Origin of the sequence: Microbispora sp. NPDC049633 (assembly GCF_040675265.1) — a bacterium.
Classification (GTDB): domain Bacteria; phylum Actinomycetota; class Actinomycetes; order Streptosporangiales; family Streptosporangiaceae; genus Microbispora; species Microbispora maris.
Genome location: NZ_JBFAOO010000014.1, coordinates 1 through 56,800 on the forward strand (window position 1 = coordinate 1; position 56,800 = coordinate 56,800).

The following is a 56,800-nucleotide window of genomic DNA, read 5'->3' on the forward strand; positions in this document are numbered from 1 at the left end:
GGCGGGGGAGACCGCGCTGATCACCGCGGGCGCCTCCGGCGGCAGCTCCGCGCGGGAGCCGACGTGCAGCAGCCCGGTGTAGCGCCCGCCGGTCAGGAACAGCGGTGTGGTGATCCCGGCGCGCCAGCCGTACGGCTCCAGGTGGCGGCGGAAGTAGCGTTCGGTGCCGGGGGAGCCCATGACGACGGGCGTGCGCCGGGACATGGCCCGGCGGTAGGCGTCGAGCCGGGCGTACTCCTCCGCGGCGTCGTCGTCCACCCGGGTGTAGCCGGCGGAGACCAGCGAGCGGTGGCGGCCGGTCGCCGGGTCGAACGCGACGAACTCGTAGGCCTCCACGGGGATGACCTCGCCCAGTGCGGTCATCGCCCCGTGCGCCCCCTGCCGGGCCACCTGGAAGCCGAGTTCGGCGACGGCGTGCAGGCTCCGCGCGCTGAGGCTGATTGCGTCCATGGATCCTCCATGCTCAGCCTGCCCGGTAAAGGTTCCGCAAGGAATACGTAAAGTCTCCGATGCAGACGGCGGCCCTGTTACCTACCCTCACCCGCAACACGACGGAGAGGCGGAGGACCAGTGAGGGTCACGAGAAGCCGGGCGGCCGCCCTCGCTGTGGCGGCCATCATGCTGAGCGGCGCATGCGGGGGAGGATCGTCGTCCGACGGCGACGGCGACGGCGGCGGCAAGGGAGCGAACGCGTTCTCGGTCGCGCTGACCGAACCCGACCATCTCACTCCGGGCAACACCTCGAGCAGCTACTCGCTCACCGTGCTCGACGCGCTGTTCGACACACCGGTCGCCATCGACCCCGCCACGGGCAAGCCGCAGATGCGGGCGGCCGAGTCGGTCACCAGCACCGACCAGAAGGTCTGGACGATCAAGATCAAGCCGGGGCGGAAGTTCAGCAACGGCGAGCCGGTGACCGCGCAGAGCTTCGCCGACGCGTGGAACGCGGCCGCGTACGGGCCGAACGCGTGGACCAACAACTACTACTTCGACAAGATCGAGGGCTACGACAAGCTCAACCCCGAGAGCGGGGAGCCCTCCACCGACAAAATGAGCGGTCTGAAGGTCGTCGACGACACCACCCTCGAGGTCACGCTCACCGCGCCGTTCAGCCAGTTCCCGATCACGCTGGCGTGGATCGCGTTCGCGCCGATGCCGAAGGCCGCGTTCGGCGACCTCAAGGCGTACGACCAGGCGCCGATCGGCAACGGGCCGTTCGTCCTGGACGGCGCCTGGGAGCACAACAAGCAGATCAAGGTCAAGCGGTCGCCGTCCTACACCGGCGAGCGCGCGGCCAAGGCCGACGCGGTGACCTTCAAGATCTACGCCAGTCGCGACACCGCGTACACCGACCTGCGGGCCGGCCGGGTGGACCTGCAGCTCACGATCCCCCCGGCGAGCGCGCCCGAGGCCAAGAAGCTGCTCGGCGACCGGTTCGTGGCGACGGCCGGCGGCACGATGGACTACCTCGGCGTCCCGGTCTTCGACAAGCGGTTCGCCAGCCCCGATCTGCGCAAGGCCATCTCCATGGCGATCGACCGGCAGGCCATCGTGGACGCGGTCTACAACGGCACGTTCAAGCCGATGGCGTCGCTGCTGGCGCCGCTGGTGCCCGGCTACCGCGAGAACGCCTGCGGCGAGGCGTGCACCTACGACCCGGCCAAGGCCAAAGCGCTGTTCGACCAGGCCGGCGGCTTCAGCGGCACGCTGAACCTGTGGTTCTCCAACGCCGACCCCAGCTACGAGCAGTGGATGACCGCCATCGCCAACCAGCTCAAGCAGAACCTCGGCATCTCCGACATCAAGTTCCGCAAGATCCCGGCGTCCGACTACCTGTCGACGCTGCGCGCCCACAAGCAGGACGGGCCGTACCGCAACAACTGGGTCATGGACTACCCGAGCCCGCAGAACTACCTGGAGTCCATGTGGGGCGAGGGCAACCGGATGGGCTGGGAGAACAAGGAGTTCCTCGACCTCATCGGCCAGGCCAACTCCGCCCCGACCTTCGACGACAGCCTCCCGCTCTACCAGAAGGCCGAGGACATCGCGCTCGCCGAGATGCCGATGATCCCGCTGTGGAACTGGCAGGACCAGATCGGCTACTCCAACCGGCTCAGCGGAGTGAACGTCACGCCGTACAGCGCCAACCTCGACGCGATCAGCGTGAAGCAGGGGTGACACGAGGGTGAGGTACGCCGCGCAGCGCCTGGCCCAGGCGATCCCGGTGTTCTTCGCGACCACCTTCCTGATCTACGCGATGGTGTTCGCGCTGCCGGGCGACCCGATCCTGGCGCTCGCGGGCGACAAGCCGGTGCCCGAGCAGGTGCTCGCCGTGATGCGGGCGCGCTACCACCTCGACGAGCCGCTGCTCGTGCAGTACGGCCGCTACATGCTCGGGGTGTTCCAGGGCGACCTGGGGGAGACCTTCACCGGCCAGCCGGTGAGCGAGCTCCTCCAGGACCGCTGGGCGGTCACCGCGCAGCTCGCGCTGACCGCCTGGGTCTTCGAGCTCGCCGTCGGCGTCGGGCTCGGCGTCCTGGCCGGGCTGCGCCGCGGCGGGGCCGCCGACACGGCGGTCCTCGCCGGCACCACGTTCGTCATCGCGGTCCCGGTGTTCGTGGTCGGGTACACGGCCCAGATCGTGCTGGGCCTCAATCTGGGGCTGTTCCCGACCGCCGGGACCGACGAAGGCTGGCCGGGCAGCTACCTGCTGCCCGGGATGGTCCTCGGCTCGTTCGGGCTGGCGTACGTGGCCCGGCTCACCCGCACCTCCCTCGTGGAGAACCTGCGCGCCGACTACGTCCGTACGGCGACCGCGAAGGGTCTCGCACGGCGGCGGGTCATCGGGCTGCACGCGCTGCGCAACTCGCTCATCCCCGTCGTGACCTATCTCGGCGTCGACTTCGGCAACCTCATGGCCGGGGCGGTCGTCACCGAGGGCATCTTCAACCTGCCCGGCATCGGCCAGCAGGTGTTCCAGTCCATCCAGCTTCAGGAGGGTCCGGTCGTCGTCGGCGTCGTCACCCTGCTCGTCATGATCTTCATCCTCGCCAACCTGGCCGTCGACCTGCTGTACGGCGTGCTCGACCCGAGGATCCGCCGTGCTCGCGCGTGACGCCTGGGCGGAGCTGCGCGGCCGCGTGGTCTTCTGGTTCTCCACCGCCGTCCTGCTGGTGGCCCTGGCGATGGCGGCCTTCCCCGGGCTGTTCGCCCGCCTCGGCCCCAACGAGGCCTGCGACCTGCGCATGTCCAAACGCGGCCCCGCCGACGGCGCGCTGTTCGGGTACGACCTGCAGGGCTGCGACTACTGGTCGCAGGTCGTGCACGGCACCCGGGCGTCCATCGTGGTCGGTGTCGCGGTCACCGTCTTCGCCCTGCTGATCTCCATCGTGCTCGGGCTGATCGGCGGCTACTACGGGGGCGTCGCCGACGCGCTCATCTCCCGGATCACCGACGTGTTCTTCGGCATCCCGTTCGTGCTGGGCGCGACCGTCGTGCTGGTGGCCTTCCCCGACCACGGGATATGGGCGATGACGCTGGTCCTCGTGCTGCTCGGCTGGACGACCATGACCCGGCTGATGCGCGGCCAGGTCATCGCCGTCAAGGACATGGACTTCGTCGCCGCCGCCCGCATGCTGGGCGCGAGCGACCGCAGGCTGATGTTCCGGCACATCCTGCCCAACGCGATCGCGCCGGTCATCGTGGTGGCCATGCTGAACGTCGGGAACGTCATCGCGGGCGAGGCCACCCTCGACTACCTCGGCGTCGGCCTGCAGTACCCCGACGTGTCGTGGGGCCTGCAGCTGAACATCGCCCAGACGTTCTTCGCCGAGCACCCGCACCTGCTGGCCTTCCCCGCGCTGTTCCTCACCGCGACCGTGCTGAGCTTCCTCATGCTCGGCGACGTGGTCCGCGACGCCCTCGATCCCCGCCTGCGCTGAGGCTCCAGCTTCGGCACGCAACGCGACGGGATGAGCGCACGGAGTGAGCTAGCGTGCGCCCCATGTCCACCGATCTCCCCGCCGCCCGGCACGATCCGGGCTCCTTCGACCTCGCCAGGGACGCGGCTCCCGGCCTGCCGCTGACGCTGGTCGGGCAGTGGCGCGCGAGCGGCCGCACCGCCGCCGACGCGCGGCGCCTGCTCGGCGCGCACGTCACGACCGGCTACAGCGTGGTCTCCGACTCCGCCGGGCTGACCAAATTGAGCCGCAGCCACGGCCTGCTGGAGGTGCTGGCGCTCATCGACGGACCGAAACGCGTCCTGCACGCGTACGGGACCGGCGCGGGCGGCCGGGCCGTCGGCGTCTGGGCGGCCGACAACGCGCAGATGTTCCACCCCGCCTCGACCGACGCGGGGGCGCTGCTGTCGGCACTGCTGCGGGCGCAGGACGAGATCGGGCGCACCTGCCGGATCCGCGTCGGCATAGGCGTCCACCACGGCGACTACTACGACCTGGACGGCGGCCTGTACGGCGCGGAGGCCGACGCGATCGAGCACCTCGCGGAGAACCACACCGAGGGCGGCGAGATAGCGGTGACGGAGACCGTCGCCGAACGGCTGCCGGTGGGCCACGGCTTCGTCCTGCGCCGCAAGGACGGGCAGGAGGGGCCTCTGGGCCCGGTCTACCGGGTCCTGGACGGCCCGCGCGACGGCGGCGCGGAGCCCGTGGACGGCCGGTGGTATCCCATCCCCTACTCCGCCGCCTTCTACGAGGACCTGCTGCGCCTGGACCCGCGGGACGCCGCTCTCGCCGCGGCGCTCGCGGGAAGGCACCTGCGTGAGCGGACGGTGGTGCTGGCCGAGCGCGGCGAGGAAGCCGGGAAGGAGACGGCCGAGGTCGCGCTCCTGCGGGGCCTGGAGCTGTCGGCCCGCATGCGGGAGACGGGTCTGCGCCTCCTGCCCGCCGAGGGCGCCGTCGAGGTCAAGGTCGCCGGGCCGCTCGCCATCTACCTGTTCGACCGGCCCGGCCCCGCCGTGTCGTTCGCCCTGCAGTTGCGGAACGCCCTGGCCGCGGCCGGCATGACCTGCCGCGTCGGAGTGGACAGCGGGCCGGTGCTGTCCGGCCGGACGCCGGACGGCGGCCGCGACGTGGCCGGCGCGCCGGTGAACCAGGCGTCGAAGATGGCCCAGGACCTCGCCGCGCCGGGACAGGTGTGCCTGAGCGAGAGCGCCGGCGCCCACGCGGACCTGGCCGGGTTCACCCTCGTCCGGCACGCCGTCTCCGGCGTGGACATGACCTTCTACCAGGGCTGAGCGGTCCTACGAGGTCCTGACGAGCAGCCGGTCGAGGACGCGCACGCCGAACTCCAGGCCCTCGACGGGTACCCGCTCGTCGAGGCCGTGGAACATGCCGAAGTAGTCGAGGTCCGGCGGCAGGAGCAGCGGCGCGAAGCCGTAGCCCCTGATGCCTATCCTGGCGAACCACTTGGCGTCGGTGCCGCCGGTCATCACGTACGGCACGGGCCCGCCGGCGGGGTCCTCGGCGAGCAGGGCGGCGGTGAGCTCGTCGAACAACCCGTCGGCGGGGGAGGAGACGGCCTCCTCGAAGCTGACGAACTCGCGGGTGACCTTCGGGCCGAGCAGCCGGTCGACGGTCTCCAGGAACTCCTCGCGCTGCCCGGGCAGGAACCGGCCGTCCACATGGGCCTCGGCCGTGCCGGGGATGACGTTGACCTTGTATCCGGCGTCGACCATGGTCGGGTTGGCCGAGTTGCGCAGCACGCCCTTGAACAGCGCGGCCGCGCGCGGGATCCGCTCGATCTCCTCCTCCAGCCGGTCGGCGTCGATCGGCCGGCCGAGCGCCCGTGACAGCTCCTCGATCAGCCTGGCCACCTCGGGCGTCAGCCGTACGGGCCAGGTGTGGTCGGCGAGGCGCGCGAGCGCCCGGGCGAGCTCGGCCACCGGGTTGTCCACGGCGGGCTTGGACCCGTGACCGGGCACGCCGCGGGCGGTCAGGCGCATCCAGGCGGTGCCGCGCTCTCCGACGGCCACCGGGTAGATGCGGACGTCGCCCTCGTACCAGGAGAAACCGCCGGATTCGCTGATCGCCTCGGTGCAGCCCTCGAACAGGTCGCGGTGCCGCTCGACCGCGTGTCCCGCGCCGTACTCGCCGGTGGACTCCTCGTCGGCGAGGAACGCCAGCACGAGGTCGCGCCGGGGGCGCACGCCCCTGCGGGCGTTCTCGCGGGCCCAGGCGAGGGTCATGGCGAGCGTGCCCTTCATGTCGACCGCGCCCCGGCCGTGCACGCAGCCGTCGGCGATCTCGCCCGAGAACGGGTGCGTACGCCACTCTGCGGGGTCGGCGGGCACGACGTCGAGATGCCCGTGCAGCAGCAGCGCGTCGGAGCTGTCACCCGGGATGCGGGCCACCACGCTGGTGCGGCGCGGCGCCGACTCGAACACCACCGGCTCGATGCCGACCTCGGCGAGCAGGGACGCCACGTATTCGGCGGCGCGCCGCTCGCCCGGCCCGTCGCCAGACCCGTCGTTGGTGGTGTCGATCCGCAGCAGTTCCGAGCAGATCGCCGCGACCTCGCTCACTGTGTCTCCCCCTTGTGGAGCGTCAGCGGCGCGACCTCCGGCGTCGGGAAGCCGAAGACGATCCCGTAGAACGCCAGCTCGGCCTCCAGGACCCGGACGATGGTCTCCTCGCGTCGCCAGCCGTGCTGTTCCCCCTCGAAGGTGAGGTACGCCCACCGGTGCCCGTGGCGGGCCAGCGCGGCGGCGAAGCGCTCCGACTGCGCCGGATCGACCACCTTGTCCTCCAGGCCGTGCAGGAGCAGGGCCGGGCCGGACGCCCGTCCGGCGTGCAGCTCGGGCGACCTGTCAAGGTAGCGCTGCCGGGTCTCGGGCAGCGGGCCGATCAGCCCGTCGAGGTAGCGTGACTCGAAGTCGTGCGTCTCGGCCGCCCAGTGCTCGGGGTCGGAGATGCCGTAGTGGGACACCGCGCCGCAGAAGACGTCGCTGTGGACGAGCGCGGCCATCGACGTCCAGCCGCCCGCGCTGCCGCCCCTGATCGCCACCTTCTCCGCCCGCCCGGTGTCCAGCAGCCACCGCGCCACCGTCTCGCAGTCGCGGACGTCGACCACGCCCCAGTTGTGCCGCAGCCGCTCGCGGTAGGCCCGGCCGTAGCCGGTGGAGCCGCCGTAGTTGACCTCGGCGACGCCGATCCCCCTGCTGGTGAAGTACGCGATCTCCAGGTCGAGCACCGGCGCGGCCGAACTGGTCGGCCCGCCGTGCACGAACACCACGTACGGCGCGGGCTCGCCGCCGGCCGGGGCGTACAGGTGCGCGTGCACGCCGTCCACGGTCACGGCCTCGGGTGTGGGCAGCTCGGCGTCCCCGGGCACCGGCTTGCCGGGCGACAGCACCTCGTGGGCCCCGGTGTCCAGGTCGGCCCGCACCACCTCGTACGGCCGGAGGGGCGACGCCGCCACGCCCACGACGTGGGAGCCGCGGGCCGACAGGGCGGGCACCCAGTGGGTGTAGTCGCCGCCCACGTCCCGGATGGAACTCGCTCCGGCGGGGTCGTCGAGGATCCCGAGCCGCCGCTCGTCGGCCGTGCCGTACACGGCGGCGATGCGGCCGCCGGCGACGGCGAAGAACGTCCCGCCGATCTTCCAGGTGGCGTCGCCGAACTCCAGCGGCACCGGGGTCAGGTCGCGCGCCGTGCCGTCCAGCCCCACGAGGTGGATGTTCCACCAGCCGGTGGGGTCGGTGACGGCGTACAGGCTGTCGTCGTCGCGCCACTCGGCCTGGCAGGTGGACGCGCCGGACAGCAGGACCCGGTGAGGGGCGCGGTGGGGGCCGCCCTCCACCGGGGCGACGCAGAGCTCGGTGGCGTCCCAGGGCATGTCCGGGTGGTTCCAGCCGATCCAGGCGAGCGTCCGCCCGTCCGGCGACACGCGCGGGTTCATCAGGAAGTGGTGACTCTTCACCACGCTGCGCAGGGGAGAGCCGTCCAGCGGCACCGCGACGATGTCACGCTCGCCGCTGCGGGCCTCGCCCCGCTCCCGCACGCACCACACCTCCTCGCCGTGGACGACCAGGTCGGCGTAGCGGGCGGAGTCGCCGGGCGTGAGCGGGACCGGCTCCCCGCCGGGGGAGCACAGGTAGATCCGCCCGTCCGCCCAGTTGGTGAACACCAGGCGGCCCTCGTGCGCCCGCCAGGACCGCCCGCCGTACTCCATGACCCGGTTCCTGGCGTTCCAGCCCTGCGGGAGCACGTCCTCGATCACGCCGTCGGCCCTGCGCCGCACCACGCAACGCCGGCCGCCCTCCCGCGGGCGCGGCTCGTCCCACCAGACCTCGTCTCCCGAGATCTCCACCCACAGCGGGCGGTCGTCCACCCGTGCGACGTCGACGGCCCGAATGGTCACCAGTTCCCCCCGGAGTCTGGAAGCGGAGTGCCGGGGGGATGCACGATGTGCGCGATCCCCCCGCTGCTCGTGGCGCGCAGCCAGACGTTCTCGAACGCCGCGCGCGGGTACACCCGCCGCACGCCGTCGTCGTCCGGCGCGGCCGGGTCGTTCGCGATCACGTCGCCGTCGGCCGTGAACCCCGTGACGACCATGATGTGCCCGCCGGTGGAGTATCCGGCACCCGGCAGCTCGTGATCGCGGAACGCCTGCGAGGTGATCACCGGGATCCCGGCGGCGATGAACCGCTCCAGCTCGGCCAGCGAGCGCAGCCGCGTGACGAAGCCGTCCAGCCCGTACCGCCCGGCGTACGCGACGCCGAAGGGCCAGTTGCCGGTCCCCTGGTAGCTGTGGTCGTACATGTCGCGCGCGGCGTGGTCGACCGCGGGGCACGGGTCACCGGGGGAGACCCAGTCGAGCTCCGCCGGGGCGGGCCCGCGCCCCCAGTAGCCCAGCACCATCGTGAACGACGCGGGGCTGCACCAGGACTCCCCGCCGCCGTCCCACTGCGGATAGTGCCCCGCGTGGGCCTTCTGCGAACGGCGCGGCACGTCGAGCTCGACCGCCCGCGGCCCCGGCCGGCCGCCTCTGCCCGCCTGCCCCACGGCCGAGGCCATCACGGTCAGCGAGCGCACGGCGCCGCCGGTGCCGTACAGGGTGGCGCGCACGCGGTACGACGTGACGGGGCGGGCGGCGACGAAGGTGTCCACGGCGACGTCCCCGTCGGCGTCCCCCTGACCGGGCAGCGACGTTCGGTGGATGTCGGCGTCGGTCTCGGCCCACCGGCCCATGACGTACCACTTGGTCAGGGCGCCGGTGACGGTGCGCGCCTGGATCTCGATCTCCAGCCAGGCGCCGGGCGGCGCGGCGGCCGTCCAGGAGGGCACCAGCTCGGTGGCCGGGAAGCCGATCTCCCGCTCCGGGGACGTCCAGCGCGTGCAGGGCCACTCCCGCTCGCCGCCGGGCGCGAACGGGTCCAGGTATTTCGCCGTCCCCGTCTCCCGGGCCTCGACGGACCAGCGGTGGAGGACGACGGGGCTCGCCTGGGGGCTCGGTCCGGCCGACAGCAGGGTGACCACCTCGCCGATTGTTGTTACCGCCCCGACCTGGCACATCGGATGGTTTACGTATCCGACACATGGACGGTACGGCATCGGCCGCCGTGGTCCGGTCAGAGATAGAGGCCGATCGCGGGGGCGGGTTCGTCGGCGGTGGCCGGGCGGCCGTCGCGCAGGGCGAACAGCTCGGCGAGCGTCATCCCGCCGGGGCTCACGCCGTCCGCCCGGTCCAGCCACCGGGCCGCCTGGTCCGCCTCGAAGCGGCCGACCTCGACCTGGGCCAGGCACCGCCCGGGCCGTACGACGGCCGGGTGGAGCCGGCTGAGGTCCTCGTTCGTCGTGATCGCCACGAGCACGTCCCTGCCCTGGCCGAGGAGACCGTCGGTCAGGTTGAGCAGGCGGGACAGGCCCTGGCCCGTGGACTGCTTGGCCTCGGCGCGGATCAGTTCGTCGCAGTCCTCCAGGACCAGCAGCCGCCAGCGCGGCTCGTCGTCCTCGCCCGGGCCGTCCCAGCCGACGGCGACGTCCATGAGATAGCCGGGGTCGTTGAACAGCAGCTCGGGATCGAGCACGCAGTCGACCTGGCACCAGGACGCCCACTCGCGGGCGAGCGTGCGCAGCAGCGTCGTCTTGCCGGTCCCGGGCGGGCCGTGCAGGAGGACCAGCCGGCCCGTCACGTCTGCGGCGGTGGTCGCCATGAGGCCGTCCAGGCGGCCGGTGGCGGCCCGGGGGTAGTTCCGCCTGATCTCCTGCCAGGACGAGGTGGTGATGGGCTTGGCGGAGCGGTGGGGGCCGTGGCGCGACCGCCACCAGAAGCCCATCCGCACGTGGTCGGAGTCGGGCGCCGCCTCCTCCGCGTCCCTGGTCGCCTGCTCCAGGACCGATCCGGCCAGCTCCTCGCTGACGGCCGTGGCGGTCAGCGTCGCCGACCGGTTGGAGTTGCGGACCACCCGCAGGGTCCATCCCTCACCCGCGATGAGCCGCGTCTCGTACCCGTCGGTGTGCTGGGCGACGCGCAGCAGGCGGCCGCCCTCGGGGGCCAGCGGGGCGCCGGTGCGGATCCGCGTGAGGCTGGTCGTGCGCGACCAGGGCTGCTCCCCGGTGGCGAACGGCGACAGGGCCATCGCGTCGATCACGTCGGCCGGGCTGTCGGAGTCGTCGAGCCAGATCCGCATCGGCACCGGCGGATGGGATGTGGGGTGAGGGGTGAAATCGACCTCCTTGACAACGGACATACAGCCATGATCTCGACGAAAGTCTCGCCCTGTCGAATGGATTTATGTGCTATTCAGTTTGCTTGCCGTTTAACCGGTTTCATATGGGCAAAAGGCAGTACCTGCTGGGGCGTTACCGCTACGCTCGGTGTCCAGTCATACGGTTTGCAACGGAGAGCACTGTGGCCATCGATCTCGTGTCCCGCGCTGATTGGGGCGCGCGTCCTCCCAGGGGCTCGTACTCGTCGCTGGCATCCACGCGCGGCGTGAAGGTCCACTACACCGGCGGGCGCGTGGACCCGGGCATCGTCGGCGACCACGCCAAGTGCGTGGCCATGGTGAAGTCGATCCAGGACTTCCACATCGACGGCAACGGCTGGATCGATATCGGCTACTCCATGGTGGCTTGTCCGCATCGGAAGGTTTTCGTCGGTCGTGGACCGGGGCACCTGCCGGCCGCCAACGGCCCCGGTCTGAACTCCGGCCACTACGCCGTGCTCGCTCTCGTCGGCAACGCCGGGCTGGTCCAGCCGACCGACGGCATCCTGCACGCGATTCTGGACGCGGTCGAACACCTGCGCGCCAAGGGCGGCGCGGGCAAGGAGATCAAGGGCCACCGCGACGGCTACTCCACCGACTGCCCGGGCGATGCGCTGTACGCCTGGGTCAGGAAGGGCGCGCCGCGCCCCGGCACCACCCAGCCGGAGCCCGAGCCGGAGCCGTCGCGGGAGTGGCCCGGCCGTCTGCTCAGGTATCCGCCCGTGATGCGCGGCGACGACGTGCGCGCCTGGCAGGCCCGGATGAAGGAGCTCGGCTACGACGTCGCCGTCGACGGCGCGTACGGGCCGGACTCCCAGGAGGTGTGCCGCAGGTTCCAGAAGGACCGGCACCTCGACGTGGACGGCGTCGTCGGCCCCGACACCTGGAACGCCGCCTTCGCGCGCGAGTAGCCGATCGGGCAGCGTTGTCCACAGACCGGGACCCCGGGCCCCCTGAACCGTGCCGGTGCATCTAGCATCCGGTGCATGACGGTGCCGCCGGTAGAACTCGACGATCTCGCCGATCCCGCAGCGGGGTTCCCGCAGGCCACACGCGAGCAGTGGCGGGCGCTCGCGGCCGGCGTGCTGCGCAGATCCGGGTGGGACGGCTCGCCGGACGCGGTCGAGGACGCCCTGGCCACCACGACCTACGACGATGTCAGCGTGGCGCCGCTGTACGACGCCGCCGACCTGCCGCGGGCGCCCCGCGTGGTGCGCGGCCCCGGCCCCTGGGACGTGCGCCAGCGGCACGCCGACCCCGATCCGGCCGCGACCCGGGAGGCGATCCACGCCGATCTGGAGAACGGCGTCACGTCCCTGTGGCTCGACCTGAACGTGATCGACCCGGCCGCGCTGCGGGCCGTGCTGGACGGCGTCCTGCTCGACCTCGCCCCGGTCGTCCTCGATGCCGGCCCGCGTACGGCGGAGGCGGCGGAGGCGTTCCTGCGCCTGGTCGATGGAGTCCCGCTGCCCGGGGGCAACCTCGGCGCCGACCCGATAGGGCTGGCCGCCCGCACCGGTGCCGGCGTGGACACCGGTGCCGCCGCCGAGCTGGCCCGCCGCTGCGCCGCGGATCACCCCGGCCTGCGGGCGATCACCGTCGACGCCCTGCCGTACCACGACGCGGGCGGCGCCGACGCCGAGGAGCTGGGCTGTTCGATCGCGACCGGCGTCGCCTACCTGCGGGCGCTGACCGGCGCGGGCCTCACGGCCGAGCAGGCGTTCGGGCAGCTCGAGTTCCGGTACGCCGCGACCGCCGACCAGTTCCTCACCATCGCCAAGCTCCGGGCCGCCCGGCGGATGTGGGCGCGGGTCGCCGAGGTGGCCGGCGGACCCGGCGACCAACTCCAGCACGCGGTCACCTCCTCGGCGATGATGACCGTCCGCGACCCGTGGGTGAACATGCTCCGCACGACCCTCGCCTGCTTCGCGGCCGGGGTGGGCGGGGCTGACGCGGTGACCGTCCAGCCGTTCGACGCCTGCCTCGGGCTGCCCGACGCGTTCGCGCGGCGCATCGCGCGCAACACTCAGTCGCTGCTGGTGGAGGAGGCCAACGTCGCCCGGGTGGCCGACCCGGCCGGCGGCTCGTGGTACGTGGAGCGCCTCACCGACGACCTCGCCGCCCGGGCCTGGGAGTGGTTCCAGGAGATCGAGCGAATCGGCGGCATGGCGGCCGCGCTGGATCGGCTGGTCCCCGAGCGGCTGGCGGCGACCAGGGCCAGGCGCGCGGACAACCTCGCCCACCGGCGCGACCCGGTCACCGGGGTCAGCGAGTTCCCCGACCTGAAGGAGAGGCCGGTGTCCCGGCGGCCCGGCCCCGGGCTCGCCGTCGCCTCCGGTGAGGGGCTGCCGGTGATGCGCTACGCCGAGGAGTTCGAGTCGCTGCGCGACCTCGCCGACGCCCAGCCGAGCCGGCCTACGGTGTTCCTCGCCACGATCGGGCCGGTCGCCGCGCACACCGCGAGGGCGGCGTTCGCCGCCAACCTGTTCGCGGCGGGCGGCGTGGCGACCGTCGCCGGCGGCCCCGGCACCGACCCGGCCGCGATCGCCGCGGCCTTCCGCGACTGCGGCACCCCCGTGGCCTGCCTGTGCTCCAGCGACCGGCTGTACGGCGAGCACGCGGCGGCCGTAGCGGCGGCGCTGCGGGAGGCCGGGGCGCGCAGGGTCTGGCTGGCCGGGAAGGGGGAGTATGAGGGGGTGGACGCCACCTTGTACGCGGGATGCGACGCGCTCGAGGTGCTGCGCACGACGTTCGACGACCTGGGAGTGGACCGATGATTCCGGATTTCTCGGAAATTGACCTGGCGTCGAGCGCCGCGTCGCCGGACGTCCACTCCGATGACGCGGTGTGGGGTGACGGGGTGTGGGAGACTCCCGAGGGCATCGCGGTCAAGCCGTTCTACACGGCGGCCGATCTCGCGGACGGTCCGTCCCTCGTGACCTACCCGGGCATCGCGCCCTTCCTGCGCGGCCCCTACCCGACGATGTACGTCACCCAGCCGTGGACCATCCGGCAGTACGCCGGGTTCTCCACGGCGGAGGAGTCCAACGCGTTCTACCGGCGGAACCTCGCGGCCGGGCAGAAGGGCCTGTCGGTCGCCTTCGACCTCGCGACCCACCGGGGCTACGACTCCGACCATCCCCGCGTCGCCGGCGACGTCGGCATGGCCGGTGTGGCGATCGACTCGATCTACGACATGCGGCAGCTGTTCGACGGGATCCCGCTCGACCGGATGAGCGTGTCGATGACCATGAACGGCGCGGTGCTGCCGATCCTGGCGCTCTACATCGTCGCGGCCGAGGAGCAGGGCGTCACGCCCGACAAACTGGCGGGGACCATCCAGAACGACATCCTCAAGGAGTTCATGGTCCGCAACACCTACATCTACCCGCCGGGCCCGTCGATGCGGATCATCTCCGACATCTTCGAGTACACCTCCAAGAGGATGCCGAAGTTCAACTCCATCTCGATCTCCGGCTACCACATCCAGGAGGCCGGGGCGACCTGCGACCTGGAGCTCGCCTACACGCTGGCCGACGGGGTGGAGTACCTGCGCGCGGGAGTCCAGGCGGGGCTGGGCATCGACGAGTTCGCGCCGCGCCTGTCGTTCTTCTGGTGCATCGGCATGAACTTCTTCATGGAGGTCGCCAAGCTCCGCGCCGCCCGGCTGCTGTGGGCCCGCCTGGTCAAGGGCTTCGGCCCGGCCAACCCCAAGTCGCTGTCGCTGCGCACGCACAGCCAGACCTCCGGCTGGTCGCTGACCGCGCAGGACGTGTTCAACAACGTCGTACGGACCTGCGTCGAGGCGATGGCGGCCACCCAGGGCCACACGCAGTCGCTGCACACCAACGCCCTGGACGAGGCGCTCGCGCTGCCGACCGACTTCTCGGCGCGGATCGCCCGCAACACCCAGCTGCTGCTCCAGCAGGAGTCGGGAACGACGCGGGTGATCGACCCGTGGGGCGGCTCCTACTACGTCGAGCGGCTGACCAGGGAGCTGGCGCGGGCGGCCTGGGGTCACATCCAGGAGGTCGAGCGAGCCGGCGGCATGGCGCAGGCCATCGACCAGGGGCTGCCCAAGATGCGCATCGAGGAGGCGGCGGCCCGCACCCAGGCCCGCATCGACTCCGGGAGGCAGCCGGTGATCGGCGTGAACAAGTACCGCCCCGAGGCGGACGAGCCGATCGAGGTGCTCAAGGTCGACAACACCGCCGTGCGCAACCAGCAGATCGACAAGCTCCGCAGGCTGCGCGAGGAGCGTTCGGCCGATGCCGTGGCCGGGGCGCTGGAGGCGCTGACGAAGGGCGCGGCCGGCGGGGAGAACCTGCTGGACCTCGCCGTGAACGCCGCCCGGGCCAAGGCGACGGTCGGGGAGATCTCCGACGCGCTGGAGAAGGTCTTCGGCCGGCACTCCGCGCAGATCCGTACGATATCGGGCGTGTACCGCGCGGAGGTGGGCGACGCCGCGGACCGGGTCCGCGAGGCGTGCGCGCAGTTCGACAAGGCCGAGGGCCGCCGGCCCCGGATCCTTGTCGCGAAGATGGGCCAGGACGGCCACGACCGGGGCCAGAAGGTGATCGCGAGCGGCTTCGCCGACCTCGGCTTCGACGTCGACGTCGGCCCGCTGTTCCAGACGCCCGAGGAGGTCGCGCGGCAGGCCGTCGAGGCCGACGTGCACGTGGTGGGGGTCTCCTCGCTGGCGGCCGGGCACCTGACGCTGGTGCCCGCGCTGCGGCGGGCGCTCGCCGACCTGGGCGCGGAGGACATCATGATCGTGGTCGGCGGCGTGATCCCGCCGGGCGACGTCGCGGAGTTGCGGGCCGCGGGCGCCTCGGCGATCTTCCTGCCCGGCACGGTGATCGCCGACGCGGCCCTGGAGCTGCTGCGCGAGCTGTCCGCCCGGCTGGGTCACCGGTGACCGCACCGGCGGTCGAGGACTACGCCGAGGGCGTGCTGTCGGGCGACCGGAGGTGGACCGCCCGGGCGATCACGCTGGTGGAGTCGACCAGGGCTGATCACCGGGAGATGGCGCAGCGGCTGCTGGTCGAGCTCACCCCGCACTCCGGCAAGGCCCGCAGGGTGGGCGTGTCCGGGGTGCCCGGAGTCGGCAAGTCGACCTTCATCGAGGCGCTCGGCACTTATCTCACCGGGCAGGGCCATCGGGTGGCCGTGCTGGCCGTCGACCCCTCGTCGCGGCGCTCGGGCGGCAGCATCCTGGGGGACAAGACCCGGATGGCCGCATTGTCGGCCGATCCGAACGCCTTCATCCGGCCGTCCCCCACGGCCGGGACGCTCGGCGGCGTGGCGAAGGCGACCCGGGAGGCCATCGTCGTCGTGGAGGCGGCGGGCTACGACATCGTGCTCGTCGAGACGGTCGGGGTCGGCCAGTCGGAGACCGCGGTCGCCGACATGGTCGACACGTTCCTCCTGCTCACCCTCGCCCGCACCGGAGACCAGCTCCAGGGGATCAAGAAGGGCGTGCTGGAGCTGGCCGACGTCATCGCGGTCAACAAGGCCGACGGCGAGCACGAGACGGCCGCGCGCAAGGCGGCGCGCGAGCTGTCCGGGGCGCTGCGGCTGCTGCGCGCGGCCACGCCCGTGCTCACCTGCAGCGGCCTCACGGGCGCCGGGCTGGAGGAGCTGTGGCGGCACGTCGTGCGCCACCAGGAGGGCGCCGACCTCGCCGCCAGGCGCAGCCGCCAGCAGGTCGAATGGACGTGGGCGCTGGTGCGCGACCGGCTGCTGGCCATGCTCCGCGACACGACCGCGGGGATCGCCCCCGAGATCGAACGGCAGGTCCTGGACGGCACCCTCACCCCGGCGCTGGCGGCCGACCGGATCCTGGCGGCCTTCCTGCCCGCCGAGGGCGCGATTGACACTCGGGAGATCACCTTTCCTCCCGAGTGAGAAAGATCGCTACCCCTGTAACCGGGAATGCACTGTTGCACGTTTTCCCCGGCCGAAACCGTGCCACGATGTGCCCGCTTTCGATTACGGGGAGGTGCGATGAACCACGATCCGATGATGCCGCCGCAGGTGGAGCGCGCGCTGCGGGACTACCGGGCGCTGCTGTCCGCGCACGGCATGACCTGGGGAGAGGCTCCGCTGGGATACGTCCGGATGATGCCGTTCCTCCGGTTTCCCGAGGAGGCCGACCGGATGAGCATCCGGCCCGATCTCGACGCGGAGTTCCGTGACGTCCTGGACGGCGAGGTCCCCCGGGGCCTGGTCGTGCTGCGGCTGACCGCGGACGGCCACAGCCTGGAACACAGCCTTGAGCACGGCCCGGCCCGGCCGCTGCTGTCGCCGGGGCCGGTGCCCGTGACCCTGCTGGTCGACTCCGCGCTGCCGTACCCGGTGGAGGTGACCGCCGACGGCGTGCCGTACGGCATCGCGGCGGGCGGGGCCAGGCTCCTCGACGTGACGACCGCGACCATCCTCACCGTGGACGGCGCGGCGGTGGACCTGTCCGGGCTGGCCAGGCCCGCGCCGGCCGCGCGGCTGCGGTTGCGCGCCGGATTCCCGTGCCGGTGGAGCGTCACCTCGCCGGGCGGTCACGGGTGGTATCCGGAGGGCGTGCCGGAACGGCGTGACAACGACGACGTGCCGTTCTTCCACGGCGACGACGTCGTGCTGGCCGTGCCCGCCGAGCCGGTGACGATCCGGGTCACGCGCGGCATGGAGTACGGCGTCGCCGAGACGACGGTCGTCCCCAGGACGGGGGAGGAGACCCTGGTCGGGCTCGCGCCGCAGCGGCTGTACGACGCGGCCGCCCTCGGCTGGTACGGCGCCGACCTGCACGTCCACATGAACTGGGCGGGTGACCTGGTCGCCGCCCCGGCGGCGGCGGCCGCCGCGCAGCTAGGCGAGGACCTGCACGTGCTCAACCTCGTCGCGGGCAACATCGCGGGAGAGCGCGTCTACGACCGGGAGGCGCTCCAGCACTGGGCCGGGCGCGACCTGCCGTGGTCGGACGCCGGGCACGTGGCCCGGATGGGCGTGGAGTATCGCAACGACCTGTTCGGGCACGTCCACGTCTTCGGGGTGGCCGTACCGCCCGCCGTCTACCACACGGGCTTCGGCGCCGACGCCGACTGGCCGCCCAACGCCGCGATCTGCGGCGACCTGCGGGAGCCGCGGGCGGTGCTCGGGTACGCGCACCCCTTCCACGGCCCGATCTCCTCCCCCGAGGACGTCGTGGGCGAGGGAACCAGGAACTGCACCGGCCGCGCCCTGGTCGTGGACGCCGCGCTCGGCCTGGTGGACGGAGTGGAGGTGCTCCATTTCAGCGACCTGTCGCCCGTGCCCGGCACCGCCGAGGTCTACCGGAGGCTGGTCGGCGCGGGCAACCGGCTCGCCGCGCTCGCCGGGACCGACACCATGCTGTCGTTCACCCGCCAGGACACGGTCTCCAGCCCGCCGGGCTGGGAGCGCGTCTACGCCCGGGTGGACGGGCCGCTGAGCGCCGAGTCGTTCGCCGAGGCCGTACGGCGGGGCCGGACGTTCGCCACCACCGGCCCCTGGCTGGAACTGACGGTGAACGGCCTGGGGCCGGGGGAGACGCTCGACCTGGACGGCGGCGAGACGGTGGCGGTCCGGGCCCGGGCCGTCGGGGCCGAGGTGGAGCACATCGAGATCAGGACCGCCGCCGGCGTGCTCGCCGAGGGGCCGGGCCCCGAGATCGGCGCGTCCCTGCCCGTGGGCGACGCCGACTACGTGGTCGCCGTGGTCCGCGGCGGCCCCCATCCGCGGTCCCCGCACGGGCGGGCGTACGCCCACACCAGCCCGGTCTACCTGGACGTGCGCGGACGGCACGTGGCCAGGGAGGAGGACGTGCGCTGGTGCCTGCGGTGGCTGGACCTGCTCGACGAGCTGGTCAGGGCCAGGGCGCGCCTGCGGACCCGGGCCCAGCTCCGCGACCACCTCGACCTGATCGAGAAGGCCAGGGCCGTCTACGAGTCACGCCTGTGATCAGCGATGGCGGCGGGTGACGCCGAGGTAGGGCAGGCACATCAGGGCCAGTCCCGCGCAGACGGCGAGCGCCACGGAGGGGCCGACCGCGAGCAGGGCGCCCCCCAGCGCGGTGCCGAGGCCGATGCCCGCGTACAACGCCGAGGAGTTCAGCCCGACGACCACGGCGGTCTGCCGGGGTGCCGCGTTGATCAGGCGGATCTGCTGGGCCGGGGTCTGGAACCAGGTCGCCGCGCCCCACGCCGCCATCAGCACGGCGGTCAGCGGCAGCCAGTGCGTGCCCGTCCCGGCCGCCCAGGCGGAGACGGCCAGCGTCACGGTGAGCAGGGCGAACCCCACGGCCTGCACGGGGATGGGCCCGTGCCGGTCCACCATGGCGCCCGACACGAGGGTGCCCGCGACCGCGCCGACGCCGTACAGGGACAGCAGCCAGGTCTCCGCGGACGCCCCGGCCCCGAGCGCGCGCATCACGGGAACGGCGAAGGCGTACAGCCCGTACCCGGCGGCGAGCCCGAGCGTGGTCAGCGGCAGCACCGCGACCACTCCCGGCCGCCGCAGCGCCGCCAGCCGTTCCCGCAGCGGGACACGCGGGCCGCCCGGCAACGCCGGCATCGCGACGCGCACGCCGGCCGCGCAGACCGCGCACAGCACCGCGACCAGGCCGAGCGCCGCCCGCCAGTCGAGCATCTTCCCGGCCAGGTTGCCGAGGGGCACGCCGAGGGCGGTGGCGACGGTCAGGCCGCCGACCACGACGGCCAGCGCCCGGCCACGCTGCGCGGGCGCGACCAGCGACGCGGCCACCGCGCCGGCGTTCGGCGTGAACGCCGCGGCGCCGGACGCGGCCACCACACGTGTGACGATCAGCGCGCCGAAGTCCGGGGCCAGCGCCGAGGCGAGGTTGGCGAGGGCGAGCACGGTCAGGGCGCCGACCAGCAGGGCGCGGCGCGGCATCCGGGCCAGCGCGGTGGCCAGGACCGGCGACAGCACAGCGTAGGCGATGGCGAACGCCGTCGCCGACTGCCCCGCGGTGCTCTCCGTCACGTGCAGCGAGTGCGCCATCGTGGGCAGGAACCCCGCCACCACGTACGCGTCGGTCCCGACGGCGAACGTCCCGAGGGCCAGGACGAGGGTCGAGCCGAGCCCGCGCGGCGCGGTGTCGCGTTCAATTCGGGACATTTAACATCCCGGTTCCTTTCGTGCGCGGCCCCGGGCGGGGGTGCCGGGGCAGGGGAATCAGTCCGTCATGCGGCCGTAGTCGCGGCGGGTGCGCGCCGCGCTCGCGGGGGCCTGGTTCATCAGGTCGGCGATCGTACGGCCGGCCAGTTCGCGCCGCCAGGCCAGCTCGGCCTGGCGCATGAGGCTCGAGATACCGCAGGGCCGGTCGAATTCGGGGCCGGCGTCACGCCCGCTCACTCCGCGCTTGCGGATCTCCGTACAGCGGAACGCGTCGAGCGGCCCCTCCACGGCGGTGACCACCTCGATCACCGTGATCCGCTCGGGTGGGCGGGCGAGTGACCAGCCGCCCCGGACGCCGGGGCTGGAGGTGAGGATGCCGGCGCGGGCGAGCGGTTGCAGCCGCTTCTTGAGGTACTCCTGCGGCAGGTCGAACCAGGCGGCCAGCCGGCGGATCGGCACGGGGGCCTGGTCGTCGAGCCAGCCCAGGGTCACGCAGCAGTGCAGCCCCCACTCGACGCCCTCGCCCATCCGCACAACCGGGACTATACACATCCCGTTTGTGCGGGACTGCGTCGGATGCGGGCGTGTCAGGCGAACAGCGTACGGCCCCAGTAGTCGCCGCCGTCGACCACTCCGGGCGGGCAGGCGAACAGGCCGCTGGAGACGTGCTTGATGTACTCGTTCAGCGAGTCCTTCTGCGACAGCATCCGCTGGATGGGGACGAACTGCTTGCGCGGGTCGCGCTGGTAGGCGATGAAGAACAGGCCGGCGTCGAGCCGCCCGAGGCCGTCGGAGCCGTCCACGAAGTTGTAGCCGCGCCGCAGCAGCCGCGCGCCGCCGTGGGCGTCGGGGTGCGCGAGCCGTACGTGGGCGTCGCCGGCGATCACGGGCTGCCCGTCCGGGCCCTTCTTGGCGAAGTCCGGCGCGTCGAACTCCTTGTGCCCGGTGAGCGGCGCGCCCTCGCCCTTGTCGCGGCCGAAGATGGCCTCCTGCTCCGACAGCGGGGCGCGGTCCCAGGTCTCGATGTGCATCCGGATCTTGCGGGTGACCAGGTAGGTGCCGCCGTCCATCCAGGCCGGGCCGTCGCCGGGCGCGGCCCACAGGTGGTCGCGCAGCATGGCCGTGTCCTCGAGCTTCAGGTTGTTGGTGCCGTCCTTGAAGCCCATGAGGTTGCGCGGTGTCGCCTGCGACCGTGAGGTGGACGAGGTGCGCCCGAAACCGAGCTGCGAGTAGCGGACGGAGACCTTGCCGAAGCCGATCCTGGCGAGGTTGCGGATGGCGTGCACCGCCACCTGAGGGTCGTGCGCGCACGCCTGCACGCAGATGTCCCCGCCCGAGATCTCGGGCTGCAGGTCCTCGCCGGGAAAGGCGGGCAGGTCGGCCAGCGCGGGCGGCCTGTGGTCGGCGAGGCCGAACCGGTCGTCGAACAGCGACGGGCCGAAGCCGATGGTCAGCGTCAGCCCGGAGGCGGGCAGGCCGAGCGCCTCGCCGGTGTCGTCCGGCGGCGCCTCGGGCGACCCGCCGACGGCGCCGAAGGTGCCGGCGTCCTTGCCCTGGGTCATCCGGGCCGCGGCGGCGGTCCACTCCTGGAGCAGCTCCACCAGCTCGGCCCTCTTCTTCGTGATGACGTCGAACGCCACGAAGTGCAGCCGGTCCTGGGCGGGAGTGGTGATGCCCGCCTGGTGCGGGCCGTAGAAGGTCACGGGATCGGAGGAGGAGGCGGCATGGGCGACCGGCTCCTGGATGACGGACCGGCCGGCGACCGCCCCGGCCCCGACGGCGGCCACACCGGCCGCGCCGAGGCCAAACAGGCGTCTGCGGCTGATGCCTCCGCTCGCTGTGCTTCTCCGGGTCACCGGGCCACCACCGAGGCCACCTTGCTGATCGGCTCGGCCAGGGCGTTGATCGCGTCCGACAGCGCCTTCAGATCGTCCTTGGACAGCTCGGTGTGGAGCTTCCACCCGTCGCCGCTGCGGTGCGCGCCGAGCGTGGTCTCGGCGTCGGCGAACTTCGCGTCGAGCGTCTTCACGAGGTCGGGGTCGCGCTCCTCCAGCACCGGGCGCAGCGCCTGGACGGCGGCCTTCGAGCCCTGCAGGTTGGCGTCGAAGTCCCACAGGTCGGTGTGCGAGTAGCGGTCCTCCTCGCCGGTGATCTTGCCGGTGGCGACCTCGTCGAGCAGGCCCTTGGCGCCGTTGGCGAGCTGCACGGGAGACAGCTCCAGCGCAGCGGACTTCTCCACGATCGTGGTCACGTCGGTCATGAGCTTGTCGGCGATCGGGCCGTCGCCCTTGACGTCCTTCTTGACCCAGAGGTCCTTCTCGAGGCGGTGGTAGCCGGTCCACTCCTCGCCGTCCGCCACGTCGTTCTCGCGGGCGTCGATGGCCGGGTCCAGGTCGCCGAAGACCTCGGCCACCGGCTCGATCCGCTCCCAGTACGTACGGGCGATCGGGTAGAGCTCCTTGGCCTTGTCCACCTCGCCGGCCTTGACCGCCTCGGTGAACTCCTTGGTCTTGCCGAGCAGCGTGTCCGACTGGCTCTTGATGTAGCGCTTGTAGCTGGCCACGGCCTCGGCGAGCTTCGCGTCGCTGGTCAGCGGCTTGCTCTCGCCGCTGACCTTGAGGGCGCCGCGGATGCCCTTGCCGGTCATGCCGGGCTTGCAGGCGGTCTCGTACATGCCCGCCGGCAGCTCCATCACCACGTCGCGGGTCAGCCCGGGGACGATGTTCTCGACCTCGCCCATGATGCGGTCGCCCGCCGCGTACACGTAGAACTCGGTCACCTTCGAGCCGTTGTTGGTGATCGAGAAGGTCGAGGTGCCGGCGGCCAGGTCGGACTTCGCGACCTTGCATTCGGTGTCGGTGGCGGCCACGGCGATCTTCCCGTCGCCGGCGGCGGTCGCCTCGGTCGTGCCGCCGGAGCCCGTTTCCGTGGACGAGCAGGCGGTGAGACCGGCGAGAGCCAGTGCCGCGGTGGCCAGGACGATGGGGGTGCGCATTGGGTCGACTCCGGTCAGGAAGCGGGCTGGGCGGACTTGGGGGCGGGGCTGGCGGGCGCCTTCGCCGAGGGCCGCCGCAGGAACAGGATCAGGACGGGCACCAGGTAGACCACCCAGGCGACGGCTTCCAGCACGCTGGGCTGCGGGGTGATGTTGAACATCCCGCTCAGCAGCGTGGAGTACCAGGCGCTGGGGTCGAGCACGCCGCTGATGTCGAAGGCGTGGGTGTTCAGGCCGGGCACCAGGCCCGACTCCTGCAGGTCGTGCACGCCGTACTTGAAGATCCCGGCCGCGACCAGGATCAGCAGCAGGCCCGTCCAGGTGAAGAACTTCGTGAGGTTGATCCGCAGGGCGCTGCGGTAGAGCCCCCAGCCCAGCGCCACCGCGGTGAGCAGTCCGAGCGTGATGCCGATCAGCGGGCTCGCGCTGCTGGTCGCGCCCTGGACGGCGGCGAACCACAGCAGCGCCGTCTCCAGCCCCTCGCGCGCGACCGACAGGAACGCCACCACGACGACGGCGGTGGCGCCGAGTTCCAGGGCCTCGCCCATCTTCTGCCGCAGCTCGCCCGACATCTTCCGGGCGGCCGTGCGCATCCAGAAGACCATGAAGGTGACGAAGACGGTCGCGGCGAGGGACGTGATCGCGTCGAAGAGTTCCTGCTGCTGAGATCCGAGGTGGGCCGCGGTGAAGGTCAGCAGCGCCCCGAACCCGACCGAGAGCGCGACGGCGACGCCGACACCGGCCCAGACCAGGGGCAGCCGCTCGCGGCGGTCGCTCTTGACGAGAAAGGCCACCAGGATGGAGACGACGAGGGTCGCCTCCAGACCCTCTCGAAGGCCGATGAGATAACTTGCGAACACATCGCCCTCCGGGCGGACGGTAAGCCTTACCTAAGTTAGGACAGGTTCACCTTAGCGACAAGACGCGCGACACGTGGAGCGGGGTAGGTCCTTTGTCACCTTCGGGGACGCCTGGGACTACGGCCCGGGCCCGGCTCCCGGCGAGTTAATTCGGTGGCGTCCGTCCCCCGCCTCCCGTTATCGTGACGGACGTTCTGCCGCCGCACCCCCGGAGGGTCATTTGGAGCTCTGAGGTCTCGACACCGCGCCCACGGCCGCCTTCGGTGGTCCGGCGCAGCGACCTCAGCGGAGCTCTCTCCGGTGTCCTCTCGCGGCCCGTGCCCGCGGTGTCCCACGCGTACGTTCTCATGTCGCCCTTGGGATACCCGGAGCCGCCTAATGTCTTATTCCATCGTTTGTACGGATCTGTCGTTTTCCTGGCCCGACGGGACGCCCGTCTTCGAGGAGCTCGACTTCACGTTCGGCGCCGGCCGGACCGGGCTCGTCGGCGTCAACGGCAGCGGCAAGTCGACCCTGCTCAAGCTGATCGCCGGAGAGCTGACCCCGGCGAGCGGGTCGGTGTCGGTCACCGGGCGGCTGGGCCACCTGCCGCAGAATCTCCCGCTGGGCGCGAGCCGTACGGTGTCCGACCTGCTGGGGATCACCCCGGCGCGCGAGGCGCTGCACGCGATCGAGCGGGGCGACCTGAGCGAGGCGAACTACGACGCGGTGGTCTGGGACGTCGAGGAGCGCGCCCGGGCCGAGCTCGCCCGTCTCGGGCTCGCGGGAGTCGACCTCGACCGGACCGTCGCGACGCTCTCGGGCGGCGAGACCGTGATGGTCGGGCTCGCGGCGCGGTTCCTCGCCGAGCCCGACGTGCTGCTGCTGGACGAGCCGACCAACAACCTCGACCTCGACGCGCGGCGGCGCCTGTACGACGCCGTCTCCTCGTGGACGAGGACGCTGGTCGTCGTCAGCCACGACCGCACGCTGCTCGACCTGGTGGACCAGATCGCCGACCTGCCCGCCCGCCGTACCTTCGGCGGCACGCTCAGCGAGTACGAGGAGGTGCTCGCGGTCGAGCGGGAGGCCGCCGAGCGGATGGTCCGCGTGGCCGAGGGCGACCTGCGCCGCCAGCGGCGCGAGCTGGCCGAGGCGCAGACCAAGCTGGCCCGGCGGGTGCGCTACGGCAACAAGATGTACGAGCAGAAGCGCGAGCCGAAGATCATCATGCAGGAGCGCAAGCGCCAGGCCCAGGTGTCGGCGGGCAAGCACCGGCTCATGCACGAGGACAGGGTGGCCGCGGCCCGCGAGCGGCTGTCCGAGGCGGAGGAGGCGGTGCGCGACGACGCCGAGATCCGGGTGGAACTGCCCGCGACCGAAGTGCCGGCCGGGCGCACCGTGCTCGAACTGGACGGCCTGCGCACGGCCGCCGGGCCGATCGGCGATCTGATCGTGCGTGGTCCGGAGCGCGTCGCCCTGCTGGGGCCGAACGGCTCGGGCAAGACGACGCTGCTGCGCACGATCCTGGGGGACATCGCGCCGGAGGAGGGCTCGGTCCGGCGAGGCGTTCCGGTGCGGTACCTGCCGCAGCGGCTCGACGTGCTCGACGACGCGCTCAGCCTGGTCGACAACGTGCGGGCGGTCGCGCCCGACGCGTCGGTGAACGCCGTCAGGGCCGGGCTCGCCCGGTTCCTGTTCCGGGGCGGGCGGGCCGAGCGGCCGGCGGGGACGCTGTCGGGCGGCGAGCGGTTCCGCGCGGTGCTGGCCTCGCTGCTGCTGGCCGAGCCCGCGCCGCAGCTCCTGCTGCTGGACGAGCCGACCAACAACCTCGACCTGGCCAGCGTCCGCCAGCTCGCGCAGGCGCTGTCGGCCTACCGGGGAGCGCTCGTGGTGGTCTCCCACGACCTGCCGTTCCTGGAGTCGATCGGGATCATCAACCGGCTCACGCTGGGCTCGGAAGGGCTGGAGCCCACGCGCTGAGCACGCGGAAGGCCGCGGCCCGATCCGGGCCGCGGCCTCCGCGAAAGGCTTTCAGCTGGAGAACAGCATGCCGACCCAGCTGTTGCGGCGGTGGCCGTAGTGGCCGCCACCGTGGTGACCGCCACCCCAGGCGGGGCCTCCGTGCGCGGGCGGCGGGGGAGCGTAGTGCTGCTGGGCCCACTGGGACTCCATCCGGGTCAGCGTCTCCAGCTCGCCGTAGTCGAGGAAGATGCCGCGGCAGTTGTCGCACTGCTCGATGTGGACGCCGTTGCGGTCGAACGTCCGCATGTTGCCACGGCACTTGGGGCACTGCATCCGACAACTCTCCCTACGTCAGGTCTCGGCCTCTGCGGCCGCGACGATCCTCCCACAGGCGGACACCAGGGCCAGGGCGGCGTCGTCGGGCGGTTCCCCCGCCCGCGCCGCCGTGGCCACCGCCGTCGCGGCCAGTTGGACGGTCAACGCCCGGGCGGGCGCGTCGAGTTCCCGCCACGGATCCCCGGCGGACACGGCCGTCCCGCCCGCGGCGAGATAGGCGGTCAGGAACCGCTCCCAGTCCCGGGGGTCGAGCAGGCCGGCGGCGTACCACGCGGCCGGGCGGGCCAGATCCCAGGCGTGGTCGCCGCCGCCCAGGTCGTCGGGGTCGATCAGCAGCCACGCGCCGTCGTGCCGGACGATCTGGCCGAGGTGCCAGTCGCCGTGCGTCAGCGTGCCGCCGTCCCGGGCGGGCGGCAGCGTCGCGTACGCCGCGAGAACGGGGGCGGCCACGTGGTCCGGGACCCCGGCCGCCGCCAGATCGGCCATGGCGCGCGGCAGCCGCGACGGCCCGCCGGCGGGGGGGAGGCCTGGAGGCGCCGGCCGGGCGTGTAACAGGGCGAGCAGCCGCCCGCCCTCCTCCCAGGGGGTGGTCCCCGCGTCCACGTCGGCGATGGTCAGCGCCTCGCCCGCCGGCCAGATCGTGACGAGCCTGCCGTCGAGCCGTTCGAGGCCGAGAGGGGCCAGCATGACGCCGGGCAGGTTCCCCGCCGCCTCCAGGCGGGCGCGCAGGGCCTGCTCGTCGGTGTCCGGGGGGTGGGCCTTGACGACGACGTCCCCGGCCCTGACCACGAGCACACGGCCCTGCTTGAGCACCGTCACCGGCCCGTCGCGGCGCGCCAGCCGCGCCAGTTCCTCGATCACGGGGGACAACCCTAGGGTGTCGCCCGCCGATCTCGCCGTAGCGAGGCGCCGCCTGGGCGACCGCAGTAGGCGGAAGATCGAAGGGGGGCACCCTTAGGGTGCCGTTATGAGGATTGGGTTTTCCGTACCGGTGTCGGGTTCGTGGGCGACGCCGGAGAACATGAAGCGGATCGCGCGCCGCGCCGACGAACTCGGCTATCACGGCGTCTGGGCGTTCCAGCGGCTGCTCTACCCCGTCGGCAACCCGATGGGGCCGGTCTACCGGAGCGTGCACGATCCCGTCGTCGCGCTGGCGTACGTGGCGGCCGTCACCGAGCGGGTACGCCTCGGGGTGGCCGTGCTCAACCTGCCGTTCGTCTCCCCGGTCCTGATGGCCAAGCAGCTCGCCTCCCTGCAGGAGGTGTCCGGCGGCAGGCTCGACGTGGGCCTGGGGCTGGGCTGGCTGCCCGAGGAGTTCGCCGCCTCCGGTGTGCCGATGGAGCGGCGCGGCAGGCGCGGCGAGGAGTACGTCGGCCTGCTGCGGCGGCTCTGGACCGAGGACGTCGTCGAGCACAAGGGCGAGTTCTACGAGGTGCCGCCCTCCCACCAGGACCCCAGGCCGGCCACGCCGCCGAGCGTCATGCTGGGCGGCACCGCCCGGGTGGCGCTGGAACGGGCCGGGCGGATCGCCGACGGCTGGATCAGCTCCAGCCGCGCCGACCTTGGCACGATCGACCAGCAGATCGCGATCGTGAAGGAGGCGGCCCGGCAGGCGGGCCGTGACCCGGACGCGCTGCGGTTCGTCGTACGCGGCGTCACCCGCGTCCGGGCGCGGGACGAGGGCCCGCTGACCGGGTCCTACGACAAGATCCGGCGGGACGTGGAGGACCTCGCGGCCAAGGGCGTGACCGAGGTCTTCCACGACCTCAACTTCGACCCGGAGATCGGCAACCCCGAGGCCGACCCGCGCGACTCCATGCGCCGCGCAGAAGAGGCCCTGGAGGCCCTCGCCCCCCGGTGACTCGTGTCGTCCGATCGGAGGCCCTGCGGGAACTCGATCGAGGCGGCCGCCCCGGCGGCCACCGCCGGGTCGGCTTCCTGCCGGCTGCCTATTCGTCGGGGTCGGCGACCTCGATGACGTGCAGCGGATTGTCCAGGGCGCGGGACGGCCGCTGCCATTTGCCGCCGCGCAGGGTGAGGATCGGGCAGACCGATACGTCCGCGATGGCGGCGGCGTGAGCGTCGTAGATGTCGAGTCCGGTGACGGCCATCGTGTCGACGAGCTTGACGGATTGCGCGATGCCGTCCAGCGGGGCGACGATGGCGTGCTCGAACGCGGCCAGGCCGGCGAGCAGGGCCTGGGCGTCTGGCGTGCCCCGGCCGTCGAGGAGCGCCCCGGCGGCTGACAGCGCGGGAACGATGAGCGGTTGCCTTGCCCGGTCGAAGTCCTGCAGGAGGCCGATCAGGTCGGCGTCCCCGCGGGCGACGTCGGCCAGCACGCTCGTGTCGAGGATGTACGGCGTGGGTGTGAAGTCACTCACCCGGCGCCGCCGGGAACCCGTGTTCGGCGAGTTGGCGGTTCACGTGCCGCATCATGCGGGCCACTCGGACGGGGTCGGCCTGCCGGGCGCGTTCGCGCAGCAGGGCAAGCGCACGCTGGTCGGTGATGCGCTTTTCCGCGATGGCGTCGTTGAAGACGGCGGCCACGCTGGTGGCCTTCCCGGTCGCCACGAGGTGCTCAGCGTATTCAAGGACGTCGGGGTCCACGGTGATGGTGATCCGCGCCTTCCTGTCTCCGCTCATACCCTGAATCATACTGACGCTTCCGCAGGCCGGAGGCGTGATTCGAAGGATCAGAGGAGCATGCCGTACGCCTGGGCGATCAGCTCGTAGGAGCGCAGGCGTGCCGCGCCGCCGTGGACCTGCGTGGTGATCATCAGTTCGTCGGCCCCGGTGCGCTTGCGCAGCTCCTCCAGCCCGGCCCGCACGGTCTGCGGATCGCCGTGCACCACGGTCGACAGCCGTTCGCGGACGAACTCCCGCTCCATCGGGGTGTACGGGTACGCCTCCGCCTCCTCCGGGGTGGGGGTGCGGCCGGGCCGGCCCTGCCGCAGGCGCAGCCACGAAAGCGCGCCCGGCATGGTCTGGCGCAGCGCCTCCTCCTCGGTGTCGGCGGCCACGGCCGCCACGCCGATCAGCGCGTACGGCCGGTCGAGCACCTCCGAGGGCCGGAACGAGGAGCGGTAGAGGTCGAGCGCGGGCTCGGTGTTGGCGGCGCTGAAGTGGTGGGCGAAGGCGAACGGCAGCCCGAGCAGCCCGGCCAGCCTGGCGCTGAACCCGCTGGAGCCGAGCAGCCAGATCGGCGGCCGGTCGTCACCACGCGGCACCGCCTGGATCTTTCCGTACGGGTGGCCGGGCGGGAAGGCGCCGTCGAGGAAGCCGGTCAGCTCGGCCACCTGCTGGGGGAACTCGTCCGGGTCCACCTCGGCCGAGCGGCGCAGGGCGTTCGCCGTCGCCATGTCGGTGCCGGGGGCGCGGCCGAGGCCGAGGTCGATCCGGCCGGGGTGCAGGGCGTGCAGCGTGCCGAACTGCTCGGCGATCACCAGCGGGGCGTGGTTGGGCAGCATCACGCCGCCGGAACCGATCCGGATCGACCGGGTCGCCGCCGCGAGGTGCGCGATGAGCACCGCGGGGGAGGAGCTGGCCACCCCGGGCATGCCGTGGTGCTCGGCGACCCAGATGCGGTGGTAGCCCCACTCCTCGGCCCGCCGGGCCAGCCCGGTGGCGTCGCGCAGCGCCTCGCCGGGCGTCGAGCCCTCCCCGACGGTCGCGAGTTCCAGGATCGACAGCGGCACCTCGGCCGTACCGCGCGGCACCCCACGGATGTTGTCATCGCTCATGCTCGGCCCAACCTGAGGTCGCATCCGGATATTTCCGGACGCGGCGCGTGATGTGCTTCACTCCGCCCTCACCTGCCATGCTTGGACGCATGAGCGAGCGTAAGCCCATTGAGTCGTGGTTGTCCGATATGGACGGGGTGCTGGTCCACGAGGGCCAGCCGGTGCCGGGTGCCGACGAGTTCATCAGGCGGCTGAAGGAGTCGGGGAAGCGGTTCCTCGTCCTCACCAACAACTCGATCTACACCGCCCGCGACCTGTCCGTACGGCTGCGCGCGGCCGGGCTGGACGTGCCGCCCGAGTCGATCTGGACCTCCGCGCTGGCCACGGCCAAGTTCCTCGCCGACCAGCGGCCCGAGGGCTCGGCGTACGTGATCGGCGAGGCGGGGCTGACCACGGCCCTGCACGAGGTCGGCTACGTGCTGACCGACCTCGACCCGGACTACGTCGTGCTGGGCGAGACCCGCACCTACAGCTTCACGTCGATAACGCGGGCGATTCGGCTGATCGACAACGGCGCCCGGTTCATCGCGACCAACCCCGACCCCATCGGCCCCTCGACGGAGGGCTCGCTGCCGGCCTGCGGCGCGGTGGCCGCGATGATCACCAAGGCGACCGGGGTGGAGCCGTACTTCGTCGGGAAGCCGAACCCGATGATGATGCGCAGCGCGCTCAACCAGATCGACGCGCACAGCGAGACCACCGCCATGATCGGCGACCGCATGGACACCGATGTGGTCTGCGGCATCGAGGCCGGCCTGCACACGATCCTCGTGCTCACCGGCGTCACCCAGAAGGACCAGATCGACCGGTACCCGTTCCGGCCCACCCAGGTGGTCAACTCCGTGGCCGACCTCATCGACCTGGTCTGAACCTGCCGGAGCCTGTCAGGTACGGCTGCGATGCTGGCCGGCATGAACCATCGCGTCTACCTGGAAATCGGCCCCAAGAAGGTCTTCGCCTGCTCGATCGACTGGCCGGGCTGGTGCCGCATCGGCAAGACCGAGGAGGCCGCGCTCGGCACACTCGTGGACTACGCACCTCGCTACCGGGTGATCGCCGAGCGGGCCGGGCTGGAGTTCGCGCCGGGGGAGCCGGAGGTCGTCGCACGGGTCAAGGGCGACAGCACGACGGACTTCGGCGCGATCTCCGCCATCCCCGGCTTCGACCGGGAGCCGGTGGACGCGCCGGAGGCCGCGCGTGCGGCCGCCCTCGCCCGCGCGGCGTGGGCGGTGTTCGCCGAGGTGGCCGCCGCGTCCCCCGAGGAGCTGCGCAAGGGCCCGAGGGGCGGAGGCAGGGACCGGGACAAGATGGTCGCCCACGTCGTGGAGGCCGAGCGCGCGTACGCCCGGAAGATCGGCGTGCGGCACAGGCCCTTCAAGGACGAGGCCGGCCTCGTCGCCATGCGCGAGGACATCACTCGGGCGCTCTCGCAGCCTGCGGAGGCCTTCCCGCCCGGCGGCGAGGGTTGGCCGGTCCGGTACGCCGCCCGCCGCATCGTCTGGCACGTGGTCGACCACATCTGGGAGATGGAGGACCGGCGACTCTGATTGATGTTATTTTGGTAACATGGTAACAGTCGAGCGTGCGCAGACCGGTCTGCGCATCGAGCGCAACACGTTGAAGGTGCTCAAGGGCCTGGCCGAATACCTGGACATGTCCCTCGGTGATCTGGTCGAGGGGATCGTCCTGCACGCATTCGAGGGCAAGGCGCCGTTCGGACCGGAGACCCTCGCGAAGATCGGGCAGCTCAAGGAGGTCTACGGTCTGACTCTCACCGCGGCCGACGCGCACCGGCTGGAGGAGAGGTGAGCGCCGGGCCGCGGCGCCGCCGCCTCGTCGGGAGAGTCAGGGTCGCGCTCCCGCCCGCCGAGGCGTTCCGGCTGTTCACCCCGTACGGCGAACGGGACTGGGTGGAGGGCTGGGAGCCGCGGTTTCCGGAGGGAACCGAGGACGACACCGCGCCCGGGACGGTGTTCCAGACTCACGCGGATGGCGCGACCACCACGTGGATCGTCCTGCACCGCGAGCCTGGCCGGTCGGTCTCCTACGCCCGCGTCCGTGAGGGGGCCCACGCGGGGACCGTCGGCGTGACGCTCGCGCCTGTCCAGCGGGGCCACAGCGACGTGTCGGTCACCTACGACCTCACCCCGCTGACCGCCGCGGCGGATGCCGAGCTGGCCGAGTTCGCGGCCGGATACCCCGCGTTCCTGCGCTCCTGGGAGGAGGCCATCGCCGCCTGTCTGCTCAGTCCGCCGTACGGCGCAGGCGCTTGAGGTCGGACCGGTGCTTCTTGGCCGACAGGCGGCGCTCGACCGAGCCCTTGGACGGCTTGGTGGGGCGTCGCCGCTTCGGGGGCGGCGCGACCGCGTCGCGGAGCAGGGCGGCGAGCCGTTCCCGCGCGGCCTCCCGGTTGCGCAGCTGCGAGCGGTGCTCCGAGGCCGTCACCGTGATCACGCCGTCCACGAGGCGGGCGGCGAGCCGTTCGGCGGCGCGGGCCTTCAGCGCCGGGCCGCCGAGGGCGGTCGTGCGCGCGAGGTCGAAACTCAGCTCGACCCGGCTGTCGGTGGTGTTGACGCCCTGGCCGCCGGGGCCCGAGGAGCGGGAGAAACGCCAGGCGAGCTCCGCCTCGGGCACGACGACCGAGCCGCGCACGTGCAACGGGCCTGTCATGACGTTCCTTCCTCGATCGGGATTCCCAACCTATCTCGGTGAATATCACCACCGCTCGCCATTTATCACCGTGAACGTCGCTCGCGGTTGTCGCGGTCCATCGCGTCGTGCACAGTGACCTCCGGTATTCCGGCGAAGGGATGGCGGGAGCATGACCTCGATCGTGGGCGTCCACGGCATCGGCAAGTACCACTACTACGAGGAGGCGGGCCGGTCGGCGGGCGGCGCCGCCGAGGCCATGCGGGCCAAGTGGAACGCCTATCTGCACCAGGGCCTCACCGGGCGCGCGGACGGCGCGGGAGAGTACTTCGCCGAGATCGCCTACTACGCCCATCACCTGCGCAGCGGGCCGCCGAAGCCGCCCCGGCAGATGGAGGCGCCGGCCAAGCTGGTGCTCGCCGACTGGGCGGCCCAGCTCGGCGGGCCCTTCCGGGACGTGGCGGGGGAGTCGCTCACGGGTCTCGCCCACCGGCTGGCCGAGTGGCTGCTGACGAGGATGGGCCCGCAGGCGGTGCGCTTCGCGCAGGACTTCTGCCCGGAGGTGGCCGCCTACCTGGGCGGCGGCGACCCGCGCGCGCGGGCCCGCGACGCGGTGGCCGGCGTCGTGCGCAGGCGCCGTCCCCGCGTGGTCGTCGCCCATTCGCTCGGCAGCGTCGTGGCCTACGAGGCGCTGTGGGCGTATCCCGATCTCACGGTCGACCTGCTCGTGACGCTGGGCAGCCCGCTCGGCATGCGCGATGTCGTCTTCGAGCGGCTGGCGCCGGTGCCGGTGCGGGGCAGGGGGGCGCGTCCGCCGGGGGTGCGCCGGTGGGTCAACATCGCCGACAAGGACGACATCGCCGCCATCCCGGCCGTCCTGGCCTCGTGCTTCGACGGCGTCGAGCGCGACGTCTCCTGCGACATCGACTGGCTTGACTTCCACACCGTGCGCAACTACCTGCGCTGCGGGAGCGCCAACGAATACCTCAAGACCTACGTGTCCTGACTTCCGAACACGAGCTATGATCGTACGACCATGAAGACTGTGCTTTTCGACTACGGCAACGTCGTGTCGCTTCCCCAGGCCCCCGAGGACGTCGCGCGCATGGCGGGAGGTGATCCGGGGTTCGAGGACCGCTACTGGGAGGTGCGGCTCGACTTCGACCGGGGTTCGCTCGACCCCGCCGCGTACTGGTCCCACGTGTACGGCAGGCCGATGGCCGGTGCGGACCTGGCGGAGGTCGTCGCCCTCGACGTCGCGAGCTGGTCGCGGCCCAACGAGGAGACCGTGGCGATCATCGACGAGCTGGCCGGGGTCGGGGTGCCCATGGCGCTGCTGTCCAACATGCCGGTCTGCGTCGCCGAGGGCATCGACGGGCTGCCGTTCATGCGGCCGATCGGCCCGCGTTTCTACAGCGGCAGGATGGGCCTGGTGAAGCCGGAGCCGGAGATCTTCCACGAGACCGTGGCCTGGCTCGGGGTCGCACCCGGAGACCTCGTCTTCGTGGACGACCGGCTGGAGAACGTCGCGGCGGCCGAGCGGGCCGGGCTCGCCGCCGTCCACTTCCGCGACGCCGCCGCCCTGCGCGAGGACCTCAAGACGCTGCTGGGCTGAGCTCGCGGGCGCGTGAACCTCCCGCGTCAGGCGCCCGGACTCGCCGGAGGGCGGGGTCCGAGGGGTGGTGCGTCGACTGGGCAGCCGGGGGCGGGCGGTTCGGGCGCGGCCGCGAGGACGTTCGTCCTGATCGTGAGGAACGTGACGACCGCGGCGGCGGCCATCATGGCCGCGCCGGCCAGCATCGACGTGTGGAACCCCAGGGTGAACGCCGCCGGGGAGTCGTAGGCGTCTCCCGTCAGCCCCACCAGCGGCGGGACGGCGGCGACGGCCAGGAGGCCGCCCGTCCTGGCCAGGGCGTTGTTGATCCCGCTCGCGACGCCCGCGTACCGCTCCTCCGCCGTGGCGAGCACGGTCGCGGTGAGCGGGGCGACGGCGGCGGACAGGCCGAGCCCGAACACGACCGCCGCGGGCATCACGTCGGCGAGATAGGACGAGCCCGGGGCGATGCGGCTCATCAGCAGCAACCCGGCCGCGCACAGCAGGATGCCGCCCGTCATGAGCGGGCGCGGGCCCACCTTGCCCGCCAGCTCGCCGGCCCGGGGCGACAGCAGCAGCATGAGGACCGTGACCGGGAGCATCGCCGACCCGGCGGCGATGGGAGAGAAGCCGGCGGACACCTGAAGCTGGACGACCAGCAGGAAGAACACCAGACCCATCGCCGCGTACATGACCAGCGTGACGACGTTGACGGCGGTGAACTCCCGCGAGGCGAAGACCCCCACGGGGACGAGGGACCGGGGGGAGCGCCGGATCTCCACCACCACGAAGCAGACGCTCAGGACGAGCCCGGCGGCCAGCGGCACCAGGCCGTCGCCCGCGAGGATCAGGCCGTACGTCAGCCCGGCCAGCGCCGGGGCGGCGAGAACGGTGCCGAGCACGTCGAAGCGGCCGTGCGGCCCGGCGTCCCGGGTCTCGGGCACGTGCCGGGCGGCGACGCCGGCCACGACGGCCGCGAGCGGCAGGTTGAGCAGGAACACCCACCGCCAGCCGGCCGTCTCCACGAGCCAGCCGCCGAGCAGCGGCCCGAGCGCGGCGGCCACGCCGCCCAGCCCCGACCAGGCGCCGACGGCGCGGGACCGGTCGTCCGGCGCGTAGCTCGCCTGGATGATCGCCAGGGACCCGGGGATCAGCAGGGCCGCGCCGACGCCCTGGAGCGCACGGGCGAGCACGAGCACGGGCGTGTTCGGCGCGGCCCCGCACAGGGCGGAGGCCAGGGCGAACCACACCACCCCGGCGACGAAGACCTTCCGCCTGCCGAGCCGGTCGCCCAGCGACCCGCCCAGCAGGATCAGCGCGGCCATGGTGAGCGTGTACGCGTTCACGGTCCACTGGAGGCCGGACATCCCGGCGTGCAGGTCGCGTCCGAGAGCGGGAAGGGCCACGTTGACCACGGTGCCGTCGAGCGTGGCCATGCCCGACCCGAGGACGGTGGTCAGCAGCACCCATCGGCCTGAGGTCGAGCGAAGCCGAATATGTCCGGATGTCATGGACGCCATCATGCGCCAGGGGGAGGGCGAGCGCGTCATGGCAGGGGATTACACAATTACGATCGCTCACAGCGAACTGGCGCAGAACAGGGAACAGGATCGGACTCCTGTTAGTTGAGCCGACATAACTCAACCTACTGGAGTGCTGATGTCCCAGATCCTTCCCGTCCTCCCGCTCGACGACGAGGTCGTCCTGCCCGGCATGGTCGTGCCGCTCGATCTGTCGGACTCCGAGGTCCGCGCGGCCATCGACGCCGCCCGCGCCAATGGCGCGAGCACGGTCCTGCTGGTGCCCCGCATAGACGGCCGCTACGGGCCGGTGGGGGTGAGCGCGGTCGTGGAACAGGTCGGCAGGCTGCCGGGCGGGGAGCCCGCCGCCGTCGTCCGGGGCGTCGACCGCATGCGCGTCGGCACCGGCACCACCGGACCCGGCGCGGCCCTGTGGGTCGAGGCGACCGTCCTGGAGCCGGTCGCCGCCGGGCCCAGGGCCGAGGAGCTCGCCAAGGAGTACAAGGCCCTGACCACCACCATCCTGCAGAAGCGGGGCGCGTGGCAGGTCGTCGACGCCGTCAACCAGATCAAGGACCCCGCGGACCTCGCCGACAGCTCGGGGTACGCGCCCTGGCTCACCATCCAGCAGAAGCTGCTGCTGCTGGAGATCGACGACCCGGCCGAGCGTCTCGACAAGCTGGTCGGCTGGGCCCGTGACCACCTCGCGGAGATGGACGTCGCCGAGACCATCCGCAAGGACGTCCAGGAGGGCATGGAGAAGCAGCAGCGCGAGTTCCTGCTCCGCCAGCAGCTCGCGGCGGTCCGCAAGGAGCTCTCCGAGCTCAACGGCGACCCCTCGGACGAGGAGGAGGACTACCGCGCCCGCATCGAGGCCGCCGACCTGCCGGAGAAGGTCAGGGAGGCCGCGCTCAAGGAGGTCGGCAAGCTGGAGCGGGCCTCGGACCAGTCGCCCGAGAGCGGCTGGATCCGCACCTGGCTCGACACCGTGCTCGACATGCCGTGGAACGTCCACACGACCGACTCCTACGACATCGCCGGAGCCCGCGCGGTGCTCGACGCCGACCACACCGGCCTGGACGACGTGAAGGACCGCATCGTGGAGTACCTCGCGGTCCGCAAGCGCAGGGCCGACCAGGGCCTCGGCGTGGTCGGCGGCCGCCGCAGCGGCGCCGTGCTCGCGCTGGCCGGGCCTCCCGGGGTCGGCAAGACCTCGCTCGGCGAGTCGGTCGCCCGCGCCATGGGCCGGAAGTTCGTCCGGGTCGCCCTCGGCGGCGTCCGCGACGAGGCGGAGATCCGCGGCCACCGGCGCACCTACGTGGGCGCGCTGCCCGGCCGCGTCGTCCGGGCGATCCGCGAGGCGGGCTCGATGAACCCGGTCGTGCTGCTCGACGAGATCGACAAGGTCGGCGCCGACTACCGGGGCGACCCGACGGCGGCGCTGCTCGAGGTGCTCGACCCGGCGCAGAACCACACGTTCCGCGACCACTACCTGGAGGTCGAGCTCGACCTGAGCGACGTGCTGTTCCTCGCCACGGCCAACGTGCTCGAGCAGGTGCCCGGGCCGCTGCTGGACCGCATGGAGATCGTCACGCTCGACGGCTACACCGAGGACGAGAAGGTCGCCATCGCCCGCGACCACCTCCTCCCGCGCAACCTGGAGAAGGCCGGTCTCACCGCCGACGACGTGACGGTGGAGGAGGCGGCGCTGCGCCGCCTGGCGGGCGAGTACACCCGAGAGGCCGGCGTCCGCTCCCTCGAGCGCTCGATCGCCCGGATCCTGCGCAAGGTGACGGCGAACGTCGCCCTCGGCGAGGCCGGGCTCCCGGTGACGGTGACGGCGGACGACCTCGTCTCCTACCTGGGCCGGCCGCGTCACGTGCCCGAGTCGTCCCTGCCGGAGGCGCGCCAGCGTACGGCGGTGCCGGGCGTGGCGACCGGCCTCGCGGTGACCGGCGCGGGCGGCGACGTCCTCTACGTCGAGGCGTCGCTGGCCGACCCGGAGACCGGGGCGACCGGCGTGACCCTGACCGGCCAGCTCGGCGACGTGATGAAGGAGTCGGCCCAGATCGCGCTGTCCTTCCTGCGGTCGCGGGGCGCGGAGCTGGAGCTTCCGGTCGGCTCGCTCAAGGACAGGTCGGTGCACATCCACGTCCCCGCGGGCGCCGTGCCCAAGGACGGCCCGTCGGCCGGTGTCACGATGACCACGGCCCTGGCCTCGCTGCTGTCGGGCCGGCCGGTCCGCGCCGACGTGGCGATGACCGGGGAGGTCTCCCTCACCGGGCGGGTGCTGCCGATCGGCGGGGTGAAGCAGAAGCTGCTCGCCGCCCACCGGGCGGGGGTCACGACCGTGCTCATCCCGGCCCGCAACGAGCCCGACCTGGACGACGTCCCGGCCGAGGTGCTGGCCGATCTCACCGTCCACGCGGTGAGCGACGTCCGCGAGGTCCTCGACCTGGCCCTCACCCCGGCGACGGTCGCCCGGCAGGCGGTCGCCTGACCCTTTCCCGCACCCGGCCCGCGTCTCCGTCCCGGAGGCGCGGGCCTCTGTGATCGAGGACACATTACCGGTAGGGAATAAGGGGTGACTCACTCCCGTTGCAGCCGTTCGTGAGCGTATCGAACCTGGTCGACCCGCCTGGGCGAGGGTGTCCCGCGGCCTGAAGCCCGCTCTCCCCACCCCTCCCAACGAAGGCACTCGACGATGACGCTCTCCCCGCTGCCCGATCTGATCCTGCGCCGGATCACGTCTTCGAAGGACAGCCAGTGATCACGGTCGCCGGCCTGCGCAAGGCCTACGGCGACGTCGTCGCGCTCGACGGCGTCGACCTCCACGTCGGCAAGGGCGAGGTCTTCGGCGTGCTCGGGCGCAGCGGCGCCGGCAAGAGCACGCTGCTGCGCTGCGTCAACCTGCTCGAACGTCCGGACGAGGGCACGGTGACCGTCGACGGGCGCGAGCTGACCGCCCTCGGCGCGGCCGACCTGCGCCGCGCCCGGCAGCGCATCGGCATGATCCACCAGCACTTCGCGCTGCTGTCGTCGCGCACGGTGGCGGGCAACGTGGCCTTCCCGCTGGAGGTCATGGGCGTCGGCAGGGCCGCCCGGGCCCGGCGCGTCGCGGAGATGCTCGACCTCGTGGGCCTGGCCGACCGCGCCGGGGCCTATCCCGCGCAGCTGTCCGGCGGCCAGAAGCAGCGGGTCGGCATCGCGCGGGCCCTGGCCGCCGAGCCGTCGGTGCTGCTGTCGGACGAGGCCACCTCCGCGCTCGACCCCGCCACGACCCAGTCGATCCTGGCCCTGCTCCGGCGGCTCAACCGGGAGCTCGGGCTGACCATCCTGCTCATCACCCACGAGATGGACGTCATCAAGGCCGTCTGCGACTCGGCGGCGATCATGAGCGACGGGCGGATCACCGAGGCGGGCCGCATCCCCGACCTGCTCGCCACGCCCGGATCACGCCTGGCCGCCGAGCTGTTCCCGCTGCCGCCCGCCGAACCCGGCACCGTGACGGTCGCCCTGGCCGCGGACGAGACCCTGCTGTCGCGTCTTTCGCGCGCGTACGACGTGGACGTCGCCGTGGTGGGCGGCGCGGTCGAGCAGGTGGCGGGGGCCCCGGCGGGCCGGCTGCGGCTGCGGATCACCGGGGCCGGTGCGGCGGACGCCCTCACCCACCTGCGCGAGCGCGGCCTGCTGCCGGAGGAGGACCGATGACCTGGTCGGAGATGAGCCCCCTGCTGTGGGAGGCCACCGGGCAGACCGCGGTGATGGTGGGCTGGTCCACGCTGTTCACCGTGCTCTTCGGGCTCCCGCTCGGCGTCTGCCTCGCCGGGACGGACCGGGGCGGGCTGTTCCCGGCGCCCGTCGTGCGGCGCGTGCTCGGGCTGGTCGTCAACGTCGGACGGTCACTGCCCTTCATCGTCCTCATGATCGCGGTCATCCCGGTGACCCGCGTGCTCACCGGCACCACGATCGGCACCGCGGCCGCGGTGGTCCCTCTCACGATCGGCGCGGTGCCCTTCTTCGCCCGGCTGGTCGAGACCGCGCTGCGCGAGGTCGGCCGAGACGTCGTGCAGGCGGCCGAGGCGATGGGGGCGGGCCGGGTGACGATCGTGACACGCGTCCTGCTGCCCGAGGCGCTGCCCGGCCTGGTCGCCGGGCTGACCGTCACCGTGGTCACGCTCATCTCCTACTCCGCGATGGCCGGGGTGATCGGCGGCGGCGGCCTCGGCGACCTCGCCGTCCGCTACGGCTACCAGCGCTTCGAGACCACGCTCATGGTCGTCACCGTGGTCGTCCTGGTGGTCGTGGTGCAGCTCGCGCAGACCGTGGGCGACGCCGTCGCCCGTCGACTTTCCCACCGTTAACCGATAAGGAGTCCTTTCTCATGCGTAGAACGCTCGGCCTCGTCATCGCCGCCGTGGCCGCGCTCGTGTTGTCCGCCTGCGGGTCCTCGTCCCCGGACACCGCGACCACTTCCACGTCCGGCACGGCGGCGGCGCAGGCCCCGCTCAAGGTCGGCGTGAGCCCGGTGCCGCACGCGCAGATCATCAAGTACGTGGCCGACAACCTGGCCGCCGCGAAGGGGCTGAAGCTGGAGATCGTCGAGTTCAGCGACTACGTGCAGCCCAACCTGCAGCTCCAGGACGGTCAGCTCGACGCCAACTACTTCCAGCACAAGCCCTACCTGGACGACTTCAACGCCTCCAAGGGCACCAAGCTGAGCTTCGTCGCTCCGGTGCACCTCGAGCCGCTCGGCCTGTACTCCAAGAAGGTCAAGGACCTCGCGTCGCTGCCGCAGGACGGCACGGTCGCCGTGCCCAACGACGCCACCAACCTCGGCCGGGCGCTCAAGCTGCTCGCCGACAACGGCGTGGTCACGCTGAAGGACGGCGTGGGCACCGCCGCGACCGAGCGCGACGTGACCGGCAATCCGAAGAACCTGACCTTCCGCCCGCTGGAGGCCGCGCAGCTGCCGCGCTCGCTCGACGACGTGGACGCCGCCGTGATCAACGGCAACTACGCGCTGGAGGCGAGCCTCAACCCGTCCTCCGACGCGCTGGTGCTGGAGAAGGCCGAGGGCAACCCGTACGCCAACGGCCTGGTGGTCGCCCAGGGGCGCGAGAGCGACCCGCGGGTGAAGACGCTCGTCGAGCTGCTGACCGGCCCCGAGGTGAAGAAGTACATCGAGGACACGTTCAAGGGCTCGGTCATCCCCGCCTCCTGACGCGCCTCCTGAGCGTACATATATGGACGAATCATCCGGTCGCTTGACCGGATGATTCGTCCATGCTTTTGACGCGGCCACCGGGTGGCTCCAGCCGTACGGCGAGACGAAGGGCCGCTTCTACGCGCCGGGGCCGAAGATGACGGAGATCAAGGCGGCGTTCGCCGAGCGGGCCAGGCCGTTGCGCGACCCCTACCGGGCGCTGGAGATCTGAGCGGACGCATCCGGAATCTTCTTCTACCAGATCGAGGGCAAACCGAGTACCGTTCGGTCATGCACCCTGGGGCGATCGCGGCGGTGACGCCGGACAAGCCGGCGGTGATCATGGCGGGCTCCGGCCGCGTGGTCACCTTCCGCGAGCTCGACGAGGAGTCCAACCGGCTCGCTCATCTGTTGCGGGCCGCGGGCCTGAAGCCCGGCGACCACATCGCCTTCATGCTGGAGAACCATCCGCTCTTCCTCGTCATCGCCTGGGCGGCCCACCGCTCGGGCCTATACTACACGGCGATCAGCTCCCGTCTGCGGCCCGACGAGCTGGCGTACATCGTGGACAACTGCGGGGCGCGCGTCTTCATCTCCTCGGCCCAGCTCGCCGGCGTGGCGAGCGCCGTCACCGACGCCACGCCCGGGGTCGAGCTGCGGCTCATGCTCGACGGCGTCGCCCCGGGTTTCACGTCTTACGAGGAGGCGGTGGCGGGGCAGCCCGCGACGCCGGTCGACGACGAGTGCCTGGGCGCCGACATGCTCTACTCCTCGGGCACCACGGGACGTCCCAAGGGGGTCAAGCCGCCGCTCGGCCGGGCGCCGCTGGAGACTCCCGGCGCCCTCGTGCAGCTCATCCGGTTCCTGTTCGCGCCGTCGGCCGACAGCGTGTATCTGTCGCCCGCGCCGCTCTACCACGCCGCTCCGCTGCGCTACAGCATGTCCTTCCAGCGCCTGGGCGCGACCGTGGTGGTGATGGAGCGGTTCGACCCCGAGGAGGCGCTGGCGCTCGTCGAGCGGCACCGTGTCACCCACGCGCAGTGGGTCCCGACGATGTTCGTCAAGATGCTCAAGCTGCCCGAGGAGGTGCGCGGGCGGTACGACCTGTCGTCGCTGCGCTGCGCCATCCACGCCGCCGCGCCCTGCCCCGTGGAGGTCAAGGAGCGGATGATGGCGTGGTGGGGGCCGATCGTGCACGAGTACTACGCGGGCACGGAGGGCAACTGCTTCCTGTACGCCGGGCCGGAGGACTGGCTCGCCCACAAGGGCACGGTGGGCAGGCCGCTGCTGGGGGTGGCCCACGTGTGCGACGAGGAGGGCGACGAGCTGCCGCCCGGCGAGCACGGCACCGTCTACTTCTCCGACGGGCCGAAGTTCGAGTATCACGGCGACCCGCTGAAGACCGCGTCGGTGCAGGACCCCAAGGGCCGCGGCTGGACCACGCTGGGGGACATCGGCTACCTGGACGAGGACGGGTTCCTCTATCTCACCGACCGGCGCTCCTACATGATCATCTCGGGTGGGGTGAACATCTACCCGCAGGAGGCCGAGAACGTGCTGGCGATGCACCCCAAGGTGGCCGACGTGGCCGTCTTCGGGGTGCCGGACCCCGAAATGGGCGAGCAGGTGAAGGCCGTCGTTCAGCCGGCCGACCCGGCCGACGCCGGTCCCGCGCTGGAGGCCGAGCTGATCGCCTACTGCCGGGACCGCCTGGCCCACTACAAGTGCCCGAGATCGGTGGACTTCCGTGACGAGCTGCCGCGCCACCCCACGGGAAAGCTGTACAAGCGCCTGCTCAGGGACGAGTACTGGCCTCGGACGGGCTGACATAAAGTACGCGTAGGGCGCCCGGGGACCCCGCCGCTGATCGCTTAGCGTGACCTTATCGCCGATGCGCCATCGTATTACCTGTACCGGCGGAGAGCCGGGATCACCGGCGAATCCATTGAGGGGGATGGCGATGAGCTCACCTGAGCACGTTCCCGGCAACGAGAACACCGAGGTACTCCCCGGTCACGGCTGGAGCCAGTTCGGCAGCACCCCGCCGAGGCACGGGCAGTACACGGGTGCGTACCAGTCGTACGGCGCCTATGGGAACAGTCCTTATGACACGGCGCAGTTTCCGCCGCCTCCGGCGCGGAAGGGCACGCTGACCGCGCGCCAGAAGGCGGGCGCGGGCCTCGCCCTCGTGGCCGTGGCGCTTGGCGGCGGGGTCACCGGGGCCCTCGTCGCGAACAGCGTGAACGGCGGGCAGACGGTGATCGCGAGCCCGGTGGTCAGGGGGGTGTCCAACTCCTCGGGCACCACGATCGCCGCGGTGGCCAAGGCGATCATGCCGTCGGTGGTGTCGATCGAGGTGAAGTCCGCCACGGCCGGCGGCGAGGGGTCCGGTGTCATCCTGTCGGCCGACGGTCTGATCCTGACGAACAACCACGTGGTGAGCATGGGCGGCGCGGGCGGCGGCACGGTCACCGTGAAGTTCAGCGACGGCAGGACCGCCAGTGCCGTCGTCAAGGGCACCGACCCCACCACGGACCTCGCGGTCATCCAGGCGCAGGGCGTGTCCGGCCTGACCCCCGCCTCGCTCGGTGACAGCGACAAGCTCCAGGTCGGCGACGCGGTCCTCGCCATCGGCAGCCCGCTCGGCCTGGCGGGATCGGTCACCTCCGGCATCGTGAGCGCCCTCGACCGCACGCTCACCGAGGGCCCCGAAGAGCAGCAGCCCCAGTTCCCCTGGGGGATGGAGCAGCAGCAGCCGCAGCAGAGCCAGGCCGTCACGATCGGGGGCGTGATCCAGACCGACGCCGCGATCAACCCCGGCAACTCCGGCGGCGCGCTGGTCAACGCCTCCGGGCAGGTCGTCGGCATCAACACCGCGATCGCCACCGCCGGCTCCGGCTCCGGCAACATCGGCGTCGGCTTCGCGATCCCCATCAACACCGCGAAGCTCGTCGCCGACCAGCTCATCACGACGGGCAAGGCGACCCACGCGTTCTTCGGCGTGAGCGTGGCCGACGCGGTCGGCGGCGCGTCCGGCGCGGTGGTCAGGTCGATCACGGCCGGCAGCCCGGCAGAGAAGGCCGGCCTCAAGGAGGGCGACCTGATCACCAAGATCAACGACAAGCTGGTGGACAGCGCGGAGACGCTGGTCGGCACCATCCGCAGCGCCCGTCCGGGCGACAAGGTGACCGTCACCTTCACCCGCGACGGCAAGGAGAGCACCATCACCACCGCGCTCGCGGAGCAGTCGGCCACGAGCTGACGGCGCACGATCGTCGCCGGCGAGCCTCCGGGGGGACGGCTCGCCGGCGATTCGCGTCCGGGGGCGTGTTCATACGCGTGTTCATACGCGGTGGCGGGTGAGCTCCTCCGACTCCCACAGGTCCCGGTAGTAACCCGGCACGGCGACGAGGCCGGCATGGGTGCCGCGCTGGGTGACCCTGCCCCCCTCCAGCACGACGATCTCGTCGACCTGCTCCAGGCCGTGCAGCCGGTGGGTGACCAGCAGCGTCGTGCGGCCCCGGGTGGCGTCCAGCAGGTCGGCCATCAGCAGGTCGGCCGTCTCCTCGTCGAGGGCCTCGGCCGGCTCGTCCAGCAGCAGGACGGGCGGGTCGTACAGCAGGGCCCGGGCCAGCGCGAGCCGCTGGAGCTGGCCGCCGGAGACCGTCCGGCCGTCCTCGCCGAGCACCGTGTCCCAGCCGGTGCGCTCGGTCCACGTGTCCAGTCGTGCCCGCCGTACGGCCGCCTCGACGTCCTCGGCGGACGCCTCCGGCCCGGCCAGGCGCAGGTTGTCCCCGACCGTGGCCTGGAAGACGTACGGGTCCTGGGTGAGGCCGGTCATGAGCGCCCGCACGTCGTCGGAGGACATGCGCCGCACGTCGGCGCCGTTCAGCCGGATCGCGCCCGACTCGAACTCCACGGTCCGCATCAGCGCCGACAGCAGCGTGCTCTTCCCCGCGCCGCTCGGGCCCACCACCGCGACCCGCCTGCCCGGGGTCAGCGTCAGGCTCACGCCGTCCAGCGCGGGCTCGCGGTCGCCGTGACGCACCACGAGGTCCTCGACCTCGACCGTCAGCGGCGGCTCGGGCGCGGGCGCCGGATCCGCGGGCTCCCGCACGGCCGGGGGAGTGGCGGCGGTCTCCCTGAGCCTGCGCAGCGCCGCGACCACCCCGGCGAACCGCTCGCCCGCCGCCGCCAGGGGCAGCACGGGCTCGAAGGCGACCAGCGAGGTCAGGGCGGCCACGGCCGTCGCGACCCGGCCGAGATCGGCGGCCTGCGCCACCAGGACCACGGCGACGACGGTCAGCCCCTGCGTCAGCATGCCGACGCCGAGCGCGGCGGCGTTGATCCGCGCCTGCCCCCGCTCCAGCCGGGACAGCCGCCCGTCGGCGTCCATCGCCGCCGACAGCGCCCGGTCCCGCGCGCCGTACGCCGCGAGGTCGGCCGCGCCGTGGACCAGGTCGGCCACCCGGGCGGCCAGGTCGGCGCGGGCCGGGGCGATCCGCGCCGACCAGCGCCGGGCGGCCGCGGCCGTGCCTACGGGCAGCAGCACCCCGGCGGCGAGCAGGCCGGCGGCGAGCACGAACGCGGCGGCGGGCAGCAGGAAGCCCGCGATGACGACGGCCATGACGCCGGTGACCAGGGCGGCGGCGGCCGGCAGCAGGCAGCGGACGAGCAGGTCCTGCACGGCGTCGGTGTCGTCCACCATCCGGCTGAGCAGGTCGGCCCCGCGCTGCGGCAGCGGCCCCGCCGGGATCAGCGCCCGGTAGAGGCGCTCGCGGGTGCCCGCCTGGGCGCGCAGCGCGACGTCGTGCCCGGCCAGGCGCTCGCCGTACCGGAACACGCCGCGGGTGGTGGCGAACGCCCGCACGGCCACGATCGCGACCGACAGCGCCGCCAGGGGCGGCTGCTCGGCGGCGCGCGTGATCAGCCAGGCGGCCGACGCGATGAGCGCGACCCCCGCGAGGTCGGCCGCCGATCCGGCGAGCGCGGCGAGTGTGAGCCGCCGGCCCATCCCGGCGATCACCGACAGCGGCGACGCCGTGGCCGTCCCCGTGCGGCTCATCGGGCCTCACCTCCCCGAGCCGGAACCACGGGGACGAGGGCGCCGCCGTCGAGGCGGACGACCCGGTCGGCCAGGTCGATCATCGCGGGCCGGTGCGCGACGATGATCGCCGTACGGCCCTCCGCCAGCCTGCGCGTGGCCGCCACGATCGCCGCCTCGCTCCTGCCGTCGAGCCGCGCGGTGGGCTCGTCCAGCAGCAGCACCTGGGCGGCCGGGCGGCAGAACGCCCTGGCCAGGGCGACCCGCTGCCGCTGGCCCGCCGACAGGTTGGCCCCGCGCTCGCCCAGCGGGGTGTCGTACCCCCGCGGCAGGGCGCCGGCGAACTCCGCCACCTGCGCCGCCTCGGCGGCGGCCCTGATCTCCTCCGGCGTGGCCGCCGAGCCGAGCGCGATGTTGTCGGCCACCGAGGTCGCGAACAGGTGCGGGCGCTGCGGCACGAAGGCCAGCCGCCGCCGCCACTCGTCGAGGTCGAGGCCGGCCAGATCCGCCCCGTCCGCCAGCACCCGCCCCTCGGACGGGGCCACGAACCCGAGCAGCAGGTGCAGCAGCGTGCTCTTCCCCGCGCCGCTCGGGCCCACGATCGCCACCCGCTCGCCCGGCTCGATGACCAGCGACACCCGGTCGAGCGCGGCCTCCTCCCGGCCCGGGTAGCGCACGGTGACGTCCTCCAGCCGGATCCGCGGCGGCCCGCTCGTCACGGCCGTGGCGGGCCGGGCCGGCCGGCGGGACTCGCGCGCCTCCTCCGGCTCCTGTGAGCCCTTGGGGGGCGCGATGACCGCGAACGCCTCGTCGGCGGCGGCGACGCCCTCCATGGCGGCGTGGAAGCGCGTGCCCATGGCACGCAGCGGCAGGTACGCCTCCGGGGCCAGCAGCAGCACGAGCAGCGCCGTGCCGAGGTCGAGCGAGCCCGACAGCAGCCGCAGCCCCACCGGCACCGCCACCAGCGCCAGCGACAGCGACGCCACGAGTTCGAGCACCAGCGACGACAGGAACGCCACCCGCAGCGTGCGCATGGTCGCGGCGCGGTGGGCCTCGGCCACCTCGCGGATCACCGACGCCTGGTAGCGGGCCCGGCCGAAGGCCCGCAGCGTCGGCAGACCGCGCACCACGTCGAGGAAGTGGCCGCCGAGGCGGGACAGGGCCCGCCACTGCCGCTCGGTCACCGCCCTGGTGGTCCACCCGACCAGCGCCCCGAAAATCGGGATCAGCGGCAGCGTGAGCACCACGATCACGGCGGTGGCCAGGTCGGCCACGAAGAGCCGGACGACGACCGCGAGCGGCACGACCCCGGCCACGGCGACCGACGGGAGATAACCGGTCAGGTACGGGTCGAGCGCGTCGAGCCCCCGGCCCGCGAGCGTCACCAGCTCACCCGAGCGGTACGCCGGCCCGAGGCCCTCCACCCGCCCGAGGAGCAGCCGCCGCAGGGCCGACTTCAGCGCGGTGGCCGCGCGGCCCGCGAGCACGCCCTGCGCCCAGCCGAGCAGCCCTCGGGAGGCGACGACGAGCGCGAGGGGGAACAGCGCGGCGACGGCGAAGCGGCCGGACAGCACCCCGGCCAGCAGCTCCGCCTGCACGAGCACGAGCAGCCCGGCCGCCACCGCCGCCGCCAGGCAGCAGGCGAGATGGAGGCGGACGCTCCGCTCGGCGCGGGCCAGCCGGAGGAGATCCTTGTGCAACGGTCCCCAATCAGAAGAACGTGGGCAGCGCGCCTCTGGAGAAGGTGCGCCACACCCATACTTGCGCGCCCACGAGAATCGGGGCGATCGGGACCACCATGACACTGAGCACGGTCAGTGTCTGATCCGGGGCGGCGTTGCCGAGCATGTGCGCGGCCGCGGCCGCCATGACCAGGATCGCGGGCGAGGCGGCGGCGCACGCCGACAGCAGCAGCGCGCGCCCGCCCGTGCGCGGGCCGTCCTGCAGGCGCCAGGCCGCGAAGGTGCGCCCGTGCCAGGCGAGCAGCGCGAGCAGCGCCACGCCTCCCGCGACGCCCGGCACGTCCAGGGGCGAGTCGGGCAGGCCGCGCGCGACGGCCACCAGGATCGCGCCCCAGGCGAGGGCCAGCCCCGCCGAGCCCGCGCACAGCGCGCCGTCCCACACCAGCCGCCAGGCGGCACCGCCGGCCCTGCGGCGGAACCACAGCCCCGCGTCGCGCACGATCCACGCCAGCAGCAGGGCAACGACGAGGGGATACAGGCGGCTCAGCGCCTGGCCCTCCAGCACCGGGAACGCGCCGAACAGCACGCCGGCGAGCGCCACGAGCCACACCTCGTTGGCGAGCACGAACGGCGCCATCGCGCCGACGAGGCGGTCCCGGGCGGCGGGAGAGCGGCCCAGCACGGGCAGCAGGACGCCGAGCCCGATGTCGAAGCCCTCCAGGGCGAAATAACCGGCCAGCAGGACGGCGAACGTCAGGAACCAGAAGATGTCCATGGGGGCCTGCCTCTACAACGAGTGGGCGGGGACGGGCGGCGCGGTGACGGGGAGATCGGCGGCGCCGAGCGCGACCCGCCCCGGGCCGCGCCGTACGACGCGGGCGATGAGGGCGTAGTCGACGAGGGCGAGCAGCCCGAGCACGCCCGCGAAGCCCACGAAGGAGGCGGTGATGTCCGCCCTGGTCAGCCCGGGAGTGAGGGCGTCGGCCACGGAGAGCTTGCCGTACACCAGCCAGGGCTGACGGCCCACCTCGCGGACGAGCCAGCCGGCGATCGCGGCGACGAACGGCAGCGGGGTCATGGCCATGAGGAGCGGGTGCAGCCAGCGCCAGCGGGCCAGCAGGTCGCGGATCAGCAGCGGCGCCAGCACGAACATCACGGCGAACTGGACGAGCTGCCCGATCATGATCATCAGGCCGAGCGCGATGCCGGGGACCGCCCCGTGGAACTTGTCCGGCTGGACGGCGCCGACCGGTCCGAACTGGGCGTACCCGAACCCGACCGTGAGCAGCGACCCGATGAAAGCCGTCAGCACGCCGAGGCGCAGGGAACGCGTGAAGAACTCCCGCTCGGGCGTGCGCCGGAACAGGTGGTAGGCGCTGGCGCCCATGAGGACGAACCCGCCGGTCCACAGCCCGGCGCTCAGCACGTGGGGGAGCGCGAAGACGAGGGTGGGGTTGGTGAACAGCGCGCCGAAGTCGCGCAGCACGAGCCGCCCGCCCTGCTCGGCCGCGCCCGCCGGATGCTGCAGGAAGGAGTTGGCGACCATGATGAACAGCGCCGAGGCGTACGCCGTCAGCGTCACCAGCCAGATGCACGCCACGTGGAGGCCGCGCGGCAGCCGGTGCCAGCCGAAGATCCACAGACCGAGGAACGTGGACTCGAGGAAGAAGGCGAGCAGCGTCTCCAGCGCCAGCGGCGCGCCGAACACGTCGCCCGCGTAGTGCGAGAGCCCGCTCCAGCTCAGCCCGAACTGGAACTCCATCACGAGCCCGGTGACGATCCCGAGCGCGTAGTTGATCACGTAGATCTGTCCCCAGAAGCGGGTCATCCGCTCGTGCAGGGGATTCCCGCCGAGGGCGAACCGGGTGTGCATGATCGCCACCAGTGGGGCCAGTCCGAGCGTGAGCACGACGAACAGGAAGTGGAGGCTTCCGGTCACGGCGAACTGCATCCGGGCGAGGCCGACGACGTCCATAGATCTCTCCATGCGTAGGCTGTCTACATATAGACAGCCTACATATAGACTCGGCGCATGAGTAACCGGGATAGGCTGCGGGCGTGAACGCCGACGCGCTCCGGGGCCACATGGACGCCCTGCTGCTCTCCGTGCTGGAACGGGAGCCGCTGCACGGCTACGCGATCATCGAGGCGCTGCGCGAGCGCAGCGGCGGCGCCCTGGACGTGCCGACGGGCACGGTCTACCCCGCGCTGCGCAGGCTGGAGCGGGCCGGGCTGCTCGCCGGCGAGTGGGCCTCCGACGGCGGGCGCAGACGCCGGACCTATCGCCTCACCGACGCCGGGCGCAAGGCGCTGGCGGGGGAGCGTTCGGCCTGGCGGTCGTTCACGACCGCGATAGGGAGCGTTCTGGATCCGCTGCGCTGAGGTTCGATGAGCTGAGCGCGGACAGCGCCCTGGTGCAGCGCAGGCAGTGCGCCGCGCTGTACAGCTGCCACACGGAGAACGCGTCGCTCACCGCGGACACGGCCAGCCCGGGAAGATAACCGCTGAACCCCGCCGGGCCCTGCGCGGCCGCCGCCAGCGTCAGGCCCATCGCCCCGACCAGCGGCGTCTGGATCCAGACGAACAGCCCCAGCCACCGGGTGAGGAGAGCGGGCCGGCGGATGTGGCGCACCCCCCGGCCGAGCGCGATCAGCGCGACACCGCCCACCACACCCACGCCGAGCTGGAGGAGGTCGACCGTCCTGGCCAGCAGTCCGAACCACTCCGGTTTGAGCTGCTCCATCGCGGGAGTCTGAGGGAAGATCCGCCAGATCACCGCCCACAAGAACGCGGAGAGCGGCACGCTGAGGAACAGCAGCGCGGCGGTGCGGCGGCCCTGGCTCACCGCCAGCTCCCCCTGGAAGCCCGGCGCGACCTCGGGCACCGCGCCGAAGTCGGCGACCGCCAGCCGCTCGGCCTCGGCCCGGGGGAGACCCTCGTCCTCGTACGCCTCGGCCGCGTCGAGCAGGCTGTCGCGCGCCTCGGTCAGCAGGTCGCGCTTGGCCCCGCCCGGACCCCGCAGCGCATGGCGCATCGACGCGACGTACTCGTCGATCGGCCCCGCGTTCCCCATTGTCCCTCCCGTTCCGCCGCAAGCGTACGGCCGGGAGGTCCGGGGCGCATCAGGGTGATCCCTGAGCCGGGACCCGGAAAGCCGGGGCCGGTCGTACGGTGTCCTTGTGGCAGGGCAACGAACGGGCCTGTGGTCGTCCCCGGATCGGCAAAGCCGCGTACCGGCACCGTCGAGGTTCGCGGATACCCTGTTCTCAGGTGCGACCCAGCCCCCCAAAACATGGGCCGGTCCCTGCTGGGGCCGGAGGTACCGGCGGTATTCCTGGGTACAGGGATGCTCGTGGGCGGTGTCTTCTGACCGTTTCGCCGCGGCAACATCCTGTTAACCCTGGTCGGCGAGACTTAGAGCGGAGAGCGAGGCGGAACGTGAACCAGCCGAAGATCGTGGTGGGCATCAACGGGTCGATGGCGTCGCAGGCCGCACTGCGGTGGGCCGCCGCGGAGGGTGCGCTGCGCGGCGCGCGGGTCGAGGCGGTGTACGCCTGGGAGTGGACGGGCGGGCTGCACGCCCACTACGCGCCGATCGCGAGCCGCACCTCACGGGAGGACGAGCGCAGGATCGCGCTCGACGTCGCCGGCCGGGCCGTCGCCGAACTCGGCGACCGCCACGTCGAGCCGGTGGTCGTCGAAGGGCCCCCGGCGCAGGTCCTGCTGCGTGCGACCGATGGCGCGGACCTGCTCGTGCTGGGGGCGCACGAGGCCGAGTCCGAGCCCTACCCCGTGCTCAACCCGGTCGTCTCCGCCTGCCTGCTGCGGGCCAGGTGCCCGGTCGTCGTCGTGCTGCCCGGCATGGAGCACGACCGCCGTCCCGGGGTGCTCGCCGGCAGCAGATCCTGATCCTGATCCTGATCCCCCGAGGGCCGGACGTCCCGCCGGTCTCGGGACTTTCCGCCCTGCCGGGCCGTGCGGCCCGCGCCGGAGCATGAGGGTATGGAACCCAACAGCCCGGCCGGCGACCGCGGCATCGTCGTCGGGTACGACGGCTCCGACTTCGCCATGCAGGCGCTCGACTGGGCGATGGACGAGGCCGAGTACCGGAACACGCCCATCACCGTCTGCCACGCGTGGCAGACGCCGTACGGCGCGGGCGACGAGGAGGCGCGCAAGTCGCTGCACCACGCGGCCGAGCACGTGCTGTGGCACGGCGCGGAGTGCGCCCGGCAGTGCACGAGCGGCGTCCGCGTGCGGGAGGACCTGTTCGAGGGGCCGGCCTCCGAGCGGCTCGTCGCGCTGTCGGAGACGGCCGATCTCGTGGTCGTGGGATCGCGCGGTCTGAGCGGCGCGGCGCGCCATGTGATGGGTTCGGTCGCGGGACACGTGGCGACGCACGCGCTCTGCCCGGTGATCGTGGTCCGGGGCGCGGGGTCGCTCCCGCACCGCAGGCACCCCGGTCCGGTCGTCGTGGGAGTCGGCGGCGGCGACGACCACGTCCTCGCCTTCGCCTACCGCGAGGCCGCCCTGCGCGGCCTGTCGCTGATCGCGGTGCACGCCTGGCGCTACCCGGCGGCCGCGTGGGCCGCGGGCATGGCGCCCATGGTGATGTCCGACGTCCCGGGCAGGGAGGCCGTCGAGGCGCTGGAGGCCGCCGTGGAGCCCTGGCGCGCGCGACACCCGGACGTGCACACCCTGCTCCAGCCGGTCGAGGGCGCCGTGCTCGACGTGCTGGCCGACTCCTCTCCCGGCGCGACCATGCTGGTCGTCGGCGCGACCCGCGCCCGGGGCGTGCTCGGCAGGCTCGGGTCGGTCACCCGGCCGCTGATCGACGCGGTCACCTGTCCGGTGGCCGTCGTCCATTCCTGATCGGGCGGTGACAAGGGCGGGACCGATCCATGCCGAAGCGGGACGCGCAAGGGCAGCGCGCGTACGGTAGCGACGTCAGGTAATCGGCAAATTCATACAAGTTTGCGATAAAGACACTTATTGGTCCTGGCGTCGCGGTGGTCTACCCCTAAAGTCCGGGGCATGCGTGCTCTATCCCGGGCCTGTCCCGATGACCGCTCCGGCGCCCGCGCGGTCGCCGTGCTCGCGGCCGCCGGTCTCCTGGCCGCCGGCGTCGCGGTCATGTCGCCGTCGCCCGCCTCGGCCGAGCCGGGCGACGTGGTGATCAGCCAGGTGTACGGAGGCGGCGGCAACTCCGGCGCCCCGTACACCAATGACTACGTCGAGCTCTTCAACCGCGGCAGCGCCGCCATCTCGCTGGACGACTGGTCCCTCCAGTACACCAGTGCCACCGGGACCGGCCTGTTCGGCTCCCAGAAGCAGAACCTGGCGGGCTCGCTCGCCCCCGGTCAGTACCACCTCGTCCAGCTGTCCGCCGGATCGACGCCGAGCGGCGCGCTCCCGGCCCCCGACACCGTCGGCACCCTCAGCCTGAGCGGCGCGGCCGGCAAGGTCGCCCTGGTCCGCTCAGCCACGGGCCTGGCCTGCAACGGCGGCTCCTCACCCTGCACCCCGGAGCAGACCGCGCAGATCGCCGACCTCGTCGGGTACGGCACGGCCAACTACTTCGAGGGCACGGCGGCGGCCCCGGGCCTGAGCAACGCCACCGCCGCGGTGCGCGCCGGTGGCGGTTGCGCGGACACCGACGACAACGCCGCCGACTTCGCCGCGGGCCCGCCCGCGCCGCGCAACACGGCGACGCCCCCGGCTCCCTGCGGCGCCGCCTCCCCGTCGCCGTCCGCGACCCCCTCGCCGTCGCCGACGCCCACCGCCGACCCCTGCGAGGTGCCGGCGAACCGGCAGATCGCCGAGGTCCAGGGCAGCGGAGACGTCTCCCCGCTCGTGGGGCAGACCGTCCGGGTCGAGGGCATCGTGACCGGCGACTTCCAGGAGTCCGGTCAGCAGAGCGGCTTCTACTTCCAGGACGCGACGCCCGACGCCGACCCGGCCACCTCCGACGGCCTGTTCGCGTTCGCCCGGGCGACCCTGAAGGACGTCAAGGCAGGCGACCGCGTGCTCGTCACCGGCCGGGTCACCGAGTTCAACGGGCTCACCGAGCTGTCCCCGGTGACGGCGGTGGACGTGTGCGGCACCGGCACGATCACGCCCGAGGTCTACGACCTGCCGCGGGCCGCCGGCGCCACCTTCGAGCCGTACGAGGGTGTGCTCGTGACCTTCCCCGAGCCGCTGACCGTGAGCGACCACTACAACCTCGGCCGGTTCGGCGAGGTGACGGTCGCCGCCGGCGGGAGGCGCTTCCAGCCGACCGACCGGCCCGGCGTCGACCCCGCGCTGGACGCCCGCAGGTCGCTGCTGATCGACGACGGCTCGAACACCGAGAACCCGGCCACGATCCCGTACACGAGTCCGGAGGTCGTCCGGCTCGGGGACACCGCGAAGGGCGTCACCGGCGTGCTGAGCTACGGCTTCGGGGCCTACCGGCTGGAGCCGACCAAGCCGATCACGTTCACGCGCACCAACCCGAGGAAGCCGGCGCCCGCGCCGGTGGGCGGCAACGTCCGCGTGGCGAGCCTCAACACGCTCAACTGGTTCACCACGCTCGACTCGCGCGGCGCCGACACGGCCGAGGAGCAGCAGCGGCAGCTCAAGAAGATCGTCGCCACGCTGAAGGGCCTCGACGCCGACGTCGTCGGGCTCATGGAGGTCGAGAACAACGGGCAGACCGCGCTCAACGCGCTGGTCGCCGCCCTGAACGCCGAGGTGGGCGCGGGCACGTACGCCGCCCTGACCCACCCCTATCCGGGCACCGACCTGATCCACGTCGCGGCGATCTACAAGCCGGCGCGGGTGCGCCCGGTGGGCGAGACGCTGTCGTCCACCGACCCCGTCTTCCGGCGGCCGCCGCTGATCCAGACCTTCCGCCGGACCGGCGGCGGGCAGCCGTTCACGCTGCTCGTCAACCACTTCAAGTCGAAGGGCTGCGACGAGGAGGCGACCGGCGGCGACACCGACCAGGGCGACGGCCAGGGCTGCTACAACGCCGAGCGCGTACGGCAGGCCAAGGCGGTGCTCGGCCTCATCGACTCGATGGACCTGCCGAATCCGCTGGTGATCGGCGACCTCAACGCGTACGGCGAGGAGGACCCGATCGACACGCTGGAGAAGGGCGGCCTGACCAGCCTGTCCAAGCGGTTCGTCCCCGCGGCCCAGCGCTACAGCTACCTGTTCGACGGGCTGTCCGGCGAGCTCGACCACGCCATGGCCGGCAAGCAGCTGGTCAAGCGGGTGACCGGGGCGACGATCTGGCACGTCAACGCCGACGAGCCGCGCATCCTCGACTACAACCTGGAGTTCAACCCGCCGAGCCTGTACCGGCCCGACGCGTTCCGCTCCTCCGACCACGACCCGCTGCTGATCGGGCTCGACCTGCCCGGCGGCAAGCACTGACGATCCGCGTGCGAAGGGCCCCCGGCGACGGGGGCCCTTCCCTATTTCGCGTCGGGATCGACGAAGTCCCGCTTGGTCTCCGGCGGCTCACCCGGCTTGCCGCCCAGACGCGGATAGCGCAGGTCGAAGGCGGGCCGCTCGGAGCGGATCGGCGGGATCGACACGAAGTTGTGGCGCGGCGGCGGGCACGACGTCGCCCACTCCAGCGAGTTGGCGGTCCCCCACGGGTCGTTCACCGTGACCTTCTCCCCGTGCCGGGGGGTCCACCAGAGGTTGTAGAGGAAGGGCAGAGTGGACAGCCCGAGCAGCAGGGCGCCCGCGCTCGACAACTCGTGCATCCAGGTGAAGCCGTCGTTGGGCGAGTAGTCGCCGTACCGCCGGGGCATGCCCTGCGCGCCGAGCCAGTGCTGGATGAGGAACGTCATGTGGAACCCGATGAACAGCATCCAGAAGTGGATCTTCCCGAGGCGCTCGTTCAGCATTCTCCCGGTGAACTTCGGCCACCAGAAGTAGAAGCCGGCGAACATCGCGAAGACGACGGTCCCGAAGACCACGTAGTGGAAGTGGGCGACCACGAAGTAGGTGTCGGTCACGTGGAAGTCCAGCGGCGGCGACGCCAGGATCACCCCGGTCAGCCCGCCGAGCAGGAACGTCACGAGGAATCCCACCGACCACAGCATCGGCGTCTCGAAGGTCAGATGGCCCCGCCACATCGTGCCGGTCCAGTTGAAGAACTTCACCCCGGTGGGCACGGCGATCAGGAACGTCATCAGCGAGAAGAACGGCAGCAGCACGCGCCCGGTGGCGAACATGTGGTGCGCCCAGACGGTGACCGACAGCGCGGTGATCGCGATCGTCGCGCCCACCATGCCGACGTACCCGAACAGCGGCTTGCGGCTGAACACCGGGATCACCTCGGTGACGATGCCGAAGAACGGCAGCGCGATGATGTAGACCTCCGGGTGGCCGAAGAACCAGAACAGGTGCTGCCACAGCAGCGGGCCGCCGGTCGCCGGGTCGTAGATGTGCGCGCCGAGCTTACGGTCGATTCCCAGGGCCAGCAGCGCGGCGGCGAGCACCGGGAACGCCAGCAGCACGAGGATCGAGGTGAAGAACACGTTCCACGTGAAGATCGGCATCCGGAACATGGTCATGCCGGGAGCGCGCATGCACATGATCGTGGTGATGAAGTTGACCGCGCCCAGGATCGTCCCCAGACCGGACAGCGCCAGGCCCATCACCCACAGGTCCCCGCCGAGCTGCGGGGTGTACGGCGCGGTCGACAGCGGTGTGTAGGCCGTCCAGCCGAACGTCGGGGCCCCGCCCGCGAAGTACGACCCGAGGACCATCAGACCGCCGAACAGGAACAGCCAGTAGCTCGCCATGTTCAGCCGGGGGAACGCCACGTCGGGCGCGCCGATCTGCAGCGGCATGACCGCGTTGGCGAACCCGGCGAACAACGGTGTCGCGAAGAACAGCAGCATGATGGTGCCGTGCAGCGTGAACAACTGGTTGTACTGCTGCAGCGTGACGAACTGCATGCCGGGCTCGTAGAGCTCCGCGCGGATGATCAGCGCCTGCAGGCCGCCGATGAGGAAGAAGACGAACGTGGTGATCAGGTAGAGGTTGCCGATCACCTTGTGGTCCGTGCTCGACAGCCATGAGGCGATCCGGGCTCCGGGACCCTTCGGGGCCGCCAGGTCGGACGGCCGTACGGCATGAGTCGTCATCCGGGTGCTCCTTCTACGTCAAGAAGGTCTCCTGCCCAATCACGCGATGCGCATCGCGAAATGGAATGCTGGGATTGTCCGGCTGGTTATGCCCGCTGAAGACCGAGCGAAAGGAGTCGCCCATGGCGACCATCGAGGTAACCGAGAAGAACTTCAACGACATCGCCGACAACGGCATCGTACTGCTCGATTTCTGGGCATCCTG

At 72.3% G+C, this 56,800-nt stretch carries 50 protein-coding genes and 1 pseudogene (1 of these 51 cut by a window edge); 28 read left to right on the top strand and 23 right to left on the bottom strand.

All coding sequences use genetic code 11. The features are described 5' to 3' along the window. A pseudogene (locus AB0J39_RS06080) lies at positions 1–450 on the bottom strand (DNA-binding response regulator); the annotation flags it as partial. 120 nt (positions 451–570) lie between these two features. Between AB0J39_RS06080 and AB0J39_RS06085 the strand changes: the two are divergent. From AB0J39_RS06085 to AB0J39_RS06100, 4 genes are all read left to right on the top strand, one after another. Further along, positions 571–2,178, top strand: coding sequence for an ABC transporter substrate-binding protein (locus AB0J39_RS06085; protein WP_363462333.1), 1,608 nt, complete (start codon positions 571–573; stop codon positions 2,176–2,178). Between the two features lie 7 nt (positions 2,179–2,185). Further along, the gene (locus tag AB0J39_RS06090) at positions 2,186–3,115 is read left to right on the top strand and encodes an ABC transporter permease (RefSeq protein WP_346228876.1); all 930 of its coding nucleotides are present in this window, start codon (positions 2,186–2,188) and stop codon (positions 3,113–3,115) included. Further along, a complete protein-coding gene (locus AB0J39_RS06095) occupies positions 3,102–3,941 on the top strand; it encodes an ABC transporter permease (protein ID WP_363462334.1) in 840 nt (279 codons plus the stop codon). Before AB0J39_RS06090 ends, AB0J39_RS06095 begins: the two co-directional genes overlap by 14 nt. Positions 3,942–4,003: 62 nt before the next feature. Then, positions 4,004–5,254, top strand: coding sequence for a hypothetical protein (locus AB0J39_RS06100; RefSeq protein ID WP_363462335.1), 1,251 nt, complete (start codon positions 4,004–4,006; stop codon positions 5,252–5,254). A gap of 6 nt (positions 5,255–5,260) precedes the next feature. Here the strand turns inward: AB0J39_RS06100 and AB0J39_RS06105 are convergent, their stop codons facing one another. The 4 genes from AB0J39_RS06105 to AB0J39_RS06120 all read right to left on the bottom strand — a co-directional run bounded on the left by AB0J39_RS06105 (position 5,261) and on the right by AB0J39_RS06120 (position 10,711). Beyond that, positions 5,261–6,541: a M20/M25/M40 family metallo-hydrolase gene (locus tag AB0J39_RS06105; RefSeq protein WP_363462336.1), complete on the bottom strand. Its 1,281-nt coding sequence runs from the start codon at positions 6,539–6,541 to the stop codon at positions 5,261–5,263. Continuing rightward, positions 6,538–8,379 (bottom strand): prolyl oligopeptidase family serine peptidase, encoded by a 1,842-nt coding sequence (locus tag AB0J39_RS06110; protein ID WP_363462337.1) that lies wholly within the window; start codon positions 8,377–8,379, stop codon positions 6,538–6,540. Before AB0J39_RS06110 ends, AB0J39_RS06105 begins: the two co-directional genes overlap by 4 nt. Further along, positions 8,376–9,497: a C39 family peptidase gene (locus AB0J39_RS06115; RefSeq protein ID WP_363462338.1), complete on the bottom strand. Its 1,122-nt coding sequence runs from the start codon at positions 9,495–9,497 to the stop codon at positions 8,376–8,378. Before AB0J39_RS06115 ends, AB0J39_RS06110 begins: the two co-directional genes overlap by 4 nt. Positions 9,498–9,589: 92 nt before the next feature. Then, positions 9,590–10,711: a DUF5925 domain-containing protein gene (locus AB0J39_RS06120; RefSeq protein ID WP_363462339.1), complete on the bottom strand. Its 1,122-nt coding sequence runs from the start codon at positions 10,709–10,711 to the stop codon at positions 9,590–9,592. 161 nt (positions 10,712–10,872) lie between these two features. Between AB0J39_RS06120 and AB0J39_RS06125 the strand changes: the two genes are divergently transcribed. The 5 genes from AB0J39_RS06125 to AB0J39_RS06145 all read left to right on the top strand — a co-directional run bounded on the left by AB0J39_RS06125 (position 10,873) and on the right by AB0J39_RS06145 (position 18,700). Further along, entirely contained in the window at positions 10,873–11,640 is a 768-nt protein-coding gene (locus AB0J39_RS06125) for an N-acetylmuramoyl-L-alanine amidase (RefSeq protein ID WP_363462340.1), read from the top strand. A gap of 75 nt (positions 11,641–11,715) precedes the next feature. Beyond that, positions 11,716–13,506, top strand: coding sequence for a methylmalonyl-CoA mutase subunit beta (locus AB0J39_RS06130; protein WP_363462341.1), 1,791 nt, complete (start codon positions 11,716–11,718; stop codon positions 13,504–13,506). Further along, a complete protein-coding gene (gene scpA, locus AB0J39_RS06135) occupies positions 13,503–15,647 on the top strand; it encodes a methylmalonyl-CoA mutase (protein ID WP_363462342.1) in 2,145 nt (714 codons plus the stop codon). Before AB0J39_RS06130 ends, scpA begins: the two co-directional genes overlap by 4 nt. After that, positions 15,644–16,636 (top strand): methylmalonyl Co-A mutase-associated GTPase MeaB, encoded by a 993-nt coding sequence (meaB, locus tag AB0J39_RS06140; protein WP_363462343.1) that lies wholly within the window; start codon positions 15,644–15,646, stop codon positions 16,634–16,636. Before scpA ends, meaB begins: the two co-directional genes overlap by 4 nt. Before the next feature lie 99 nt (positions 16,637–16,735). Beyond that, positions 16,736–18,700: a CehA/McbA family metallohydrolase gene (locus tag AB0J39_RS06145; protein WP_363462344.1), complete on the top strand. Its 1,965-nt coding sequence runs from the start codon at positions 16,736–16,738 to the stop codon at positions 18,698–18,700. On the opposite strand, the gene AB0J39_RS06150 is transcribed toward AB0J39_RS06145, so the two are convergent. Genes AB0J39_RS06150 through efeU form a run of 5 tightly spaced genes read right to left on the bottom strand, consistent with a single transcriptional unit; the run spans position 18,701 to position 23,731 of the window. Continuing rightward, entirely contained in the window at positions 18,701–19,876 is a 1,176-nt protein-coding gene (locus AB0J39_RS06150; RefSeq protein WP_363462345.1) for an MFS transporter, read from the bottom strand. Between the two features lie 57 nt (positions 19,877–19,933). Then, positions 19,934–20,404 (bottom strand): Rrf2 family transcriptional regulator, encoded by a 471-nt coding sequence (locus AB0J39_RS06155; protein WP_363462389.1) that lies wholly within the window; start codon positions 20,402–20,404, stop codon positions 19,934–19,936. A 59-nt stretch (positions 20,405–20,463) separates the two neighbouring features. Beyond that, positions 20,464–21,732, bottom strand: coding sequence for an iron uptake transporter deferrochelatase/peroxidase subunit (gene efeB, locus AB0J39_RS06160; RefSeq protein ID WP_363462346.1), 1,269 nt, complete (start codon positions 21,730–21,732; stop codon positions 20,464–20,466). Further along, entirely contained in the window at positions 21,729–22,871 is a 1,143-nt protein-coding gene (gene efeO / locus AB0J39_RS06165) for an iron uptake system protein EfeO (RefSeq protein WP_363462347.1), read from the bottom strand. The genes efeB and efeO overlap by 4 nt, the downstream gene beginning before the upstream one ends. 14 nt (positions 22,872–22,885) lie before the next feature. Continuing rightward, positions 22,886–23,731 (bottom strand): iron uptake transporter permease EfeU, encoded by an 846-nt coding sequence (gene efeU, locus AB0J39_RS06170; protein WP_363462348.1) that lies wholly within the window; start codon positions 23,729–23,731, stop codon positions 22,886–22,888. A gap of 378 nt (positions 23,732–24,109) precedes the next feature. On the opposite strand from efeU, the gene AB0J39_RS06175 reads away from it, so the two are divergent. After that, a complete protein-coding gene (locus AB0J39_RS06175) occupies positions 24,110–25,693 on the top strand; it encodes an ABC-F family ATP-binding cassette domain-containing protein (protein WP_363462349.1) in 1,584 nt (527 codons plus the stop codon). 51 nt (positions 25,694–25,744) lie between these two features. Here AB0J39_RS06175 and AB0J39_RS06180 read toward each other — a convergent pair whose 3' ends face one another. Together AB0J39_RS06180 and AB0J39_RS06185 are read right to left on the bottom strand one after the other, a co-directional pair. Beyond that, positions 25,745–26,008 carry a zf-TFIIB domain-containing protein gene (locus AB0J39_RS06180; RefSeq protein WP_363462350.1) on the bottom strand — a complete coding sequence of 88 codons (264 nt, stop codon included), beginning with the start codon at positions 26,006–26,008 and terminating at the stop codon, positions 25,745–25,747. A gap of 18 nt (positions 26,009–26,026) precedes the next feature. After that, complete coding sequence (locus tag AB0J39_RS06185) at positions 26,027–26,872, bottom strand: aminoglycoside phosphotransferase family protein (protein ID WP_363462351.1); 846 nt, start codon at positions 26,870–26,872, stop codon at positions 26,027–26,029. Positions 26,873–26,978: 106 nt separating this feature from the next. Between AB0J39_RS06185 and AB0J39_RS06190 the strand changes: the two genes are divergently transcribed. Then, entirely contained in the window at positions 26,979–27,872 is an 894-nt protein-coding gene (locus AB0J39_RS06190) for a TIGR03619 family F420-dependent LLM class oxidoreductase (protein ID WP_363462352.1), read from the top strand. 88 nt (positions 27,873–27,960) lie between these two features. Here the strand turns inward: AB0J39_RS06190 and AB0J39_RS06195 are convergent, their stop codons facing one another. From AB0J39_RS06195 to AB0J39_RS06205, 3 genes are read right to left on the bottom strand one after another with little or no spacing between them, the layout of a single operon-like run. Continuing rightward, positions 27,961–28,392 (bottom strand): hypothetical protein, encoded by a 432-nt coding sequence (locus AB0J39_RS06195; RefSeq protein WP_363462353.1) that lies wholly within the window; start codon positions 28,390–28,392, stop codon positions 27,961–27,963. Then, positions 28,385–28,654: a hypothetical protein gene (locus tag AB0J39_RS06200; protein ID WP_363462354.1), complete on the bottom strand. Its 270-nt coding sequence runs from the start codon at positions 28,652–28,654 to the stop codon at positions 28,385–28,387. The genes AB0J39_RS06195 and AB0J39_RS06200 overlap by 8 nt, the downstream gene beginning before the upstream one ends. Positions 28,655–28,704: 50 nt before the next feature. Continuing rightward, positions 28,705–29,751: an LLM class flavin-dependent oxidoreductase gene (locus tag AB0J39_RS06205; protein WP_363462355.1), complete on the bottom strand. Its 1,047-nt coding sequence runs from the start codon at positions 29,749–29,751 to the stop codon at positions 28,705–28,707. A gap of 89 nt (positions 29,752–29,840) precedes the next feature. On the opposite strand from AB0J39_RS06205, the gene AB0J39_RS06210 reads away from it, so the two are divergent. The 4 genes from AB0J39_RS06210 to AB0J39_RS06225 are packed head-to-tail and all read left to right on the top strand — an operon-like array spanning position 29,841 to position 32,024. Beyond that, complete coding sequence (locus AB0J39_RS06210) at positions 29,841–30,620, top strand: HAD-IIA family hydrolase (RefSeq protein WP_169982340.1); 780 nt, start codon at positions 29,841–29,843, stop codon at positions 30,618–30,620. 42 nt (positions 30,621–30,662) lie between these two features. Continuing rightward, on the top strand, positions 30,663–31,298 hold the full coding sequence (locus AB0J39_RS06215; protein WP_363462356.1) for a hypothetical protein: 636 nt from the start codon (positions 30,663–30,665) through the stop codon (positions 31,296–31,298). Between the two features lie 19 nt (positions 31,299–31,317). Beyond that, positions 31,318–31,560, top strand: a complete 243-nt coding sequence (locus AB0J39_RS06220; RefSeq protein ID WP_363462357.1) for a hypothetical protein — start codon at positions 31,318–31,320, stop codon at positions 31,558–31,560. After that, complete coding sequence (locus AB0J39_RS06225; protein ID WP_363462358.1) at positions 31,557–32,024, top strand: hypothetical protein; 468 nt, start codon at positions 31,557–31,559, stop codon at positions 32,022–32,024. Before AB0J39_RS06220 ends, AB0J39_RS06225 begins: the two co-directional genes overlap by 4 nt. Here the strand turns inward: AB0J39_RS06225 and arfB are convergent. After that, complete coding sequence (gene arfB / locus AB0J39_RS06230; protein WP_363462359.1) at positions 31,996–32,421, bottom strand: alternative ribosome rescue aminoacyl-tRNA hydrolase ArfB; 426 nt, start codon at positions 32,419–32,421, stop codon at positions 31,996–31,998. The genes AB0J39_RS06225 and arfB overlap by 29 nt on opposite strands. Positions 32,422–32,572: 151 nt before the next feature. Between arfB and AB0J39_RS06235 the strand changes: the two genes are divergently transcribed. Together AB0J39_RS06235 and AB0J39_RS06240 are read left to right on the top strand one after the other, a co-directional pair. Next, entirely contained in the window at positions 32,573–33,406 is an 834-nt protein-coding gene (locus tag AB0J39_RS06235) for a hypothetical protein (RefSeq protein WP_363462360.1), read from the top strand. A 30-nt stretch (positions 33,407–33,436) separates the two neighbouring features. Continuing rightward, a complete protein-coding gene (locus AB0J39_RS06240; RefSeq protein WP_363462361.1) occupies positions 33,437–34,015 on the top strand; it encodes an HAD-IA family hydrolase in 579 nt (192 codons plus the stop codon). Positions 34,016–34,041: 26 nt separating this feature from the next. Here AB0J39_RS06240 and AB0J39_RS06245 read toward each other — a convergent pair whose 3' ends face one another. Continuing rightward, the gene (locus AB0J39_RS06245) at positions 34,042–35,460 is read right to left on the bottom strand and encodes an MFS transporter (RefSeq protein ID WP_363462362.1); all 1,419 of its coding nucleotides are present in this window, start codon (positions 35,458–35,460) and stop codon (positions 34,042–34,044) included. A 193-nt stretch (positions 35,461–35,653) separates the two neighbouring features. Here AB0J39_RS06245 and lon point away from each other — a divergent pair, with 193 nt between their 5' ends. From lon to AB0J39_RS06275, 6 genes are all read left to right on the top strand, one after another. Next, on the top strand, positions 35,654–38,014 hold the full coding sequence (gene lon, locus AB0J39_RS06250) for an endopeptidase La (RefSeq protein WP_363462363.1): 2,361 nt from the start codon (positions 35,654–35,656) through the stop codon (positions 38,012–38,014). A 266-nt stretch (positions 38,015–38,280) separates the two neighbouring features. Beyond that, on the top strand, positions 38,281–39,225 hold the full coding sequence (locus AB0J39_RS06255) for an ATP-binding cassette domain-containing protein (RefSeq protein WP_363462364.1): 945 nt from the start codon (positions 38,281–38,283) through the stop codon (positions 39,223–39,225). Beyond that, entirely contained in the window at positions 39,222–39,878 is a 657-nt protein-coding gene (locus AB0J39_RS06260; protein WP_363462365.1) for a methionine ABC transporter permease, read from the top strand. The genes AB0J39_RS06255 and AB0J39_RS06260 overlap by 4 nt, the downstream gene beginning before the upstream one ends. Positions 39,879–39,898: 20 nt before the next feature. After that, positions 39,899–40,738: a MetQ/NlpA family ABC transporter substrate-binding protein gene (locus tag AB0J39_RS06265; protein ID WP_363462366.1), complete on the top strand. Its 840-nt coding sequence runs from the start codon at positions 39,899–39,901 to the stop codon at positions 40,736–40,738. 273 nt (positions 40,739–41,011) lie between these two features. After that, entirely contained in the window at positions 41,012–42,547 is a 1,536-nt protein-coding gene (locus AB0J39_RS06270) for an acyl-CoA synthetase (RefSeq protein ID WP_363462367.1), read from the top strand. Positions 42,548–42,680: 133 nt separating this feature from the next. After that, entirely contained in the window at positions 42,681–43,982 is a 1,302-nt protein-coding gene (locus tag AB0J39_RS06275; RefSeq protein ID WP_363462368.1) for a trypsin-like peptidase domain-containing protein, read from the top strand. 81 nt (positions 43,983–44,063) lie between these two features. Here the strand turns inward: AB0J39_RS06275 and cydC are convergent, their stop codons facing one another. The 4 genes from cydC to AB0J39_RS06295 are packed head-to-tail and all read right to left on the bottom strand — an operon-like array spanning position 44,064 to position 49,421. Further along, positions 44,064–45,785, bottom strand: a complete 1,722-nt coding sequence (gene cydC, locus AB0J39_RS06280) for a thiol reductant ABC exporter subunit CydC (RefSeq protein ID WP_363462369.1) — start codon at positions 45,783–45,785, stop codon at positions 44,064–44,066. Continuing rightward, positions 45,782–47,464 (bottom strand): thiol reductant ABC exporter subunit CydD, encoded by a 1,683-nt coding sequence (gene cydD / locus AB0J39_RS06285; RefSeq protein WP_363462370.1) that lies wholly within the window; start codon positions 47,462–47,464, stop codon positions 45,782–45,784. Before cydD ends, cydC begins: the two co-directional genes overlap by 4 nt. Positions 47,465–47,474: 10 nt before the next feature. Beyond that, positions 47,475–48,221, bottom strand: a complete 747-nt coding sequence (locus AB0J39_RS06290; RefSeq protein WP_363462371.1) for a cytochrome d ubiquinol oxidase subunit II — start codon at positions 48,219–48,221, stop codon at positions 47,475–47,477. A 12-nt stretch (positions 48,222–48,233) separates the two neighbouring features. After that, positions 48,234–49,421 carry a cytochrome ubiquinol oxidase subunit I gene (locus tag AB0J39_RS06295; RefSeq protein WP_363462372.1) on the bottom strand — a complete coding sequence of 396 codons (1,188 nt, stop codon included), beginning with the start codon at positions 49,419–49,421 and terminating at the stop codon, positions 48,234–48,236. An 83-nt stretch (positions 49,422–49,504) separates the two neighbouring features. Here AB0J39_RS06295 and AB0J39_RS06300 point away from each other — a divergent pair, with 83 nt between their 5' ends. Next, complete coding sequence (locus AB0J39_RS06300) at positions 49,505–49,828, top strand: helix-turn-helix transcriptional regulator (RefSeq protein ID WP_363462373.1); 324 nt, start codon at positions 49,505–49,507, stop codon at positions 49,826–49,828. Here AB0J39_RS06300 and AB0J39_RS06305 read toward each other — a convergent pair. Beyond that, positions 49,788–50,519, bottom strand: coding sequence for a permease prefix domain 1-containing protein (locus AB0J39_RS06305; protein WP_363462374.1), 732 nt, complete (start codon positions 50,517–50,519; stop codon positions 49,788–49,790). The two genes, AB0J39_RS06300 and AB0J39_RS06305, sit on opposite strands and share 41 nt — an antisense overlap. A 365-nt stretch (positions 50,520–50,884) precedes the next feature. On the opposite strand from AB0J39_RS06305, the gene AB0J39_RS06310 reads away from it, so the two are divergent. The 3 genes from AB0J39_RS06310 to AB0J39_RS06320 all read left to right on the top strand — a co-directional run bounded on the left by AB0J39_RS06310 (position 50,885) and on the right by AB0J39_RS06320 (position 54,865). After that, the gene (locus tag AB0J39_RS06310) at positions 50,885–51,355 is read left to right on the top strand and encodes a universal stress protein (protein ID WP_363462375.1); all 471 of its coding nucleotides are present in this window, start codon (positions 50,885–50,887) and stop codon (positions 51,353–51,355) included. Positions 51,356–51,448: 93 nt separating this feature from the next. Beyond that, positions 51,449–52,318, top strand: a complete 870-nt coding sequence (locus tag AB0J39_RS06315; RefSeq protein WP_363462376.1) for a universal stress protein — start codon at positions 51,449–51,451, stop codon at positions 52,316–52,318. Positions 52,319–52,480: 162 nt separating this feature from the next. After that, positions 52,481–54,865 (top strand): ExeM/NucH family extracellular endonuclease, encoded by a 2,385-nt coding sequence (locus tag AB0J39_RS06320; protein WP_363462377.1) that lies wholly within the window; start codon positions 52,481–52,483, stop codon positions 54,863–54,865. A gap of 41 nt (positions 54,866–54,906) precedes the next feature. On the opposite strand, the gene ctaD is transcribed toward AB0J39_RS06320, so the two are convergent. Further along, on the bottom strand, positions 54,907–56,595 hold the full coding sequence (gene ctaD / locus AB0J39_RS06325) for a cytochrome c oxidase subunit I (protein WP_363462378.1): 1,689 nt from the start codon (positions 56,593–56,595) through the stop codon (positions 54,907–54,909). 122 nt (positions 56,596–56,717) lie between these two features. Here ctaD and AB0J39_RS06330 point away from each other — a divergent pair, with 122 nt between their 5' ends. Beyond that, positions 56,718–56,800, top strand: partial view of a thioredoxin domain-containing protein gene (locus AB0J39_RS06330; RefSeq protein ID WP_169982374.1) — the beginning only. The gene runs 283 nt beyond the window's last position; only the first 83 of its 366 coding nucleotides appear in the window; it begins with the start codon at positions 56,718–56,720; its stop codon lies beyond the right edge, outside the window.

Excerpts from the sequence above, each read along its gene's own strand:
- AB0J39_RS06315 (WP_363462376.1), top strand. The coding sequence starts at position 51,449 with ATGGAACCCAACAGCCCGGCCGGCGACCGCGGCATCGTCGTCGGGTAC.
- AB0J39_RS06235 (WP_363462360.1), top strand. The coding sequence starts at position 32,573 with ATGACCTCGATCGTGGGCGTCCACGGCATCGGCAAGTACCACTACTAC.
- AB0J39_RS06290 (WP_363462371.1), bottom strand. The coding sequence starts at position 48,221 with ATGGACATCTTCTGGTTCCTGACGTTCGCCGTCCTGCTGGCCGGTTAT.
- AB0J39_RS06240 (WP_363462361.1), top strand. The coding sequence starts at position 33,437 with ATGAAGACTGTGCTTTTCGACTACGGCAACGTCGTGTCGCTTCCCCAG.
- AB0J39_RS06275 (WP_363462368.1), top strand. The coding sequence starts at position 42,681 with ATGAGCTCACCTGAGCACGTTCCCGGCAACGAGAACACCGAGGTACTC.
- AB0J39_RS06190 (WP_363462352.1), top strand. The coding sequence starts at position 26,979 with ATGAGGATTGGGTTTTCCGTACCGGTGTCGGGTTCGTGGGCGACGCCG.
- arfB (WP_363462359.1), bottom strand. The coding sequence starts at position 32,421 with ATGACAGGCCCGTTGCACGTGCGCGGCTCGGTCGTCGTGCCCGAGGCG.
- scpA (WP_363462342.1), top strand. The coding sequence starts at position 13,503 with ATGATTCCGGATTTCTCGGAAATTGACCTGGCGTCGAGCGCCGCGTCG.
- cydC (WP_363462369.1), bottom strand. The coding sequence starts at position 45,785 with ATGAGCCGCACGGGGACGGCCACGGCGTCGCCGCTGTCGGTGATCGCC.
- AB0J39_RS06155 (WP_363462389.1), bottom strand. The coding sequence starts at position 20,404 with ATGGGCGAGGGCGTCGAGTGGGGGCTGCACTGCTGCGTGACCCTGGGC.
- ctaD (WP_363462378.1), bottom strand. The coding sequence starts at position 56,595 with ATGACGACTCATGCCGTACGGCCGTCCGACCTGGCGGCCCCGAAGGGT.
- AB0J39_RS06100 (WP_363462335.1), top strand. The coding sequence starts at position 4,004 with ATGTCCACCGATCTCCCCGCCGCCCGGCACGATCCGGGCTCCTTCGAC.
- AB0J39_RS06205 (WP_363462355.1), bottom strand. The coding sequence starts at position 29,751 with ATGAGCGATGACAACATCCGTGGGGTGCCGCGCGGTACGGCCGAGGTG.
- AB0J39_RS06220 (WP_363462357.1), top strand. The coding sequence starts at position 31,318 with ATGGTAACAGTCGAGCGTGCGCAGACCGGTCTGCGCATCGAGCGCAAC.
- AB0J39_RS06150 (WP_363462345.1), bottom strand. The coding sequence starts at position 19,876 with ATGTCCCGAATTGAACGCGACACCGCGCCGCGCGGGCTCGGCTCGACC.
- AB0J39_RS06180 (WP_363462350.1), bottom strand. The coding sequence starts at position 26,008 with ATGCAGTGCCCCAAGTGCCGTGGCAACATGCGGACGTTCGACCGCAAC.
- AB0J39_RS06265 (WP_363462366.1), top strand. The coding sequence starts at position 39,899 with ATGCGTAGAACGCTCGGCCTCGTCATCGCCGCCGTGGCCGCGCTCGTG.
- AB0J39_RS06175 (WP_363462349.1), top strand. The coding sequence starts at position 24,110 with ATGTCTTATTCCATCGTTTGTACGGATCTGTCGTTTTCCTGGCCCGAC.
- AB0J39_RS06305 (WP_363462374.1), bottom strand. The coding sequence starts at position 50,519 with ATGGGGAACGCGGGGCCGATCGACGAGTACGTCGCGTCGATGCGCCAT.
- AB0J39_RS06270 (WP_363462367.1), top strand. The coding sequence starts at position 41,012 with ATGCACCCTGGGGCGATCGCGGCGGTGACGCCGGACAAGCCGGCGGTG.
- AB0J39_RS06260 (WP_363462365.1), top strand. The coding sequence starts at position 39,222 with ATGACCTGGTCGGAGATGAGCCCCCTGCTGTGGGAGGCCACCGGGCAG.
- AB0J39_RS06210 (WP_169982340.1), top strand. The coding sequence starts at position 29,841 with ATGAGCGAGCGTAAGCCCATTGAGTCGTGGTTGTCCGATATGGACGGG.
- efeO (WP_363462347.1), bottom strand. The coding sequence starts at position 22,871 with ATGCGCACCCCCATCGTCCTGGCCACCGCGGCACTGGCTCTCGCCGGT.
- AB0J39_RS06320 (WP_363462377.1), top strand. The coding sequence starts at position 52,481 with ATGCGTGCTCTATCCCGGGCCTGTCCCGATGACCGCTCCGGCGCCCGC.
- AB0J39_RS06295 (WP_363462372.1), bottom strand. The coding sequence starts at position 49,421 with ATGGACGTCGTCGGCCTCGCCCGGATGCAGTTCGCCGTGACCGGAAGC.
- AB0J39_RS06120 (WP_363462339.1), bottom strand. The coding sequence starts at position 10,711 with ATGTCCGTTGTCAAGGAGGTCGATTTCACCCCTCACCCCACATCCCAT.
- AB0J39_RS06200 (WP_363462354.1), bottom strand. The coding sequence starts at position 28,654 with ATGAGCGGAGACAGGAAGGCGCGGATCACCATCACCGTGGACCCCGAC.
- AB0J39_RS06130 (WP_363462341.1), top strand. The coding sequence starts at position 11,716 with ATGACGGTGCCGCCGGTAGAACTCGACGATCTCGCCGATCCCGCAGCG.
- AB0J39_RS06145 (WP_363462344.1), top strand. The coding sequence starts at position 16,736 with ATGAACCACGATCCGATGATGCCGCCGCAGGTGGAGCGCGCGCTGCGG.
- lon (WP_363462363.1), top strand. The coding sequence starts at position 35,654 with ATGTCCCAGATCCTTCCCGTCCTCCCGCTCGACGACGAGGTCGTCCTG.
- AB0J39_RS06215 (WP_363462356.1), top strand. The coding sequence starts at position 30,663 with ATGAACCATCGCGTCTACCTGGAAATCGGCCCCAAGAAGGTCTTCGCC.